The 44,755-nt window shown below is 48.1% G+C and carries 32 protein-coding genes and 1 CRISPR repeat array; of the genes, 22 read left to right on the forward strand and 10 right to left on the reverse strand.

What is annotated here, in order from left to right:
- From P9L94_11655 to P9L94_11695, 9 genes are all read left to right on the forward strand, one after another.
- A partial coding sequence (locus P9L94_11655) for a sigma 54-interacting transcriptional regulator (GenBank protein MDP8244730.1) occupies positions 1-768 on the forward strand: 768 nt, incomplete at its 5' end.
- A 168-nt stretch (positions 769-936) separates the two neighbouring features.
- On the forward strand, positions 937-1,455 hold the full coding sequence (locus P9L94_11660; protein MDP8244731.1) for a response regulator: 519 nt from the start codon (positions 937-939) through the stop codon (positions 1,453-1,455).
- An 84-nt stretch (positions 1,456-1,539) separates the two neighbouring features.
- Positions 1,540-1,884 carry a hypothetical protein gene (locus P9L94_11665; GenBank protein ID MDP8244732.1) on the forward strand — a complete coding sequence of 115 codons (345 nt, stop codon included), beginning with the start codon at positions 1,540-1,542 and terminating at the stop codon, positions 1,882-1,884.
- Positions 1,885-1,968: 84 nt separating this feature from the next.
- Positions 1,969-2,700, forward strand: coding sequence for a hypothetical protein (locus P9L94_11670; protein ID MDP8244733.1), 732 nt, complete (start codon positions 1,969-1,971; stop codon positions 2,698-2,700).
- Positions 2,701-2,847: 147 nt separating this feature from the next.
- A complete protein-coding gene (locus P9L94_11675) occupies positions 2,848-3,378 on the forward strand; it encodes a hypothetical protein (GenBank protein MDP8244734.1) in 531 nt (176 codons plus the stop codon).
- A gap of 58 nt (positions 3,379-3,436) precedes the next feature.
- A complete protein-coding gene (locus P9L94_11680; GenBank protein MDP8244735.1) occupies positions 3,437-4,453 on the forward strand; it encodes a hypothetical protein in 1,017 nt (338 codons plus the stop codon).
- A 2-nt stretch (positions 4,454-4,455) separates the two neighbouring features.
- A complete protein-coding gene (locus P9L94_11685) occupies positions 4,456-4,932 on the forward strand; it encodes a hypothetical protein (GenBank protein MDP8244736.1) in 477 nt (158 codons plus the stop codon).
- A gap of 295 nt (positions 4,933-5,227) precedes the next feature.
- Positions 5,228-6,967, forward strand: coding sequence for a hypothetical protein (locus P9L94_11690; GenBank protein ID MDP8244737.1), 1,740 nt, complete (start codon positions 5,228-5,230; stop codon positions 6,965-6,967).
- Positions 6,968-7,019: 52 nt separating this feature from the next.
- Entirely contained in the window at positions 7,020-8,870 is a 1,851-nt protein-coding gene (locus tag P9L94_11695; GenBank protein MDP8244738.1) for a rhamnogalacturonan lyase, read from the forward strand.
- Positions 8,871-8,875: 5 nt separating this feature from the next.
- On the opposite strand, the gene P9L94_11700 is transcribed toward P9L94_11695, so the two are convergent.
- Positions 8,876-10,033, reverse strand: a complete 1,158-nt coding sequence (locus P9L94_11700; GenBank protein MDP8244739.1) for a VCBS repeat-containing protein — start codon at positions 10,031-10,033, stop codon at positions 8,876-8,878.
- A 179-nt stretch (positions 10,034-10,212) separates the two neighbouring features.
- Between P9L94_11700 and P9L94_11705 the strand changes: the two genes are divergently transcribed.
- Both P9L94_11705 and P9L94_11710 read left to right on the forward strand, forming a co-directional pair.
- A complete protein-coding gene (locus P9L94_11705) occupies positions 10,213-11,922 on the forward strand; it encodes a putative sulfate exporter family transporter (GenBank protein ID MDP8244740.1) in 1,710 nt (569 codons plus the stop codon).
- A 61-nt stretch (positions 11,923-11,983) separates the two neighbouring features.
- A complete protein-coding gene (locus P9L94_11710) occupies positions 11,984-12,172 on the forward strand; it encodes a hypothetical protein (GenBank protein MDP8244741.1) in 189 nt (62 codons plus the stop codon).
- An 81-nt stretch (positions 12,173-12,253) separates the two neighbouring features.
- On the opposite strand, the gene P9L94_11715 is transcribed toward P9L94_11710, so the two are convergent.
- The 5 genes from P9L94_11715 to P9L94_11735 form a co-directional block, all read right to left on the reverse strand.
- Positions 12,254-13,237 carry an alpha-E domain-containing protein gene (locus tag P9L94_11715; protein ID MDP8244742.1) on the reverse strand — a complete coding sequence of 328 codons (984 nt, stop codon included), beginning with the start codon at positions 13,235-13,237 and terminating at the stop codon, positions 12,254-12,256.
- Between the two features lie 13 nt (positions 13,238-13,250).
- On the reverse strand, positions 13,251-14,744 hold the full coding sequence (locus P9L94_11720; protein ID MDP8244743.1) for a circularly permuted type 2 ATP-grasp protein: 1,494 nt from the start codon (positions 14,742-14,744) through the stop codon (positions 13,251-13,253).
- Between the two features lie 30 nt (positions 14,745-14,774).
- The gene (locus P9L94_11725; GenBank protein MDP8244744.1) at positions 14,775-18,167 is read right to left on the reverse strand and encodes a transglutaminase family protein; all 3,393 of its coding nucleotides are present in this window, start codon (positions 18,165-18,167) and stop codon (positions 14,775-14,777) included.
- 180 nt (positions 18,168-18,347) lie between these two features.
- Positions 18,348-19,220 carry a transglutaminase family protein gene (locus P9L94_11730; protein MDP8244745.1) on the reverse strand — a complete coding sequence of 291 codons (873 nt, stop codon included), beginning with the start codon at positions 19,218-19,220 and terminating at the stop codon, positions 18,348-18,350.
- A 15-nt stretch (positions 19,221-19,235) separates the two neighbouring features.
- Positions 19,236-21,788 (reverse strand): circularly permuted type 2 ATP-grasp protein, encoded by a 2,553-nt coding sequence (locus P9L94_11735; protein ID MDP8244746.1) that lies wholly within the window; start codon positions 21,786-21,788, stop codon positions 19,236-19,238.
- A 178-nt stretch (positions 21,789-21,966) separates the two neighbouring features.
- Between P9L94_11735 and P9L94_11740 the strand changes: the two genes are divergently transcribed.
- Together P9L94_11740 and P9L94_11745 are read left to right on the forward strand one after the other, a co-directional pair.
- Complete coding sequence (locus P9L94_11740; protein MDP8244747.1) at positions 21,967-24,000, forward strand: hypothetical protein; 2,034 nt, start codon at positions 21,967-21,969, stop codon at positions 23,998-24,000.
- 161 nt (positions 24,001-24,161) lie between these two features.
- Entirely contained in the window at positions 24,162-24,449 is a 288-nt protein-coding gene (locus P9L94_11745) for a hypothetical protein (GenBank protein ID MDP8244748.1), read from the forward strand.
- A 159-nt stretch (positions 24,450-24,608) separates the two neighbouring features.
- Here P9L94_11745 and rhaM read toward each other — a convergent pair whose 3' ends face one another.
- Both rhaM and P9L94_11755 read right to left on the reverse strand, forming a co-directional pair.
- A complete protein-coding gene (gene rhaM / locus P9L94_11750) occupies positions 24,609-24,923 on the reverse strand; it encodes an L-rhamnose mutarotase (protein ID MDP8244749.1) in 315 nt (104 codons plus the stop codon).
- A 30-nt stretch (positions 24,924-24,953) separates the two neighbouring features.
- A complete protein-coding gene (locus P9L94_11755) occupies positions 24,954-25,847 on the reverse strand; it encodes an aldo/keto reductase (GenBank protein ID MDP8244750.1) in 894 nt (297 codons plus the stop codon).
- Positions 25,848-25,984: 137 nt separating this feature from the next.
- Here P9L94_11755 and lepA point away from each other — a divergent pair, with 137 nt between their 5' ends.
- On the forward strand, positions 25,985-27,778 hold the full coding sequence (gene lepA, locus P9L94_11760; GenBank protein MDP8244751.1) for a translation elongation factor 4: 1,794 nt from the start codon (positions 25,985-25,987) through the stop codon (positions 27,776-27,778).
- Positions 27,779-27,813: 35 nt separating this feature from the next.
- Here lepA and P9L94_11765 read toward each other — a convergent pair whose 3' ends face one another.
- Together P9L94_11765 and P9L94_11770 are read right to left on the reverse strand one after the other, a co-directional pair.
- Complete coding sequence (locus P9L94_11765) at positions 27,814-28,419, reverse strand: transposase family protein (GenBank protein ID MDP8244752.1); 606 nt, start codon at positions 28,417-28,419, stop codon at positions 27,814-27,816.
- 471 nt (positions 28,420-28,890) lie between these two features.
- Positions 28,891-29,211: a hypothetical protein gene (locus P9L94_11770; protein MDP8244753.1), complete on the reverse strand. Its 321-nt coding sequence runs from the start codon at positions 29,209-29,211 to the stop codon at positions 28,891-28,893.
- A 359-nt stretch (positions 29,212-29,570) separates the two neighbouring features.
- Here P9L94_11770 and P9L94_11775 point away from each other — a divergent pair, with 359 nt between their 5' ends.
- The 8 genes from P9L94_11775 to cas2 all read left to right on the forward strand — a co-directional run bounded on the left by P9L94_11775 (position 29,571) and on the right by cas2 (position 41,460).
- A complete protein-coding gene (locus tag P9L94_11775; GenBank protein MDP8244754.1) occupies positions 29,571-30,875 on the forward strand; it encodes a BNR repeat-containing protein in 1,305 nt (434 codons plus the stop codon).
- 119 nt (positions 30,876-30,994) lie between these two features.
- Entirely contained in the window at positions 30,995-31,948 is a 954-nt protein-coding gene (locus P9L94_11780) for a transcriptional regulator (protein ID MDP8244755.1), read from the forward strand.
- A gap of 96 nt (positions 31,949-32,044) precedes the next feature.
- A complete protein-coding gene (cas3, locus tag P9L94_11785) occupies positions 32,045-34,507 on the forward strand; it encodes a CRISPR-associated helicase Cas3' (protein MDP8244756.1) in 2,463 nt (820 codons plus the stop codon).
- Positions 34,504-36,792, forward strand: a complete 2,289-nt coding sequence (csx17, locus tag P9L94_11790; protein ID MDP8244757.1) for a type I-U CRISPR-associated protein Csx17 — start codon at positions 34,504-34,506, stop codon at positions 36,790-36,792. Before cas3 ends, csx17 begins: the two co-directional genes overlap by 4 nt.
- Before the next feature lie 29 nt (positions 36,793-36,821).
- Positions 36,822-37,775 carry a type I-U CRISPR-associated RAMP protein Csb1/Cas7u gene (gene cas7u / locus P9L94_11795; GenBank protein ID MDP8244758.1) on the forward strand — a complete coding sequence of 318 codons (954 nt, stop codon included), beginning with the start codon at positions 36,822-36,824 and terminating at the stop codon, positions 37,773-37,775.
- Positions 37,776-37,789: 14 nt separating this feature from the next.
- Positions 37,790-39,445, forward strand: coding sequence for a type I-U CRISPR-associated protein Csb2 (csb2, locus tag P9L94_11800; protein ID MDP8244759.1), 1,656 nt, complete (start codon positions 37,790-37,792; stop codon positions 39,443-39,445).
- A gap of 5 nt (positions 39,446-39,450) precedes the next feature.
- Complete coding sequence (gene cas1 / locus P9L94_11805) at positions 39,451-41,163, forward strand: CRISPR-associated endonuclease Cas1 (GenBank protein ID MDP8244760.1); 1,713 nt, start codon at positions 39,451-39,453, stop codon at positions 41,161-41,163.
- A 6-nt stretch (positions 41,164-41,169) separates the two neighbouring features.
- The gene (gene cas2 / locus P9L94_11810; GenBank protein MDP8244761.1) at positions 41,170-41,460 is read left to right on the forward strand and encodes a CRISPR-associated endonuclease Cas2; all 291 of its coding nucleotides are present in this window, start codon (positions 41,170-41,172) and stop codon (positions 41,458-41,460) included.
- Between the two features lie 179 nt (positions 41,461-41,639).
- A CRISPR array of direct repeats spans positions 41,640-44,747; the repeat unit is 36 nt; unit sequence ATTTCCACCGATGAATTTCGGTGGCCCCATTGAAGC.
- The last annotated feature ends 8 nt before the right edge of the window (positions 44,748-44,755 follow it).

Raw genomic sequence — 44,755 nt, forward strand, 5'->3', positions numbered from 1 at the left:
CCGTTTATAGCGGTGAATTGCGCCGCCATTCCAGACACGCTGATTGAGAGTGAATTTTTTGGTCATGTAAAAGGCGCCTTCACCGGCGCAATAAATGAACGCACGGGAAAATTTGAACAAGCCAATCATGGGACCATCTTTCTCGATGAAATTGGCGATATGCGCTTAGAACTTCAAAGCAAACTGCTGCGCGTTCTACAGGAACATGAATTTGAAAAAGTTGGCGGGACGAAACCAATTCCTGTCGACGTTCGCGTCATAGCGGCTACCAACAATAATCTGAAAAAAATGGTCGATGAAAAGCGCTTTCGCGAAGACCTCTATTATCGCTTAAACGTAGTCCCCATCCGCCTGCCTTCGTTACGCGAGCGAAAAGACGACATCCCTCTTTTGATTCAACATTTTTTACGCGAATTGGGAGGAGGGCGTATCAAAGTTGCTTCTGAAGTATACGACCAATTACAAATGTATGATTGGCCCGGCAATGTCAGGGAACTGCAAAATATCATCGAACAAACATTTGTGTTGCGTCAACACGATGACCAAATCAGATTGGAAGATGTTCCTGATTTTCTCATCGACAAAAATGCAGCAAGTTCAAAACCATTGATCGAAATTCCCCCACAAGGAATAATTTTAGATGATGTTGAAAAAGATTTAATCCACTTGGCGCTAAAGAAAACCAATAACAATCAAAATCAAGCCTCTAAACTGCTTGGCATTACCCGTCAAACTCTCATTTACCGTATGAAAAAATACGGTATTTAACCATCACCCACACCAATTCATTTGCCACATAACAACCTCTCTAGTCGATTCATTTGCATCCTCCTCTCGCATCATTATCTCACGCTCTATCTGATCTTGAATATTCAAAGTCCTTAAAAATATGCGCTTAGTACATTTAATTTTTAGTTTAAGGTTTTGGCATAATCATTGCCTTTATATGAATCAAGTAAATCAAAAACAGCCGGGGTAAAAAACATGATAATGCCTGCTGATTCCAAACCGAAAAAATCGATACTCATTGTTGATAACAATGTTCACGAGACAGAAATACTTCACGACTGGTTTCGACGTAATAGATTTCATGTAGATGTTGTTACTAGTTCCTTAGACGCAGTCTCTCGGGTTCGCAACATCAATTATAGTTTTGTATTCATTGACATGGATTTAGAGGGAGAATTGGGTGGATTTGAAACCATTTGGTTAATGAAAACCATAGTGAATGGCTCACGGATCGCTCTATTAAGCAGCAATGTGACTCAAGAGTATGAGCAAAGAGCCGCATCATACGGTGTCTTTCACTGGGTGCAAAAACCTTTCGATAGGCGAACCACTTTTGCAGAAATCAAACAAATATTGGCTGAAAACGAAGCGAAATCAAATATCAACTCATGGCAGATAATGAAGAAATTGCTCGGTTCCGTTATCCATCAAACTGCGAGGAGGTAAATTCATCAACAATAAATTACTGTAAATTAGTTACTTTGCAGGCATCAACGTTCGAGCATAACTCACATATTGGAGAGTGACATTATGAAGAATAGTACACTACACAAAATGTTGGTCAGAGGTTTAGTAGCATCAGTCTTGATCGGCTTCTCAATTGGGTTGAATACACTTTCAGGCCACGCTGCAGATGAATTATCACCAGTTTTGGCTGTCCATAAAAGCAAATTGCTTTCGAGCAATTTTCTGCCAAAAGACAACCATTCTGTACAATCAGGCGATAGTGTTTTTATGAAGTCATCGTTTGAACGACGCTTTGAATCCAGCAAACTGCAGTCGAGTCGTTTGGTAAAGAGCTCTAATCCCTCTTCTAATCCGACTGGTCCATATAGCCGCAAAACCCATACGGCTAAGCCGCACCGAAAACTTTAATTGGGCATAACCAAGGGGGAGAGTGAGATAAATCGCTCTTCCCAATCTACCTATGAAATCATAAAAAACCATGGAGGCTTTTCAATGAACAGAATTTATAAGAAATTTGTAACATGTAGTTTTTTTGTCGTGGGTCTAATGATTGCGTTAAACGCGTTTCTTTTTGCCGCTGAGGAACATGCGCATGGCGAACCATTGAAGACTTTTTCAGAAGACCCGTATTATCTCACAACTTGTCCAGTCACAGGCCAAGCACTTGGTTCAATGGGCAAACCAGTGGTTTACAACCATGATGGACGAGAGATACGTTTTTGTTGCTCAGGATGCGTTGAGCAATTCAAAAAAGAACCGCAGAAATTCATCGACAAAGTTGATAAAGCGATGATAAAAGACCAACTGCCCCATTACCCATTAGAAACGTGCTTGGTCACCAAGCAAAAACTTACCGCAATGGGAAAAGCAGTTGACCTCATTTATAAAAATCGCCTAGTGCGGTTTTGCTGCAGTAATTGCGTGACTGAATTCACAAAAAATCCTGAACCGATCTTGAACCAATTGAATGAAGCCACGATCAAGAAGCAAAAAGATGACTACCCCATAGCAAATTGCATCGCGTCTGGCGAGAAATTAGGAGGAAGCATGGGCAAGCCAATTGATGTGGTTATCGCAAATCGTTTGATTCGTCTCTGCTGCCCGTCTTGCCAGAAAATGCTGCAAGAAAATCCCAGTGAATACTTGTCAAAACTTGACAAAGCAGATGGAACGCATGATATGAAAAAAGACAATCATGCCGATCACTCTGGTCATCAGCACTAATTCAAACTAAGAAAGGAGGTTGAAGGTCATATAACTTTAGTTTATAAAAATGACACTCTTAGTTATTTTTGAAACGTAAAAGAACCTTCAACCTCCGGCTTTGTTTTTACATCTTGAAGAATCTCAGACGTAGTAAGGAGTTTTATAATGAAGAAATGTAATCAATGCAATGAACTGATTCAATCTCATCATATTTATTGTCCAAATTGCGGTAATGAATCTAAGTCATCAAAATCAGTAAACAAATCCAGTAAAAAATATAAACATTCATCTTCACCTAACAATAGTGCACAAAAGAATAGTCATTATCCAATTGTTATAGGAGTTGTTATATTAGTTGCTTTTGCAGGAATTTATTGGATAAATCAAAATTATTCTCGATACTCTCAAGGGCAATTTGTAACAATAAGCGTCAAAAGTTCCGCAATTAATAGTCACACTTCTCAAATATCACACGATTCAGAAATGTATCAAGTTGCGGCCTATTTTGAATGTAGTTGCGGGGATTGCCAGGACCCTGAATTAGTTACATGTGGATGTCCAACAGCTAAGTCGCAACGAGATTTCATCCAAAAGCATTTAGATGAGGGAAAATCTGTGAAAGAAGTTCGCATCCTCGTTTCTCAAATATTTGGAAAACTTAAACCTGAATATCATGATTCTCTTGAGCGTAATTAACTAACTCATCACAGAATGCAGACGTTAATTTTCTGCAAAATTTTAGATGGAGCGAAAAATGACTTATTCAATTTCTCAGCAGCGCCGAGGAAGTTTGCAAAGACAGATAATTGTTTGGGTTAATGCTGCGCTTATCGCATTGACAATCATGGCATTAACTTATGACTATTATGCACAGAAGCGAATTCTTACAGCCAATTTTCATGCGTCCATGCTGCAAGCGGCAAGTCATATCTCACTTGCACTGAAAAACAGCCAAAATATGGAATCGGCCACCAATACATTAAGCGAATATTGTAAAGTGATGAGCCGCCATGACGATCCGTATCACACGATTTCCTTGATTGACAGCACTGGTGAGACTGTTGTATCAAGCAAGAACAAGCAAACAAATGAGAGCAAAACTGATGGTTCCAATATCGTTAAAGGGCTTTTCTGGAATTCATTTCAACAAGATGGAGATACATATTCGGTTTTAAGTATGCCGTTTGAAAATAAATGGCCGAACAATGATTTTGTTGGAATGATTCAGTATATAGAAAACGATAATTCTATCGACATGCTTTTAAGCCATTTATTTTGGAACCGGGCATATTTATTGGTAATTATTGTTTTTATCATATCCGTTATCATATTTGTGATTTTAAAAGTCAAAGTATTAACTCCTTTAGACCGAATCTTTGTGCAATCTTACGCCGTAAGCACTGGAGATTATAGTATCTGGCATGTGCCAGACCCCGGCAATGAATTAGGTGATATCCAATCAATGTTTAATTTTATGATCACTAATATACGAGAACATGAAAAATTTTCGATCAATAAAATGAGAGAATCAACGATCATTGAGTTACTGTCACAAGTGTATCATTCAGTTGTCACATCTTCATCGAGGATTAACGCAGCCTGTGACAACATCTCTAATAATCAGTCTTCTTTACGTGATACTCAAATAAACGTACGGATAGTTAAAAATGAATGTCAGAAAATACTTGATGATCTTTCAGAATTAATTGAAATGAAAGATTCAGCGCCGAAAAACGTTGAAAAACCTACAAACCCTATCTTGGAGGATTAATCATGAAAACAAACATAGCTGTTATTTTTGCGCTTTTACTTTCTCTTACTCTCGCTTCCTGTGCTTCTTTCGAGAAAAGCATGGTATTAGGTGAAGAGAGAGAAGTCATCTATTTTCCCAACATGAAGAAAATTGATGTTTTTCATGTAGTCAATTTCATGAATCAACGTACATCTAAGATCGGCATCCAAATTCTAGACCAATACAAAGAACCTTATTATTTGAATGAAGAATCTATTAAAGCGTATATTCAACGTGAAAACGGCGAGAATGAAATAGTGTATTTACAGGGAGAGGGATATGTACCAGATATCTGGGAAGGGGAGAATATTGGAAGTGGCGCAACGGTGTATAGCATAAGGAAGCCCTGGGTAAATACTGAACACCAAGTCCAGATTCGTGTTTGGATTCCCCTACCAGATGGAGACGTACAGGAATTGGATTTTGACTGTGCGGCTCGTTTTTTTGAATCAAACTAGGAAGTGTTGAGGTTTCAAGAATCATGTTACATTCACTGACAGAACAGATTCGCGATTTGTTCGGCATGGACTATACCCAGGACGAGAGTTATTACATGATGGACGCCAAGGAAGACGGGTGTGTGTACTTAGGGTTTTAAAGACGGCCTCAATCCACACCATACCAACGGCACGGTTAATGTATTGTGTCTGGTGGACGGAGAGCAGATAGGTTTGAGGCAAGAGTACGCCACAAGTAAAGCACTTGTTCGTTCTGAAATATCTGAGGATTTTTTTGGGGGAGAGCACGCATACTATGAGTTTCATTGATTATACCATTATCGCGTTGTATCTCATCGTCGTGGTCTGGTTGGGATTCTGGTACCAAAAGAAGGCGTCTCAAAACCTGCGCGCCTATTTTTTGGGTGGAAATAAAATTCACTGGCTCGCGCTGGCTATGTCTGGTTCCGTTTCGACGTTCGATATCACTGGCACCATGTGGATTGTCTCTCTGTTGTACGTTATGGGGATGAAATCCATGTGGGTGCATTGGATGTGGGGCGTCATGCTCGGCGCGTTCTGTTTTTCCTTCATGGGGAAATGGGTGAGGCGCTCGAACGTAATGACGGGCGCGGAATGGATGAGCACACGCTTTGGCGACGGTTCCGGCGGACGCAGTGCGCGACTCGCGTATGCATTCATGGCTATCGTGACGCAGGCAACATTCATTGGTTACGCATATCAAGGCATTGGTAAGTTTTCGACTGTTTATCTTGCATTACCTCCCTTGATTTGCGCTGTTGCGGTGATTGGCGTTACAACATTGTACGTCCTGATGGGCGGATTCTTCGGCGTAGTGATTACTGATGTAATCCAAACCGTGATCTTGACCGTAGCTGGCGTCATCATCGCCGTCATTGCCTATCAGCATGTTTCGCCGGATGCGCTGAACAGCGCTTTACCCACTGGTTGGGATTCAATTCAGCCAATGTGGGAGATCAGTTCGTTCGCCGGGACAGAAAACGCGGCCTATCAATGGTTCGGCCTTTTAGTGATTGCGTGGGTGATGAAAGGTTTTCTTTTAAACGCTGGCGGCCCGTCTCAGTTATACGATTTTCAGCGATTTTTATCGGCGCGCGATGAACGCTCCGCCGCGCTGATCGGCGCCTCGTGGAGTTTCTTTCTGATGGTTCGCTGGGCGATGGCGATGGGAATTGTTCTCTTGGCGTTGAGCAGCGTTTCGGAGCCGGGCGATCCAGAAAAAATCATGCCGACTGTGTTACGTGATTTTCTTCCCGTTGGGTTTCGCGGTCTTGTAATCGCGGGGTTGTTGGCCGCTTTCATGTCTACATTTAGTTCGACTGTAAACAGCGCGGCGTCTTACATTGTTCGTGATTTCTGGCAACCTTTTATTCAACCTGACGCTGATGACCAAACCTTGATTCGGGCCAGTTACGTTTCAACCATCGGCGTGGTTGCGGTAGGCGTCTTGATTGGAATGCAGGCAAATTCAATTGCCGGGATATTCAATTGGCTGATGATGGCTTTGAGCGCAGCCGTCGTGGCGCCGAATGTGTTGCGCTGGTATTGGTGGCGGTTTAATGGCTGGGGCTACGCGGCGGGAACGTTGACCGGATTTGTGTTTTCTATTTTACCTTTACTTGATTCAACGATGCCGATTTACATCTTCTTCCCGGTGATAATTTTCTGCTCATCCCTTGTTGCTATCATGGTTTCTTTATTCACAGCGCCGATTGAACAAGAGGTATTGAATCGGTTTTATAAAACGGTAAAACCGTTTGGTCTGTGGGGCCCCGTATCGCGTCAATGCCCCGAAGAAAAACTGGTTTCATTGTCTGATCCTTATGAAAGCCCCTATTATGCGATCCTAAATACGTTTCTCGGTATCATTGCTATTGGATCGTTTTATTTATTTCCGATGTATCTTGTGGGGCATTGGCATACACGCGCCATCATATATTTTGGTCTCGGATTGACGGCGATCACTGTGCTGTACTTCACTTGGTACCGTCATCTTCCGAAAGCGCAGGCATGAACTTGATCTATGATAATATGATGTCCTCTAATTTTATTATCAATTGGGATGAATGATGAAAATTCGAAATGGGTTCATTCTCACGCTTTGTTTGCTCGCTTTAGCCGCGCCGGTCTGTGCGCAAAGGCAAATGGAAAAACTCGACCGCGGCGTTGTTACGGTGAGTCAAACCGACGGCAGCGTCTTTATCTCTTGGCGCTTATTAGCAACAGACGCCGACGACATTGCGTTCAATGTCTATCGAGCCTCGGGTGCAAACCAATCTGTTTTATTGAATGAAGAACCCATTCGATTACACACATTTTTTCTCGATGAGGCAATCAATCGCAGCGTTGACAACACATATACTGTAACGCCTGTTGTGGACGGGGCTGAATGGGCGCCCAGCAAACCACATACGATTCAGGCAAATTCGCCCGCTTTGCCATATCTTGCGATTCCAATGCAAGGGCCTGCTGGAACGACGCCGAACGACGCCTCCGTTGGCGACCTCGACGGCGACGGCGACTATGAGATCGTGATTCACCAAGCCTCTCGAGGGCGCGACAATTCGCAGGGAGGCATGACCGGAAACGCTTACTTACAGGCTTATACATTAGAAGGAGACTGTTTGTGGACAATTGATTTAGGGCGAAATATCCGGGAAGGCGCTCATTACACGCAATTCATGGTGTATGACTTAGACGGCGACGGTAAAGCCGAAATCGCTTGCAAAACCGCAGATGGAACTATTGATGGAACGGGCAAAATCATTGGTGATAGTAATGCCGACTATCGAAATGAAAACGGATATATTTTAGCGGGGCCGGAATTTTTGACTATTTTTGATGGACAAACAGGCGCTGCCTTGGCGACGACAAATTATTTGCCTCCGCGTCATCCCGACACGCTGGCTCCTTCTCCACAACAAATCAAAGATGTCTGGGGCGATGATTATGGCAATCGCGTCGATCGCTTTCTCGCTTGCATCGCCTATCTTGACGGAAAACAACCGAGTTTGGTGATGTGCCGGGGCTATTACACCCGCACCGTGTTGGCGGCGTGGAACTGGCGCGGCGGCCAACTGACGCATCTTTGGACTTTCGACAGCGACCAGGGCTACAAGGAATATGCGGGGCAGGGCTATCACAGCGTTTCCGTTGGCGACGTCGATCAAGACGGTCGAGATGAAATCATTTATGGCGCTTGTGCAATCGACGACGATGGAACAGGGCTGTATTCAACGGGTTTAGGACACGGCGATGCGCTTCACTTGTCGGACATTGATCCGCAACGGCCTGGCTTGGAAATCTTTGGCATTCATGAACGCCCGCAACATCCGCATGGCGCAAACCTTCGCGACGCCTTAACGGGCGAAGTGATTTGGAGTTTAGAATTGAATGATCCGGGACGAGGCCTGGCGATGGATATCGACCCGCGCCATCCCGGTTATGAATGTTGGGCGAACAACTCGCCAGGGTTATTCAACAGCAAGGGCGAACGCATCTCAGAAACGAAACCGAATTCGTGCAATATGGGGATTTGGTGGGACGGCGATTTGTTGCGCGAGATTCTTGACGGCGGACGCCGCAGCGGCGCCTATATTGATAAGTGGAATTACGAGACGAATACGACCCAGCGTTTGCTAGACGGCGGCGCCTATCAATGCGTGACCAATAACGGAACCAAGGCCAATCCCTCATTGTGCGCCGACATACTTGGCGACTGGCGTGAAGAAGTTATTTGGCGAACCGAAGACGGCAGCGAATTGAGAATTTTCGTTTCAACCATTCCAACGGATTATCGTTTGAAGACCTTAATGAACGACCCCGTCTATCGACTCAGCGTCGCGTGGCAAAACGTCAGTTACAATCAACCCGCGCAGCCAGGGTTCTATTTTGGCGATGGCATGTTGACAAAATGAGCGGTTTATTCAATCAGCATGTTTCGTAGATAGACGTGCTCGTTCCCGGTGCTCCAAGGCTTGGAGCATAAGTCGATGTCGCCGTCTCCGTCTACATCGGCCCCGACGGCTTCATGGAACGGCTTTTCGATTATTACGTGTTCTTTCCAATGATTGCTCTTCGGGTTTTTTCCTTTACCGGCTGTGTTTTCCCAGATATAGCCGCGCTTGGGCTCTTTTGAGGAAAGCGGCCCGCCGCCGGAGAAAACGTCCATGTCGCCGTCGTTGTCAAAATCTGCGACCACGAGTGAATGGAAGTCTTGCCCATCGCCTTTGTCTTTGATGAGATGGCGCGTCCAGTTGGCCTTGCCGTCATTTTCAAACCAAGCCACTCGCGAATCGGGGTTGTCGGCTTCGGCCTGAACAAAGTCGATGTCCCCATCTTGGTCGAGATCGAGCACCCATGTCCTGAGCGCGATTCCATATTTATGTTCTTCGCCAAAATCAATTGTCAAATGCTGTTTCCATGCTAGCGCCTTGCCGTCGAGGTTTTCATACCAGGCGCGCCCGGTCACAACATCGTTGTCGCCGTCTCCATCCAGGTCGGCCACCGCTTTGGGAGAAACGCCGCCATGAATTTTATGGTCTTTGCTTAGCGCGATGGTGTGGGCGGTCCATGTCGTGGTGGGGTCGTCTGGAATCTCATACCAAAACAATCCTTCTTGATCGCTATTGGCAATCGCATCCATTTTGCCGTCGCCGTTCACGTCAGCGAATTCTGAATCATGCGAATTGATCGCGCCGATTTCATATACGTCAAATTCATTTTCTTTTGGATTTTTGGGATTAATAAAAATCTTGCTGCCTGACAAATGATCCAACCAGCCGTCGCCGTTCACATCGAATGTGCTGCCGCCTACGTCGGTATTGCCTTTTCCCATAAAGTGGCGCACCCATCGGTCGGGCGCCTGATACTCAAACCACCACACGTCGTGCCCGGCGTGGTGCGCTTTGCCCGTGACCCAATCGAGGTCGCCGTCGCGGTCGATGTCCGCCAGTGAGGTTTGCCCCATTCGCTGCCCCACGTTATCTATCGTATAGGCTTTGAATTTTGGAAACGGCTGCGCAATGCAGAATTGACAGATGAGCAGCAAAAATACAAAAGAGACAATGTATCTTTTCATCGTTTTGGTCTCTCCCCAATAGAGTCTCACAATTAGCCTACTAAACCGCGCGGATTTTACAAGCATTGAAGAGCGTATGTTTAGTTGCATTTGATTTAATGTTGGACTTTCCATTTTTAAGCGCTGCGCATTTAATACGTATATTGTCATGTATGAATTTCATATAGAAAGCAGATCGCATGAACGACATTCGCGGAATTTCTTCTTTATGGAAGACAGAAGATTATTGGGCAATTTGGCTCGGATTTTCGCTCATACTAATCGGGTTAACCCTCTTTTTAATGAATCCTCCAACGCAGATGGATATGAAGTTCAAGTCGGCGAATACCGTGATGCAAACGGAGGCCGAATCTGCCCCCTTTAAAACGATTGCATGGCATCAAGCCAATGACGCTAAAAAAGGGATCAAAGCAAGTAGTGAACCGTTAGCAAAAGCCATCGCATTATGGATGGGCCATCCACACGGTTGGAAGAACAATCCGCTGGACGCGTTTGTTTTCAGCCAAGAACAGGCCGAATCGAAACAAGCGCCAGCGGTTGAAAAATATGAACAGAAACGCGCTGCGACTGAATCGGCTTTGCTCGCCGCCCAACAAGCGCAAGACGCCGCGGCGAACGCAAATTTTGAAACTGTTGTATTAAATGATGAAGCCGTCGCGGCCATCAATACGTGGCGCGCCGCAAAAAATGCAGAGTCATCCGCAAAGAAAAAAACGGCAATCGGCGCCTACAATCAGGTTCCTTATTTGATTGGGCTTTGTATTTTCTTCGCGCTCTTTTTTGCGGTTGGCGTGAAGTTTATGGGCAACTCAGCAGCGGAATTTATCAAAGCGTTTCCAGTGATTTTCGCAATCGCTGTATTGGCGTATCTCTTTTCCTCGCAGGCAACCATGAAAGCCTATGGCATCGGCTACGCCGCATGGGCGATCCTTTTTGGTTTGCTCATCAGCAATACCATTGGTACGCCGAAATGGGTTTTGCCTGCTGTGAAGACCGAATACTATATTAAGACGGGTCTCGTCATGCTCGGCGCCGAAATCCTGTTTGGAAAAATTCTCGCCATTGGTATGCCCGGAATATTCGTTGCCTGGGTGGTGACGCCGATTGTGCTGGTTACGACCTATTGGTTCGGCCAAAACGTATTGAAAATCCAATCCAAAACACTAAACATGACCATCTCGGCGGACATGTCGGTATGCGGCGTTTCAGCGGCGATTGCTACGGCGTCTGCTTGTAAAGCAAAGAAGGAAGAACTCACGCTGGCGGTCGGTCTTTCGCTGGTTTTTACTTCGATCATGATGATCGTGATGCCCTGGGTCATCAAAGCCGTAGGAATGCCTCACGTCCTGGGCGGCGCGTGGATGGGCGGGACCATTGACGCGACCGGAGCGGTTGCCGCTGCCGGCGCCTTTCTCAGCGACCAGGCGCTCTATGTCGCGGCGACGATCAAGATGATTCAAAATGTGCTGATCGGCGTCATCGCTTTTTGCGTTGCGGTGTATTGGAGCGCCAAAGTTGACCGCGAAGCCGGGGCCAACATTAACCTCATGGAAATCTGGCGGCGGTTCCCAAAATTTGTTTTAGGATTTATTGCTGCGTCAATCATTTTTTCCGCGCTCTACCAATGGTTGGGGCAGGATGCGGGCTACGCCTTGATCGACAATGGCGTGATTCGCGGCTTTACAAAGTTTTTCCGTGGTTGGTTTTTCTGTCTCGCTTTTGTGAGTATTGGGTTGGCGACCAATTTCCGTGAATTGAAATCCTATTTTGCTGGCGGCAAGCCATTGATTCTCTATGTTTGCGGGCAAACCTTGAATCTGATTCTGACTCTCGTCATGGCGTATATCATGTTCTATCTGGTGTTCCCGGATATCACAGCAAAAATCTAAGGCGCATATTATTGTGAGCAAACAGGACCGGAAGAGAATACTAATAAATTGGGGGAGACTCTTGCTGGGAGTTCTTTCAATCTATTTGTTTGTTTTTATCCTGGCGCCTGCGATGCAACGCTTTCCCTATATAGTCGAGCTCCATCAGTATGTGATTGAACACGACATTGACGCCGCCGCGCTGTTCTATACCGAAATAGAAGAATTTGGCGACGCTGATGTTTCAATACGCGATGCCATGAAATATTAAAGTTCATAGCCCAAGCCAAAGGTATTTCATCAGACGGTATCACAAGTTGAACAGGGCGCAAAAAACGGTTAACAGGTATTCTTAGTGAATATCAGAGTTGGAATACACGTTTTTGGGGCCGTGTTCAAGATCAAAAAAAGTTACAAAAATCTTTTCGCCAACGATGTTCAGTTTTTTCTGGAAATCATCAAGATACTCGTGCATTCCTTGTGCGATAATTTCTTTGATTGACGTGAAATCAATTTCAGAACGAAGGCGCCCTAGATATTGCTCGGCTTCATTACTGAATGTGCCGACCGGGGTCCCCGAAATTTGATGAAGCGACTCTTCGGCTTTAATTAGGCAATAATGAATCGACCGTGGAAAGAGCCTGTCGAGAATCAAAAAATCCGCAACGTGTTTCGGATCAATCGAACCATATTGTTGCTTGTACATGTGAAATCCACTGGCGGAACTTAGTAGCGCCGACCATTGAATATTATCAATCGGCGTCCCCACATCGTATGTCCTTGGCAGCAGAATAAAATACTTCATATCAACAATGCGGGAGGTCTTGTCTGCGCGTTCCGTCAACCGCGCCATCCGGGCGAAATGCCAACCGTCTCCGTGTGACATCGTCGAATCGGTAATGCCGTCGAAGAGGCTGCTTCCATTGCGAATTTTCGTATAAAAATCATGCAGCCGGTCTAATTCCAATTCGGCGCCGGATGAATGTTTGACGGAAAGATAAAATGTATTGATTTGCTCCCACATCTCTGCGGAAATCACTTCTCTCACCGAGCGCGCATTTTCCCGAGCGCTTGCCAAGCAAGAAAAAATGGAATTGGGATAGTCTAAATCATAGGTCAGAAAGCGAATCACATTGGCTTGTGAAAACTCGTCATAATGTTTCAAATACCAATCCCGTTCGCCTGTAACATTGACGAGCGGCTCCCATTGGTTGTGACCGCCGTTAGGAATATCCAGCATGAGTTTTAAGTTCACATCGATAAAACGCGCTACGTTCTCTGCGCGCTCGATGTATCGGCTCATCCAATAAATTGAATTGGCAACACGACTCAGCATAATCAATCTCTCTTTATTTAGATTGGGATGAAGTCTGGCTTTGGCTCATGGTGACCGGGGCTTGCTTCTGAGATTGGCTCGCTACAACCCAGGTGTCTTTGCTGCCTCCGCCTTGCGATGAATTCACGACAAGAGACCCGCGATTGAGCGCAACGCGCGTTAAGCCGCCGGGAAGAACATAAATGTCTTCTCCATATAGAATGTAGGGACGTAGATCAATGTGGCGCCCTTCAAAGTGATCGTCAACAATCACCGGGGCGCGTGAAAGCGCTATGGTTGGTTGGGCGATGTAATTTCGCGGATTTGCCTTAATGCGTTTCGCAAATTCATTTCGTTCTGCTTCGGTTGATTTGACGCCAACCAGCATTCCATATCCGCCCGATTCGTTTGCTGCTTTGACGACCAGCGTTTCGAGGTTCTCCAATACATACTTCATATCGCTTTCGTTCGAACAGACATACGTTGGTACATTGGGCACGATGGGCTCTTCATTCATATAATATTTTATGATTTCCGGGACGTACGAATAAATCACTTTGTCATCGGCAATGCCCGTGCCGGGCGCATTCACAAGTGCGATTTTTCCTTGGCGGTAAGCGTCAAAAATATCAGGGACGCCCAGGAGCGATTCGGGGTTGAATGCGTTCGGGTCGAGGAAGTCATCATTTAATCGACGGTAAAGAACATCCAACCGTTGGAACCCCTTGGTCGTGCGCATGTAAACAAAGCCGTTTCGTACTACCAGATCACGGCCTTCGACCAATTCAATGCCCATCTGGCGGGCTAAAAATGAATGTTCAAAATACGCGGAGTTATAAACGCCCGGCGTTAACACAGCGCTGGTCGGGCTGGAGACTGAATCAGGCGCAAGATATTCCAACAAGTCGCGCAACCGGTTGGGGTAGTCATCCACGGCGCGAATTTGCGATGTCTGAAAGACGTAGGGAAACGTACGTTTAAGAATATGGCGGTTTTCGAGGACGTACGAAACGCCGGACGGGCAACGCAGGTTGTCTTCAAGGACATAAAATGTTCCATCCTTATCGCGGATCAGATCGGTCCCCGTGATGTGACACCAGATGCCTTTGGGAGGCTTTAGACCGACGCATTGTTTTCTGTAACTTTCCGCAGAAAGGACTAAGTCGGCGGGAATCACGCCGTCCTTCAAAATTTTCTGGTCGTTATACACATCATCAATAAAGAGGTTCAGCGCATAGATGCGTTGTTTCAATCCACGCTCGACCGTGTCCCATTCGTTGCCGTCTACCAAGCGCGGTATGATGTCAAAGGGAAATATCTTTTCCGCGCCTTCGCTTTCACCATAAACCGTGAATGTGATTCCTAAATTCATAAACGCCGCTTCGGCTTCTTTTTGACGGCGAAACACATCTTCTTGCGGCATGGAATTGATACGGTTTATCAGCGACATGGCGAAAGGACGCGGCTGGCCATTTTCGTCAAACAATTCGTCAAAGAATCCATCTGTTTGGTAATTATCGAAAATCATCAACGCCAACCTTCCTTCTCATTCTCGTTGTCATGCCTTTTGAATTGTTCGTAAATCCAGTGTGAATGGATATTCTTTTCCGACCTGCTTCGGCGGCGCCGTTACCGGGCCGGGAGTATGGCCGATTGCCGAAAACAGCCCGGCCCTACGAGATTCTGCTTCTAGCGCATTCACCGGGAACGTGTCATAACTGCGCCCGCCTGGATGCGAGACCGTATACTTGCAGCCTCCAAGTGAACGCTGGTTCCAAGTGTCAATTAATTCGATGACAAGCGGCGCGTGCACTGGAATGGTGGGGTGAAGACAGGATGGCGGCTGCCACGCCCGAAAACGGATGCCTGCGCAAAATTCGCTTTGGCGTCCCGTGGGATGAAGCGGAACCGGGATTCCGTTGCAAGTGATAATATGTCTTGGTTCGATGGCGCCGGACACTTTAATCTGGATGCGTTCGAGCGATGAGTCTACATAACGGGTTGTGCCCCCGACTGCTTGTTCTTCGCCCAAGACATGCCAGGGTTCGATTGCCTGGCGGAGTTCGATCTCTACGCCGTCGTAAGCAACCGAGCCGATTTTTGGGAACCGAAATTCAAAATGCGCATCGTACCATGACGCGTCAAATTCAAATCCGTATGTTTTGAGTTGGTCGATTACGTCATTAAAATCATGCCATACAAAATGGGGCAACATAAAACGGTCGTGCAACTGCGTCCCCCAACGCGCCAATTTTTCGGTATAAGGGGTTTTCCACATCCAGGCGCATAGTGCGCGCAGGAGTAATTGTTGCGCCAGACTCATTTGATAGTGCGGCGGCATTTCAAAGTTTCTAAATTCGACCAAGCCCAACCGACCGCTGGGCGAATCCGGCGAATACAACTTGTCGATGCAAAATTCCGCCCGGTGGGTATTGCCGGAGACGTCAATCAAAAGATGGCGAAAAATCCGGTCAACAATCCAGGGAGGGCAGGGGCCGTTTTCAGGAACCTGGGCGCAAGCGATTTCAATTTCATACACCGCTTCATAACGCGCTTCATCCACGCGCGGCGCCTGGCTTGTCGGCCCGATAAACATGCCGGAAAATAAATACGATAACGATGGATGATTGATCCAATACTTGATTAAACTTTTTAAGAGGTCAGGCCGCCGTAGAAACGGGCTGTCGTTGGTTGATGCGCCGCCCATGACAAAATGGTTGCCGCCGTTGGTCCCGGTATGCTTCCCGTCTTGCATGAACTTTTCCGTCCCCAGCCGGGCCAGACGGGCTTCGTCATATACGCTATGCGTTATTTCAACCAGCTCGTTCCAGTTACTGGCGGGATGAACGTTGACTTCAATGACGCCGGGATCAGGCGTGACTTTGAATTGCTGCATCCGGCTGTCGCCTGGAGGCTGGTAGCCTTCGATGCGTACCGGCAAGTTCAATTCTTTGGCGGTTTCTTCGACCAGGGCGACGAGTTCTAGATATTGCTCAATAAAGCGAAGCGGCGGCAAAAACACATTCAAGCGCCCCTCGCGCGGCTCAACGCACAGCGCGGTTCGGACAACGCCGCTCCATTCTTCATTGCTGTATGAATGCGTCTTTTCATAAGACGCCAAAGCTGATTTCCAAGCCTCGCCGAATTCAGATGAGCGGCCTCCCGATTTAGTTTTAAAACGATTGAGAAATTTCGGGTCTGAGCGCTCCATCCTGACGTTCGCTCGACTAGAAGTATTTGAGAGTAACGCTTTGTACGAAGGCAGCTCGCGACGAGGCGCACTCATATCATACGCTTCAGAATAAAGACGGTCGGCTTTCGTTTCCCATTTCAGCGAATCGAGCGGGAGGCGATATCCCATCGGTGAATCGCCGGGGAACAGAAATAGTGTTTCGGTTCGGACGACCCATTCGCCCGAGGTCCATGTCGGCGAAGTTCCATTTTTACCACGCGACAAGGGCAACACATAACCGACTTTGTTGCCGACGCCTTTTTCGAGCAGTTTCGCCAAGCGTCGGCGTTCTTCCGGTTCATCCATAAGAGATTGGCGTGGATCAATATTCACAGGCGTTTTGCGCTCGTGGAAAATGATATGATACGGGTCTTCCCAAGCGGGAATGGCGTATTTCGCTTGAACGCCGAGCCGGTCAGCCACGTGGGCGATAAAGCGTTGCGCGTCCTCGACGGTATGGCCTAATGGCTCGTTGCCGGATGCGATGAGCGACTCGTCTTTCCAAATCGGTGCGCCGTCTTTTCTCCAATAACAAGTCAGCGCCCAACGCGGAATCGATTCGCCCGGATACCATTTTCCTTGTCCATAGTGCAGCAGGGCGCCTTTGGAAAAACGCTTGCGCATCTGATGAAACAACTGGCTCGCCAGGCGATATTTATTTTCACCCAGAGCGCCGCCGTTCCACTCTTCGCCTTCCATATCGTCGATGGAAACAAAGGTCGGTTCGCCGCCCATGGTCAGGCGCATATCGTTTTGATGTATCTCTTGATCGACTTGCAGCCCGGTTTGATAGATCCGCTGCCATTGATCGTCCCGGTAGGGTTTTGTGACGCGGGGGTCTTCGTGAATGCGGGTGACGGACATGTGATGTTCAAATTCGACTTCACTCTTACTGACCGCGCCGCTGACTGGCGCGGCGCCTTGCGGCTTCGGGGTGCAGGCCAGGGGGATATGCCCTTCGCCCGTGAATAATCCCGAGGTCGGATCCAGCCCGATCCAACCGGCGCCGGGAAGATACACCTCGCACCATGCGTGCAAGTCGGTGAAGTCTGCAACGGGGCCTGAGGGTCCGTCCAGCGATTCAACGTCGGATTTCAACTGGATTAAATACCCGGACGCAAACCGGGTCGCTAAGCCAATGCGGCGCAATACATGCGCCAACAGCCAAGCCGAATCTCGGCAAGAGCCTTTTCGCGTTCGGAGCGTTTCTTCGGGCGTTTGAACCCCTGGCTCCATTCGGATGATGTAGTCGATATCTCTTTCGAGTTGTTGATTGATATCAACTAAAAAATCATTGGTCATTCGTTTCGTTAAATCAAATGTTTTGAGATATTTTTCAAACTCTGGCCCAAACGACTTCGTTTCGAGGAAGGGTTCAAGATCAACGCGTTCTTCTTCTTTATATTGAAATGGAGACTCTTCTGCGTAGTCTTCCAGAAAGAAATCAAATGGATTTATGGCTGATATCTCAGCAACCAAATTCACATCGACGTGAAAGAGCCGGGTTTTTTCTTCAAATACCAACCGGGCCAGATAATTTCCGTGAGGGTCTTGTTGCCAATTGATGAAATGTTCTTCAGGGCGAATTGTCAGGTTATAGCTCAAGATTGGTGTCCGGCTATGCGGCGCCGGACGAAGACGGACGACTTGAGGAGACAAGGATACCAAACGGTCATAGTTATAGTGCGTTTGATGACGCAATGCGACTTGAATCGCCATAAATTCACCTTAAAAAAAGATATATTTCTGTAAGTATAGCAAAAATCAGACCTAGCAAGTCAAATGTCATCAATTCTTACATAACTCACTTAAATGTATGAAATTACAAGTAATTGACTCAATAGGGCTTAGGACAAAATCTGCTGTATGTATCAACGTTCTGTTTAAAAGCGTACAGTCTTATTCAGGAATCACATCAACCGAAACGTTGACCGAATGGTTGCCTCCGCCGAAAACGGTTCCTTTAACAGGGCTGACTTCATCGTAGTCTCTGCCCCAGGCAATCGTGATGTGGTCTGTTGAAACCAGAATGTTGTTGGTTGGATCAACGTCGATCCAGCCCGCATCGGGAATATAGACTGATAACCAGGCGTGTGAGGCGTCGCTGCCTTGGAGACGTTCCTGGCCGGGAGGAGGAGATGTTCTCAAATATCCGCTTACGTAGCGAGCGGGCAGCCCCAATGAACGCAAACAGGCAATCTGGAGATGCGCAAAATCTTGACAGACGCCTTTGCGGATTTCCATCACTTCATAGGTCGAGGTCGTGATGTCTGTCGAAAACGGCTGATACTCAAAATCGTGATGAATGCGAGCCGTCAAATCCAAGACGCCTTCCAAGATTGGACGCCCTGGCTCAAATGAGGGCAAGGCATAGTCGCGAAACACCGTGTCAATCGGTACAAATGGAGACTCGTATTGGTATTGAAAGGCTTCATAATCTTCTGCCGTGTTTCGTGATTGAAAAATCGACTGGATCGTATCCCATGCTGGCGTGAGTGACGCTTCTGGCGCTAACCGTTTAAAGCACTCCACTCTCGATGTTGCTTGTATTTTCAATTCACTGAGCGGTGTGTTTATTGTGAAATAATGGACTGTGTTACCAAAAAAATCGGTGAAGGCGACTAATTCAGACGGGTGGGGTTCAATCAATAAGTCAAAATCTAATCGCTTTTGCATGATGGAGGAGCGCGGTTCCACCGTTGCGCGATTCTGACCAAACGTCATCGGAGAATCGTACATGTATTGAGTCACATGTCGAATGGAATAAATCACTGAAGCGGCTCCCAATTATTTCGCATTCAACTGCTGTTTGGCTAACAATCGAGGTTGAGTTGCATGGCTAAAATACGTAATCGACAACGCATCGGATAGAATGGTAATTTTGTGATCGAGAAATTCAAGCAAGTCGGCTAAAGAGCCTGAATCGCCCTGTCGAAGATTGCTGAGCGTATCAATATCAAACAAACGTAATTTCGTCAGCGTCTCGAGCGCAATTCGTTGTTCCAGCGTGCGCAGTGGGCGATTTTGGCTGTTTGGCAACAAGTCAATATGAGCAGCCAGTTGAGCGACCTGAAAACAAACCGAGCGGGGATTGGTTTCATCAAATAATATCAAATCGACCACGGTTCCTAGTTGGACGTCATCCACATACCGGGAACGATAGGTCATCGAACAATCAAATAGTTCGAGCCAAACCAGCAGTGTATTTATTTCGATCGGTTTATTTGAATTGAGCGCTGACTTCAATACAGACATCGTGTTTAACATGCGCTCAATGCGCCGTCCCATATCCAGAAAGCGCCATCCCATGGCGCGCGTCATGCTTTCCATTTCCAGACCGCTGAACGCCGCGAGACAAGTCAACATCTGATTTAACAGGTCTTGGATTTCACCAAGCGAGAGCCCCTGTGAGTCTTTCGTATCGATGGTCAGGTTTTCTAACTGCGCCAATATGCGCCAGGCGTCTGACGAAATGCGGTCGCGTACTTTCCACGTGAGAAACCGCATCGAATCCAGATTTTTTGCGATGCTATGGTCTTGCTCGCTGTCAAAAATTAATGTTCTTGCAAATAATTCAACCCCATCGGCGTCGTAAGGCGCCATTTCTTCGAGGGGAGTTGAAGGTTTGAATAGAACATGATTGATATTAAGTAGAGCATTCAACCATACGCTGTCTTGGTTATCATTGCGGTCGCTTAAACAGGACAACAGCATCCGAATCGAGCGCAACGCAAATTCGGAACGCTCTAAATAGCGGCTCAGCCAAAATAGGTTATCCGCCAATCGGCTGGGAATGTTGCGTGGTGCGCGCCGGATAACAATTGAATCCGAAGACGACGAGAGCAGCGAAACCTCTTCCACATCTTTATCGGACATCACCCAGGTATCTTTAAACGCGCCGACCATGTCTTGTGTTTTTGCCGGTCCATGAAACGCAGACGAAACGCGGGTCAAACCGCCCGCCATTACGTCGAATCCGCCTTTGGCTTGCGTGACGACCTGCATTCGGATAATTAAATTGCGCGCCTCTAATTGCGTTCCTGTCCAGACCGGCGCCGTCGATAGATTGACTTTTTCTTGTACGACAAACTGATAGGGCTTGGCTTTGATTTTTTCAATGAGTTCTGAGCGGTCTTGTTGGCTCAATTGGTCTCCGCTTATGGTTACGAATGGCAGGCGGGGAAATGCGGATTTAATAATAAGCGAATCGAAATGGTCGAGCGCATAGGCGAGACCGTCCGGGGTTCCGCACCACCAGGTTTGAACGGTCGGTAATTTCAAATCTTCTGCTAAATAGTGACGGCATAATTCCGGTAAGTAGGGCGCTAGCATGGGAGACTCGAGTACGCCGCTGCCGATGGCGTTGACGACCAAAACATTTTCTGCGCGGGCTGCCTGTATCAAACCCGGTACGCCGAACGAGCCACTCGAATTGCAAAACAACTGGTCAGATTCCCAGTCGTCAATTCGTCGGATGATGGCGTCAACCTGTTTAAGCCCTTCTAGCGTCTTAATGAATACTTTGTCTGACCGTACGGTCAGATCGGCGCCTTCAACCAAGGTGATTCCAAGATATTTTGCTAGGTAAGAATGCTCAAAATATGAATCATGCACCGGCCCTGGAGATAGAAGCACAATTTGAGGGTCTTCTTGCCGGGCGGGCGGCAGAAGTTTCACAATGCTTTCAAGAAACGTCTTAAAATAGGACGCCAAGCGGTGGATGCGGCGGTTTTGGGTAATTGAAGGGTAGAGCCGGTTGAGGACGATCCGGTTTTCAAGCGCATATCCTGATCCGGCTGGGGTTTGCGTGCGGTCAGATAACACCACCCATGAACCGTCAGGCCGCCGCGCTAAATCTGAAGCGTATCGGTGAATCCATATCCCGCGCGTCGGGTGAATCCCTGAACAAGCGCGAATAAACCCTGGATTCGCAAAAATAAATTCGTGGGGAAGCCGCCTCTCCCGTATGACTTGCTGAGGGCCGTATAAATCAATTGCAAGTTGGTTCAGCAGGTGTGCGCGTTGGCGCAACCCTTCTTGAAGAATCAACCAATCCTTGTTCGCGAGGATCATCGGAATCGGGTCTAGCAGCCAGGGGCGGAGATGGTCTCTATCTTCATTATAGATGTTGTAAACGATCCCGTTTTCATACAGAGTTCGCTTGGCCCGGTTCCAGATTTCATTGAGTTTTTGGGAGTCGAGAGAAAGAAATTTATTATGGAAAAACTGGCAATGTGGGCGAACCGCTCCCGTTTCATCAAACCACTCGTCAAAATGGTCCGCGACGGGTGTATAAGGCGTGTATACCGCGCCGGGGGTGTTGCTTTGTTGTTGCATCATAAAAGGCGTTGCCTCTAAAATGTCTACCTGCTACGAATATGATATTCTCATTCCTTTAAAGCGATAGGACGAAAAGATAATATAACGCTATTATTTGCGAGTAGAGATTCACTGCCGAACTGTTTAGAATATTGGCGCAAAGTGAAATGCAACCTGTAGGAAGTTTAAAGATAATAAAATGAGTAGATTTGCGCAGTTATTATTAATTTTCGTATTCATCTTTCACTTCGGCTCGAATAAAAGTTGGAGCGCATCATTGCAGCTTGAGGGCGTGACGGTCACGCCGCACATGCAATCAACCATGATGCGCTACCGCAAATCGACCGACCGCAGTCTAGGCGCCCGCGCGCAAATCTTTATTCGCAATACAAGTAAAGAACAACTGACGCTTTCGCCGGATACAAAAATTCTCCTCCGAGGTAAGTCGCCAGAACAACTTTTATTAACAGATGAATGGGCGTGGCACGATTTCCCCAGCGCTTGGAAAGACGCCCCGCTGACACTACCGCCCGATGCGCTGACAGTGTGGACATGGAACGGCAAGCGAGAAATATGGGGTGTAGGGAGTAACGCCGACCTTCGTATCAAAGTTTCGGACGACTCGGACGAAACGGCTGTTCAAATTTCAATTGATGATCCAACGGTCTGGTTGTCTTCGGTCACTTTTTTAGGGCAAGATGATTGTCCGTTTCCTGACCGCTTCATCTTTCATATTGCAAATCAGACAAGTTCTTCACTCCGTATAGACGCCTGCCGCCTGTGGTTGCCTGAGAACAATAAAACTTGGCGAGCATTGCTGCCTGGAGAATGGATAAAAGATGTAGAAGCATTCCCACAAGATGGCGTCATTCCCGCTGGCGACCGGGGCGGGGCAATCGTCGAAACCGGACGCCTGCCTCTGACCTACGCTGCGTTGGAGGTACGCTTGCGGGATTCCGAAGATCGAGCGCTTTCCGTTTGGTCGCATCTCCGCATCAAGCGCGAGGCGTTTGATATCAGCGGCGGCTGGATCAGTTCCGACGCGAATGGCCGTAGTACGCTGACTTATGAGCCTTACTTAAAAACACTGCGTCGTATGCACATTAACACTGGGCATATTGCCGACACCGGGGGCTATACCGATACCGAACTATATGACGAATATCCACTCAAATATTTTAACAAATTAGAGAACCTTGAACATTATGATTCCACGGACATGCTTCCGCGTGTTCACGCCGTTGAGTTTTTAGGCGAGCCGCAATACGGCGGCGGGCGTCCGGTTCCACCGATGGAAGTCTGGCGTGATCTCAATCCCTATCAACCAACGCGCTTGCCAACCACAGTGACGCACAGCGAAGAGCGTATCTGGCGTTTTTACGCCGGGCTTTCAGATTACCCTCACTACGACGCCTACCGGGTCTGTGCGCCGTCACCAGATGGGTGGAGCCTGTACGAATGGGGCAATCAACATATTCGTTGGGGGGCGCCGCTTGAGACCATCGGTGATATGACCCGCAGCCTGCGCGAGTTAAACCGACCCGCATCCATTGCCTATTGGTCGCAAGGCGCCCACAGCGGTTGGGATCACTACGGCGGACGGCAGCGCACTTCGCCCACGCCGGATGAACTCCGCGCTCAAGCCTATCATGGCCTGGCGGCGCGTATCACTTCGCTCTATTGGTTTAATTTGAGTTTGAAATCACTGCTCAAATTTCCCGACCTGATTGAACCGATTACTGAAATCGGGCGCGAAATTCGTCTGTTAGATAACTTTTATCTTGAAGGCGACGCGTATCATCATCAGCTGGCAATGGACGATACAAAACCCGATTGGGACCTGTCCGTTATTGCCAGCCCGCGCGGCGCCTTGCTATTTGCTTTAGACCTAGACTACGCGCCTGATTTTGAAGAGAAGGTTTTCACATTTCATTCGCCGCGTAAGTTAGATGTCATCTTCCCGCTGCCTGCGTATTTGCGCAAACCTGCTGCGGTTCTCAAAATGAATGCAAACAGCGTAATCTCAATTCCATTTCAAGTGATGGAGAATGGTGTTCGCATTCAAGGCGAATTTGAAAATTTCAATATTTTTATTGCCACTACGGATTCTAAATTACAGGAAGAACTTGAAACCCGCAGGCAAGAGTTGGTTGCGTATGAGAGAGCATTTAACTTTGATCCGGCAAGCAATCAAAACGACTTGAAAGCATTACAAAATATCCTGATGAAATAGTGTTTTGAACTCCGTTAAAACAAATGGTATTTGGCATTTTGAAATATGTTTGATATAATTTTAGTATGATGAATCTGCAAATAAAAAATATCCTCTAGCCTTTCCCAACTTCTCGCGAGCCTGTCTCTGTTCACTTTTTATTCAAAAAAGGAGAGATTCACATGAACATGAAAGACGCCTATATCCAAAAACTAGAAGCGCAATTGAACCAATGGGGTGCTGAGATCGATAAGCTCAAAGCAAAGGCAGAAAATGCGCAAGCCGATGCGAAAATTGAATATAGTTTTCAAATAGACGAGTTGAATTCAATGAAAGATGCAGCGAATGATAAACTCACCGAGCTCAAAAACGCCAGCGATGACGCTTGGGAAGAACTGAAAGCAGGTTGTGAACACGCCTGGGCGACTTTTAGCGAATCAGTGAAAACCGCTGTCGCAAAATTTCAGTAATATCAATAGATAATCTTGTCACGCCCTTGAAGGAATTCCTTCAAGGGCGTTTTTCTGGGCTTAATTATTGCCAGACAATTTTAATACAATCACCCAATCTTGCGTATCCGGCGGTGTGAATGTGAACGTATTTTTGAGTTTGATTGATTTTTCCATCTGCTAGTCTAAGTGAAACACTTCCTGTAATGGCGTTGAGATTGGGCTGTTGTCTACATTGGAGGGCATGATGCTTTTCATGTGCGTCCACCAGCGTTTGCACACGTCCGTATTCGCGATTTGGTTCCAGCGTTCTTCGTCTTCAATTTCAACGGTTGCAAACAACTGGTTCGTTTCGGGTTCAAGAAAGATCGAATAATGATGTACGCCGTGCGACTTCAAAACGTCTTCCAGCTCCGGCCAAATCGGGTTGTGCCGCTTGAGATATTCTTCATGCTGGTCTGGATTTACTTTCATTAAGAAGGCTTTTCGGATCATGGCTCTTTCCTATGTAAATCTCATGCTCAATCACGCATTCAAAATGCGGTTAATTCGCGACATATTATCTTGAATCTGCTGTTCATTGACCATGCCAATGGTCATGGCGTCGACAAGGTCATTGCCGAGAACATATTGCAGTGAGGTTTCCCGTTGTTCTTCTTTCACCAAGGAGCCGCAGCCAAAGATTTTCATGCCGATGACCGCTTTGCCGTTGGCGCGGGCGGTTTGTAGAACCTGGGCAACTTGCTCAACGCTAGCGCCTTCATCCATGTTCATGTGCTTGTTGTTGATCCGGGCGAGAATGACTTCCGTCCAGGGGTCTTCGGCTGCGACCTTCAAGGCGCCGAAGTCGTGGCATGAACACCCAATGGCGCGAACCCGCCCGCGTTCTTTCAACTCACTGAGTTCATCGCGCATTTGTTTGCGGTGTTGGGGCCACTTGCTGTCAGATACGCAATGGATGAGCACCACATCGAGAGAATCGACGCCCAGCTCATTGCGAAATCGCTCAAATGCCGGTTTGGCGAAATCGGTTTGCGGCATCCCGCCGCCGCCAGCAAACCACATCTTAGAAAGGATGACTAATTCTTCTCGATTCACTTCTTTCAAGACGTTTTTGAAATAGGGATGCGAGCCATAGATATCGGCGAGGTCAATAAAATTCATCCCGAGGTCGATATAAGTACGCAGCAAGCGCACAAAGGCTTTTTGACCAAGCCGGGTCTGGTCTGAGCGTTTTAACCAACCGTCTGTGCCTGTACCAAAGGCAAGCCGGGAGCACTTGATCCCGGCTCGTCCAAGAGAAATCCGGTCTGTAACGCACTTTTTTGTTTGCTGGGCGGTAGGGTTCAGGGCGGTTGTTAGAGCGCCTGCGCCAACGAGGCTGTGCGTCATAAAGTCTCGTCTGCTTAATGGGTTCATATTAACGTGGTTTGCCGGAAATCGGATCGAATGAATTTATTTCGTGGATCACACCTATTTTGACTCATTTGCTTATTGTTGTGAATGAGGATTGTTGATATGGCGTCACGAAAATATACTACCTTCCTAATATGACTATGAAACAAGAACGAATTCGTAACTTTTCAATCATCGCCCACATCGATCACGGCAAAAGTACGCTCGCAGATCGTTTGCTCGAAAAAACCCATGCTGTCAGCGTCCGCGAAATGCGCGAGCAGTATCTGGACAGCATGGACCTGGAGCGCGAACGCGGCATCACCATCAAAGCGCAAACGTGCCGGGTTTTTTACACGGCCTCTGACGGCATCGAATATCAACTCAACCTGATCGATACGCCAGGGCATGTGGATTTCACCTATGAGGTTTCGCGCGCGTTGGCTGCTTGTGAAGGCGCTTTGCTTATTGTCGATGCGGCCCAAGGCGTCGAAGCGCAGACCGTTGCGAATTTATACAAAGCGATTGATCAAAATGTCGAAATCATCCCCATCGTTAATAAAATTGACCTTCCCAGCGCGGATATTGAAGGTGTTTCGGGCCAAGTTCACGACCTGATTGGCAGCAAGCGCGAGGAAATCATCCCATGCAGCGCCAAGACCGGGCAGGGCATTGAAGAAATTCTTGAAGCGATTGTTCAGCGCATCCCTTATCCAGTCGGCAAGCCTGACGCTCCGGCGCGCGCACTCGTTTTTGATAGCATGTTTGATGTCTATCGCGGCGCTATCGCGTATGTACGGATGCTGGACGGCACCTTAAATGTCGGCGACCCCCTATACATGATTGGGGAAGGCGACATCTATGAAATTGAAGAATTGGGCGTGTTTACTCCCAAAAAATTAAAAGTTGACAGTCTTGAAGCGGGTGAAGTCGGTTATGTGATTGCCGGCGTCAAAGATATTTCCGATATCCATATTGGCGATACGTTTACTCATGCGGAACGACGGGCCGATAATCCGTTTCCCGGGTATCAACCGCCTCAAAGCATGGTGTTTTGCGGGTTGTATCCCGTCAGCCCTGAGCAATATGAAGAACTGCGAAAAAGCCTCGAAAAGCTGCGTTTGAACGACGCTGCGTTCCATTTTGATCCCGAATCATCGGTTGCGCTGGGCTTTGGGTTCCGTTGCGGCTTTTTGGGAATGCTCCACATGGAAGTCAGCCAGGAACGCTTGGAGCGCGAATTTAATCTCTCTCTCATCACGACAGCGCCCAATGTTTCGTATCGAGTTTACACGGTCACCGGTGAAGAGATCATCGTTGAAAACCCGTCCGAACTCCCGTCGCCAAACGAGATTGATAATATTCAAGAGCCGTTCATCAATAGTTCCATCATCACCCACACTGATTATGTCGGCGGCATAATGAAACTGGCGATGGAGCGGCGCGGCATCGATAAGGGCATGGAATATCTCAGCCCCGACCGCGTTATGATGAAGTATGAGTTTCCGCTCTCAGAAGTCATTATGGATTTCTACGATAAATTGAAGTCGATTTCTCGCGGGTACGCATCATTTGATTATGAATTTTTGGAATACCGCACTGGAGAATTAGTTCGTCTCGACATGCTGTTGAACGGCGATCCGGTTGACGCTCTTTCTGTCATTGTCCACAAAGAAAAAGCCTACCAGAAGGGAAAACTTCTGGCGGAAAAATTACGTCAAGTTGTCCCTCGTCAGCAATATGATGTTGCCATCCAAGCCTCTGTTGGATCGCGCATTATTGCCCGAGAGACGGTAAAAGCGCTTCGCAAGAACGTGTTAGCGAAATGCTACGGCGGTGACATCTCGCGTAAGCGAAAATTGCTTGAGCGTCAGCGTGAAGGAAAACGCCGTCTCAAGAATGTCGGTAACATCGAAATTCCGCAGGAAGCATTCATGGCAATTTTGGATATTTAACAATATGTTGCCGCAAAATTACACTTTCCACATCTTTACCCGATGATACTGACGCAAACCCCTAATGTTTTTGTGTTGTCTGGCGGGCAGGCATGGCTCCATTCAATAAATGTTGCATGCGCTTGAGAATGTTCTGTCCCGCGATCCCAAATTAGAACCGTGTCCCCAATCAGGGGCGTTTTGGATTTATGAATGACAACTTGGTCGCCGTGTTTCAGCCCGCGGTCAGGCAGATCAACGATGACGACATAGAAATCGCGCCAGTTATCTAAATGTTGAAATGACATCACAAATAAAGGCGTTGGAATCTCTAAAATGTTTTCCTGCAACTTCGACAGCTGATAGGCCATGCTGATTCGGTCTGAATTGAATGAACTTTCAACGCCCGGCTTTTTATAATGCTCAGGCCCGAGTTGATATTCATCTTCAGAGATTTTAAAGCCTGTCTGGAAGGCGCGGACGGTTTCTTTTGAGCCATTTGACTGATATACACCATCTACCTCGGCGAGTATGCGGGACACAGTATGTACATGAACACCCATGAGCTGGGCCACAGACGCGATGGAGCCTTTCCAGGCAATCGCCTGAAATAACCATTTACGTAATAACACGCCGCGTTCAGAAAACTTATGTTTTGCCATTCAGGTACCTTGGTTTATTTATTGTTATACGTCAAAGTCTTGCATAAATAGGATGTGTTGTAAATTGTAGCGACTGATTATATTTATTATTTTATAGTTTTCTAACTGAGTAAGAATTTCACTCAGTACGTTGAGCGCAGGCGTAATACAACAGATCAAAAAAAATATGGTTCATCCGGTAAGTGAATACTTACATTGATGGATGGCCATAATGTTTATTCAGAATCAGGCTCCGATATTTCAATAATAGACAAACCAATCAGGCATGGGTACAACTCTGCTCGCTTCAGTGCGGGCTTTCAAGCCCTTATGCACAGGCGCTCCCAGAGTTCCACCCATGCCTGATACATCGAAAGATCAAGAATTTACGAAAAAGCGTCGAAAAAACGAAATCCAATTTGTGATAATGTATCCAAATACCGGAAGAACCAAAAATATCGCGTATATTCATCACTGGATTTCATCAACAAATCACCTTGCTGATGCTTGCAGACCGTGCATTGTTTGCCAAACCTGGAGGCAAGCGTTGTGATAATCATGCTTCTCATTTGGAATCGAGTTCTTGAAGTTCGTATAGTCCATCTCCAGTACATGCTTGGCCAAGACGCAAGCGACATCGTCAACGGGAATCACCGCTCGATAGCGGTAATCCGCCGCTACGTCTTCAAACACGTTTGCGTCAGGGAACACGGCTTCAATGTCCCCATTGCAGCGCCCTCTTACCAGGCGAATGGATGGATCGTTCTTGTGCACCACAATCGACAAAAATGCGTTGCTGGTAAATATCCACATAATTTTATTCCTCATTTTCTTCTTTGACTGGTTCTAATCGAACAAACACTGGGTTGGGTACTAATTCATTCATCAGAGAAGCAGTGAATCCCCCTCTTTTGTGACGTGGGGTCGATGCCGCTTCCCGGCGATTGGCCGCCAGAGATTTCCGATAAATTTGGTTTGTTTTTCTGTCATGATGCACCCCCTGCGATTGATATATGCAAAGAGTACAAGGGCGCCCTGACAGATAGTGTCAGGTGAAATTATGAATGGATTGGTGCGGCTAGAAATGTATTATGTAGGTGGGACAATATACAGTAAGGTTAGATCAGTCACTCACAAAATGTTGTATAAACCGCTTCGCAATTGGTGCTCTAATGAAAATGAATTTTTTTTGTGTTTCATTGCTGTTAATCATCCTTCTTTCATCCTCAGCAGCCGAAATCAATATCACACCTATCGGATTAGGTTGGGCAAGAAATTCTATCAACACAGTGATCTTCAGACGCAACTCAGTCGTAACCCATGAGCAGACGCAATACGTTGCATACTATGACGCGGATTCACATGTTGTTCTCGCGAAACGCAACCTCAACAACCAAACTTGGGAAACCAAAACAACGCAATATAAAGGCAATACACGTGATGCTCATAACTCGATCAGTATCATGGTCGACGGCAGCGGGATATTGCACATGTCGTGGGACCATCATGGCCATGAATTGCGGTATTGCCGCAGCAAAGAACCTGGCTCTCTAGAACTCACTGAGAAAATGCCAATGACTGGCAAAAAAGAAAACAAGGTCACATATCCCGAATTTTACCGTCTGCCAAATGGAAATCTGCTTTTTCTGTATCGTGATGGATCATCAGGACGAGGCGATCTTATGATGAATCATTACAATTACAAAACCCAGACTTGGAGCCAACGGCAGGATGCTTTCATCAATGGAGAAGATGAACGAAATGCATACTGGCAGATGTGTACAGATAACAATGGAGCCATTCACATCTCCTGGGTGTGGCGAGAATCGGGCGATGTCGCCTCAAATCACGATATCTGTTATGCAAAATCGCTTGATGAAGGAAAAACATGGCTTAAATCCAATGGCGAGCAGTATACGTTACCTATAACCGCTGAAAATGCAGAATATGCTGCGCGAATTCCAATGAGTAGTGAGTTGATTAATACAACGTCTATGAGTGCGAATGACAAGAGCAACCCATACATAGCAACCTATTGGCGTCCTCAAGGCTCTGACGTTCCTCAGTATCATTTGGTCTTTCATGACGGAAAAGATTGGAACATCAGACAGATCACAAACCGGGAAACCCCTTTCAGTATTAAAGGAGGAGGAACAAGACGGATTTCCATCTCACGCTGCCAGATTGTCGTGGACAGTCAAGAAAACATGGATGTGGCTTATATGCTCTTTCGGGATGTTGAAAGAGACAATCGTCTATCAGTTGCGATAAGTGAAAATGCACAGCTTTCTGGCTGGCGATTCGAAGATTTGACTGACTTTTCCTTGGGCATGTGGGAACCATCGTACGATACAGAGATGTGGAAGCGAGAAAAGAAGCTGCATGTTTTTATTCAAAAAGTTGGGCAAGGAGACGGGGAAAGCATTGAAGATATCCCACCACAGACAGTATCTATCCTGGAATGGAATATAGAGTGATTTTTTTGATTTTGTTATAAAAACATCTTGACTTGCCTTCTCTACATCTTTAATAATACTAATACGTAAAATTAAGGGCCGTTTAAAAGCGTGTTTCTGTGTATTCTAGGGGGAGCATCATGGCTAGATTACCAAAAAGTATACGGATTAACCGATTGGTCGAATTACTCCGTCCCAATCAGCATTATCAGACCGCAGAGAAACTCGCGCAAGAACTTAAAGTAACAGAACGTACTTTCTATCGGGATTTAGGCGCACTATCCAATCTGGGCTATTCGGTCTATCACGATAGAGGGTATAAACTTCACAAGACGATGCCGCCCGTTAAGGCCTCGCTCTCACCTGAAGACCTTCAAACGCTGCGTTTGCTTACTGACACGTCCTCATTACACAAATTGCCTGAAGTCAAACAGCGTTGCATCATTTTATTCAGCAAGTTAGAGAATATAGTCCCGGTTGAAACTGACGAGACGGATGAAACGATGATCTGCACCGGTGACGGTCTCTCGCCTGATCAATTGAAAATTTCACTCAAAAAAATTGAAGCGGCCTTATCGAAGAAAAGTGTTTGCCAGGTGTCGTACCAGGGGTTGAAGGACAACAAACCACTCGAGCGCACCATTCATCCTTACGGCTTAACAATTCGCGCGGGCAATTGGTACTTGGTTGCTTTTGACGAAGAGCGCAATGATTTCCGAACATTCCGGTTGGAACGAATTTTCAAATTAAAAGTTGAACAGGTGACCTTCAAACGTGATGACAGATTTAATCTGGATAATTATTTTGCGAACAGTTGGGCCGTGTTTCGAGGCAAGCCAACGAAAGTGAAAATTCTTCTCAAGGGAATCGCCGCCAAAATTGCAACAGAACGTAACTGGCCCAAAGATCGTGAAATTGAATGGCAAGACGATAATACGGCAATTCTCACAGCCACGGTAAACGGGACGGAAGAAATCATGGCTTGGGTGATGAGCCTGGGCAGTGACGCCGAATTGCTTGCCCCAAAATTACTAAAAAACCAGTTGATCAAAGCGCTTCAGCGCACTTTAGCGGGGTATGAGAAATTGGGGTGACAGCGGTTGTCAGGTAGAGGCGGTATATTGAAGATGATACAACTTGAAGAGCAATTTCCACATAAATTCTAATGAAATGGGATCATAACCGGGGCCATGAAAACATTTAAGCAGATTTTTCAGCAAGCAACTTCCTTAGAGCCGTTTCCCTTTCAAGCAAAATTTGCCGAAACGCTGCCGTCTTTGGTTCGAGTTCCGACCGGCTTGGGAAAGACCGCCGCAGTGGTGCTGGGGTGGCTATGGCGTAGGCGCTTCGCCCAGGACGAAGTCAGAAATGCGACGCCCCGCCGCCTGGTCTATTGCTTGCCGATGCGCGTCTTGGTCGAACAAACCCGCGATTGCGTGAGCGGTTGGATCCAAAAACTCGGCCTTGAAAATGAGATTGACGTCCATGTGTTAATGGGCGGGGAAGATAAAAAAGATTGGGACCTCCACCCCGAGCGCGAGGCCGTCTTTATCGGAACGCAAGACATGTTGCTCTCGTGCGCGTTAAACCGGGGTTACTCGCTGACCCGTTTTCGCTGGCCGATGGCGTTTGGGCTGTTCAACAATGACTGCCTTTGGGTGATGGATGAAGTGCAACTGATGGACGCCAGCCTGCCCACTTCAACCCAACTCGACGGGTTTCGTAAACAACGCATGGGGTCGAAGAATTGCCAAACTGTTTGGATGTCAGCCACGTTAGAAAACGAATGGATGAAAACGGTCGATTCGGACTCGGCAATCTTTGAGTCGATGTTGGAACTCGATGAATCTGACGATGGCAATGCCGAAGTGCAAAAACGTTGGGACGCCCATAAAAAAGTCGAACGCTGTGAGTGCGTGATGGGCGATGCGACTGCCATATCAGAAATGATCGTTGCCAACCATCAACCCGACAGCCTCACACTCGCCATCTTCAATACCGTTGATCGCGCCAAAGAGGTTTACCAAAAAGTCCAAAAGCAATGCAAGGACGCCGACGCCTTGCTCTTGCATTCGCGTTTTCGCTCGTGTGACCGTGAGGGCATTATCAAACGCCTTCTCGAGCCTGTCCCGCCGCAAGGGCGCATTGTGATCTCGACCCAAGTGGTCGAAGCCGGAATCGACATCTCCGCCCAAACCCTATTCACCGAACTGGCGCCCTGGGCCTCGCTGGTGCAGCGTTTTGGGCGCTGCAACCGCAAGGGTGAATATAACAAAGATCAATCCGCAAACGTGTATTGGTTTGATTTGCCTGAAGAAGAAAAAACGCATGACAAAATGAGGCTGCCGTATGAACTCGCTGACGTAACCAACGCGCAGGCGTTGTTTCAATCGCTCGAAAACGCCAGCCCCTCATCGCTCGATCAACTTCGAACAGACCAACCAAAGTTATACCGCGACGCGATGACCGTCCATTCCGACCATGTGATTCGCAAGCGTGATCTAATTGACTTGTTTGACACGACCCCCGATATGGCGGGCGCGGATATTGATATTTCCCGCTTCATTCGTTCGGATGACAGCAAAGACGTTCAAGTCTTTTGGCGGGATTGGGCGGAGAAAGAGGCGCCAAGTTCTCTTAAAGAAGAAGCGATGCCGCGCCGCGAAGAATTATGCACCGTGCCGATTGGGGCGTTCAAGGATTTTTGTAAAAAAAATAAAGATGCGAAATTGATCAACAAATGGGACGACTTGCAAGAAGAATGGACGCAAACCAGGGATGAACATATCTACCCCGGGCAGGTGTTTATGCTGCATTCTTCTCTGGGCGGATATACGCCGCAGTTCGGCTGGATCGGTCACGCAAAAAAGAACGAACCCGTCGAACCCATCACAGCAGACCCAGGCGATACGCCGCAAAAACCAGAAGGGTACGCGTCTGACCGATGGGCCGAAAACCCGTGGCTCAACATCGCCCAACACACCGACCACGTCGTCGCTGAGATGGAGGCGATTCTTCAGTCGGTCGCGATTGATGAAGAATTTAAAACTCACTTGCTGGATGCGGCGCGCTGGCATGACCGCGGCAAGGCGCATGAGGTGTTTCAAAACAGGTTATATGACGGCGACGGCCCAGACGAAGCCGACAAACAGAAATACGAGAGGCCTCCAAAATGGCAGGGCCTACGCGATCTCGCCAAGGCCCCCAATGGCTTCTGGAAACGCGGTTATGAGCGCAATTCGTTTCGGCATGAACTCGCCTCCGGGTTGGCGATCTTGCAAGCCGGGCTTGCTGATTTGATCGCGTATCTGGCGGCGGCCCACCATGGCAAGGTGCGCTTGTCGATTCGCTCAATGCCCAATGAAAAACCGCCGCAAGAAGCGGAGCGACTGTTCGCGCGCGGAGTTTATGACCAAGACGCCTTGCCGAAAGTTGACCTCGGCGACGGCGTCACGGCGCCAGCGGTGGAACTTTCGCTGCAGTGCATGCAACTCGGGCGCGACGAAAACAACCAGCCCAGTTGGGCGGAACGCATGTTAAAACTGCGCGACAACGTCGGCCTGTTTCGGCTGGCCTATCTCGAAGCATTGATCCGCGCGGCTGACATGAGGGCCAGCGCCAAGGAAGACATAAAAACGGAGGCGTCAAAATGAATACGCAAACCATTCAACTCAGAGGCTGCACGCCCGAACCGTTAATGAGTTATCTCAAAGCGCTGGGCATTCTGCGGTTGGTGTCTGAACAAATTGACCCCGACGCGGTCGGCTGTTGGCGGAACGATGTCTTCGTTCTTCAGACAGAACTCACGCAAGACCAACTGGTCGAATTTTTCCTGAATGACTATCAACCCACACCAATAGTTGTTCCTTGGAGTGGCAACGATTACTTCGAGGTTAATCAGAATCCTGCGGATACACACTATAGAAAAACTCCATCAGGTCCAAAAATTGTAGAAGCGTTTAATCAGACAAAGTGTGATCGGCTAAAAAAATATAGAGAAGCAATATCAAAAGTTTTTTCTGCAATGCAATTGAGCAAGATTCATTCAAAAGCAGACATGGGGAAAAATAAACCCAAATATCTATCCACTCTTCGAAATATTTCTAATGGTTCACTTGTGGAGTGGATTGATGCGTCATCAGTGATTATAGATAATAAAAGTGCATTTAATGACTTGCTGGGAAGTGGTGGAGGTAGTGACGGCAATACTCATTTATCTGATAACTTCATGCAAAATTTGTGGGATATGTTTCCTGATTTTGACGAGCAAAGGCAGGAAAGGCGAAATGCAGTTTCCAAGGTGTATGATTCAAGCAAGAAATATTTGTCTAATGCGTTATTCAGTAATGCAATAGACGAATTGATTTTGCATCGTACATCTGCTCTTTATGACTCGAGTGCAATTGGCGGTCCAAATTCTACACAAGGGATGGATGGGGATTCTCTTATGAATCCCTGGAATTTTATACTTCTTTTAGAAGGGACTATCTGTTTTGCAGGCGCTTTAGTTAAAAGGTTTAATACCAAAAAGGCCAAATCAATTGCTTTCCCATTTCGCTTTGATTTCACAACAACTGATAATGATAGAACATCAGATAAAGAACGATCAGGCCATGAATTTTGGATGCCATTATGGAGTCAGTTTACGAGTTGGTGTGAAATTTCATATTTGCTAAAAGAAGGTCGTGCAGAAATTGGTCAGAATGCGGCTAGAAATGGGCTCGATATGGCTCGCTCTGTTGTGAGCCTTAGTGTAGATCGAGGTGTAAATTCTTATAACCGTTTTGCAATAGTGAAAGGTCGGGTAGGCGGTGATAATTACAACACTGCGGTTAACTTAGGTAAATTTCATGTGCATTATAGAAAAAACATTAGTCTCATTACCCAGATTGATCGCTGGTTGTCTACGTTGCGTTCTGTTTCTAGTGGAAAGAATGTTCCCGTCCGGTATGCAACAGCGTTGCGTAAAATTGAAACGACCATTTTCGATTATTGCCGCTTTGGCGGTAACGAACGCTTAATCAAACTTCTGATATGCTTGGGCGCCGCACAACAACAACTTGGCGTCACGATGGGCAAGGTTGGGCAAAGCCTAAAAACGGTTTCTCCGCTTTCGGGGTTGTCGGGCGGGTGGCTCGATGTGTTAAATCCTCAATCCACTGAGACGCGCCTGGCGCTGTCTATCGCGGGGATATGGGACGCCTCGAAAGAACTCGGTTCCATTCGTACTAACATGGAGCATGTTGAACTGACTGGCTTCTGGAAATGGTCGGACGTCAAGCATCCGCGCGTTGTCTGGAGTTCATCCCGCCTTACCCAAAATCTCGCTGCCGTTCTAGCGCGCCGCATGATGGACGGCAACAAAAAATCCTGCGACGCGCTGCCGATTCACTCGCGCTTTCCCGCTGGGCTAAACATGATCTCGGCGTTTCTCGCCAATGAGACCGACGATGAACAAATTGATGACTTGCTGTGGGGATTCATCGGGATCGATTTTCGCCAGGCGAAGCCACTGCCGCCCTGTGACGCCGAAGCCCCACCGCTTCCGCGCGCCTATGCGCTATTGAAGTTGCTGTTTCTTCCCGGTGACATTGTGTTTGATACGACCTCGAAACAATGGCGCTTCGCCAAGGATAACAAGCCTGGCGTCGCCATTCGCCCCGAGCCGCGCATCCTTCCGCTGTTGCGCGCCGGGCGTTTGGGCGAGGCGTGTCGAATCGCCTATGGACGGCTTGTGTCGAGTGGGTTCCAACCGTTGCCCGGGCCGGACGCGACGCGGCGTTGGCGCGAACACGAATGGGACAGCGAGTTTCAAGCCTATGAAAACCCCATGCTCGCCGAGCGGATTGCGGCGGCGCTCATCTTACCGATTCACGATTATGAATTGAATATTTTGATCAACCTGGTCACAAGAAAAAGCGAACCCGCTTTATCCTAAATAACAAACGCTGAAGGAGAACCGGAATCATGAGTATTGACTACAAAACGCTGCAAAATTCGCCCCGACTTCTCATTGACGTCGAACTGAAGCCGCTGCAAGGCCACCGCTTTCAACCCACCGGTTTTCCTGACCTGGGCGCTGCGCGTTACACCGCGCCGGACGGGACGGAAATGTTGTTGGTTGAATCGGCGCAGTCGGTCGCCAACCGCATGGAAATTTCGTGTTGGGCCGCCAAAAAAAAAGAATTGATCGAAGACCTGAAGGGACTTTCTTATATTGTTGTCAAAAAAGAAAACGGCAAGATTTTAACGTCGTCTATTCTCGAATCACACCGCATCAACTCGCCCTATATTTTGGAGGGTCAGGACAAGTCTGTCTTTAACATACTCAAGAATGAGTTGGCGGAACTAGAAATTGGCGCAGTCGATCTTCGGAAATTTGCATCCATTTTATTAAAATATGATCTCAATGCGTTGTTACATGGAATCTTTTTGGCGAAAAAAGAACTTGCGGGAGGGCGCTTGCGCTTGCCTCGGATCGTGTCAGGTTTTGTTGAAGCCAGCGACGCCAAAGTCGCCGAAAGCGGCGGCGTGAAAAATGACCATGTCGATCCAAGCGGAGATACAAACAAAGGCTTCGGCAATGTCCCCTATCATCGAACTGAATTTACCGCGAAGAACATCACGGCTTATTTCAATCTCGACTTGGCCTTGTTGCGGAGTTACAACCTGCCGGATGAAGCCAACCAGTTATTGATTGCGCTTTCGCTTTTCAAAATTCAACGCTTTCTGTCAACCGGGCTGCGGCTGCGCACCGCCTGCGATCTGGAGCCTGTCGAACCGGCGATTGCGGCGAAGCGTCCCGATGGGTTTGAGATTCCAGATGAAACCGCGCTGCTCAAAGAGTGCAAAGACTTGATCGCGAAATGTAAGCCCCATTTCGCCGACCCGTGCATCACCGAAGTTGAGTGGAAAAAATAGAGCGAGGGAAACCCATGATTGCTATCGCATTGCGCTTTTCCGCCGGGCGCTTTCATGCCACTCCCTGGGGGCGGCATGTCAATGAAGGCGTCCCCGAATGGCCGCCGTCGCCGTGGCGGATGCTGCGCTCGTTAATCGCCGCGTGGAAAATCAAGACGCGTGAGTATTCCAATGAAGACGTACGTCCCATTGTTGAAGCGATGTTGGCGCTGCCGGATTTCTGTTTGCCCGCCGCGACATCCGGGCATACCCGGCACTATATGCCTTGGAACAAGTCGAGCCCGACCACTCTCGTATTCGACGCTTTCGTCTGCGTTGATCGCGAGGATGAGTTAGTCGCGCTTTGGCCTGACGCCGAACTCGACGAAAGCCAGCGGAACATTCTGTCGAAGATTCTCGACAACCTGGGCTATTTTGGCCGGGCGGAATCTTGGTGTGAGGCGCGCTTGTTAGACGACGCAGACGCGGCGCAACGTACGCCCAATTGTTCTCCCTTAAACGGCGAGCCGCCAGACAAAAATCAAGAACTGGTTCGCGTGTTGTGCGCCGACCCCGCGCAAGCGTTGAGCGATGAATATGTGACCGAGGAGATAACAACAGGGCGGGGCAATAATAAAACCGTCGTCAAACAAAGCCAATATGATCCCTCTTGGAACCTATGTATGGAGACCGAACAGTTACACAAAGAGCGCTGGTCTGATCCGCCGGGGTCGCAGTGGGTCCGCTATTTGCGCCAATCCGATTGCCTGTCTCCAACGCCGAAACCGAAGTCGGCCCGAAGAAGAGGGCCTGCAATACAAGTCATACGTTATGCGCTCGATTCGACCGTGCTTCCCTTGCTGCAAGATACGCTGCCAATGGCCGAAGCGGCCCGCCGGGCGTTAATGGGCAGTTTCGGTAGAATCCAGTGGAACCGTGAGCATCAAGGTGAGCCATTGCCACCTTCTGGCGAGTGGCCAAAGTCTGAACTCTTGTCGGGCAAAGACGCGAGCGGCACGCCGTTGAAAGGGCATGGACACGCCTTTTATATTCCCACTGATGAAGATGGAGACGGGCGCCTCGACCACCTCACCGTCTATTGTCCGCAAGGCTTCGAACGCGGCAGCGGCGAACTGGTCGCCGCCGACAAAATTCGTACACTCATGACCTTTGATGAATCCAAGCCATTGCGCGTTTTGTTGATGGGGTTGGGCAACGCGAATGATTATGCGCCGTTCCCTGTGCGCGCCTCCCGCGTATGGGTGTCGGCGACGCCGTTTATCGCAACGCGTCATCCAAAAGCCAAAGGAATAAAGCGCGATCCCGAACCGGTGTTGCGTGATCCCGTTGCGTTTTTGAAACAGGTGTTGCGAGAAGAACTGAGCCGTCTTGCGTTAAGAGAAAACATGCAGGCGTATCAACAAGCGATTGACTCCGCTGTGATAACGCCTCTAGGCGAAAACGGCAACTTCATGATTTCCCCCGCAAATTGGATGACAGCAGGGAAGGGAAGTTCTCGTTCCATTCGCCCCATTCAATTCAAAAAACACCGGATGCGAAAAAAAAGAGAATCGTCTCTGCGCTGCGGGGCGTTTCAAATTGAATTTCCGGTTGAAGTACCGGGGCCGATCCTGTTGGGGAAAAATTCTCATTTCGGTATGGGATTATTTTTACCGGGCGATCAGAGGTAGAGCCAATGGTCCAGTCATTCGATCCGTCAGGCGCAATTGAGACGCCCGAATTCATCCCAGCGAGAATGCTGAATGAGTTTTCCTTTTGCCCAAGGCTGTGCTACCTCGAGTGGGTCGAACAGGAGTGGCGTGAAAACGAATGGACGCTCGACGGGACGCGCCAGCATCGCCGCGTTGATAAACCGGGCGGCGCCTTGCCGGACGCTGATAAAATGGACGACCCCGAAAGCGAGACCATCCACGCGCGTTCGGTCACGCTGTCTGCGCCTGGTGCGGGCTTCATCGCCAAGTTGGACCTAATTGAAGCCGATGACGGCGAAGCGCTCCCCGTTGAATATAAACGCGGAGCAGTGCCCGATAACGAAGATCAATCGTGGGAGCCGGACCGCGTTCAACTCGCGGCCCAGGCGCTGGTCTTGCGTGAGAACGGCTACCGCTGTTCGAGCGGCGTGATCTATTACGCCCAATCGCGGCGGCGGGTCACCGTGCCCATTGATGCGTCATTGATTGAACGGACGAATGAACTGGCCCGTGAACTTCGACAAACCACCGAACGCGGCGCCATCCCGCCTCCTCTTGTCGACAGTCCCAAGTGTCCGGGTTGTTCGCTGGTGGGAATCTGCCTGCCCGACGAAACCAATTATGCCTTGGGCCTAGAACCCGCAGCCGCTGAAGAAGAAACCGTGCGCAGGCTGTATCCCGCCCGTGACGACGCCTCTCCATTATACGCCCAAGAACAAGGCGCGTATGTCGGTAAATCCGGCGAAGAAGTCACCGTGAAAAAACACGGCGCCGTCGTCGCAAAAATTCGACTAATGGAACTCTCGCACGTCTGTTTGTTCGGCTCCGTTCAAATCAGTACGCAGGCTGTGCAGCAATTAATGAAACGCGAAATCCCCGTTTTATATTTTTCGTACGGCGGGTGGTTTAACGGCTTGTGTTCGGGGATGCCGCATAAAAATATCGAGCTGCGCCGCCAACAATACCGTGCGTCTGAAACTGAAACGGCGTTGAAAATCGCCCAAACGCTGGTCCGCGATAAAATACAAAATACGCGAACGCTCTTGCGGCGCAATTCATCGGTTGATGTTGACGCAGCAATGACTGAACTCAAACAAATGGAAGACCGCAGCCTGACGGCGAACGCGTTTGACTCGCTGCTCGGCATCGAAGGAAACGCAGGCCGCATCTATTTTCAACACTTCGCGACCATGATAAAAAACAAAGAAGGTTCCGCTGAAACGCCGCCGTTCGACTTCCAATCACGCAATCGGCGTCCGCCCCGCGATCCGGTCAACGCCCTTCTATCATTGGCCTATTCGATGTTAGCGAAAGATTTGACGCTGACGCTGCTAACGGTTGGGTTTGATCCCTATCTCGGGTTTTATCATCAACCGCGCTATGGCCGCCCGGCGCTCGCATTAGACCTGATGGAGCCGTTTCGCCCCTTGATCGCCGACTCGACAGTGTTGACTTCAATCAATACCGGCGTGGTGGCGCCAAACGATTTCATCAAAGCGGGAGACGCGGTTTCGCTAAAACCCGACGCGCGCAAACGCTTCATCATGGCCTACGAGCGGCGCATGGACGCCCTCATCACTCACCCTGTGTTTAACTATCGCGTCAGTTACCGGCGCGTACTCGAAATCCAGGCGCGTTTGTTGGCGCGGTTTTTAACAGGCGAATTACAGGCGCCGCCCACCTTCACCACCCGGTAGAAAATAATGAGAAGACTCTATATCATTACCTATGACGTGTGTGACGCAAAACGCTTGCGTAAAGTGTTTAAAATTATGCGCGGGTTCGGCGACCATTTGCAACTCTCGGTCTTTCGCGCCGACCTCTCCAATAAAGAACGCGTGTTGTTGCACACCAAACTCGATGAGGTGATTCATCACTCGGAAGACCAAGTGTTGATCTTTCCCGTCGGGCCTGCTGGAGGGGAACTAGAAAAAGAAATCGTCGCATTAGGAAAACCGTATGAACCGTCAGAACGATGTGCGGTCGTTGTTTAACGGCGCCGCTTTCGAGAGGCGAAGTGACGCGCTTTCACCGGGAAGCGCTCGCTCTTTGATAATTCAGGAGTTAAAAGATGATTTTGTTCCCAAATTATAATGACTGTAATAAAATATTGAGGCGGCTCTCGCAGAAGGCTTCCCAAAAGCAGTTAAATCAACGCCCCCGGATGGGGGCTATTTCCACCGATGAATTTCGGTGGCCCCATTGAAGCAGGATCGACGGGTGGGGTTGATACGGGGAGTGCGTCAAATTTCCACCGATGAATTTCGGTGGCCCCATTGAAGCTGTTCCCTATATTGTTGGCATAGTGTTTGCAAAGACAAATTTCCACCGATGAATTTCGGTGGCCCCATTGAAGCCGCGGTGAAGCCGCACACAAACAATCTTTCCTACCCACATTTCCACCGATGAATTTCGGTGGCCCCATTGAAGCATGTATTCCGCCAGCGTTGCTCTGGTGATAAGCCCCAATTTCCACCGATGAATTTCGGTGGCCCCATTGAAGCGCAACTTGGGCGGTTCTTTGAGATCGCGGACGATGCATTTCCACCGATGAATTTCGGTGGCCCCATTGAAGCCGGCAGTTCCGGCGCTGACTTGCGATCCACGAGTGCATTTCCACCGATGAATTTCGGTGGCCCCATTGAAGCAGAATGGAATTTCGTCGTCTTTGGCGTCGCTATTGGCGTATTTCCACCGATGAATTTCGGTGGCCCCATTGAAGCCGTTGAACTAATGGTCGATAACAAGTTGTCGCCTGAATATTTCCACCGATGAATTTCGGTGGCCCCATTGAAGCGCAGCCATTTTCGAGCGGGGCCGCCCGGGTCGGGCGCATTTCCACCGATGAATTTCGGTGGCCCCATTGAAGCCCCGAGGGACACACAGAGGAAGCGCTGGCGTACTGGCGGATTTCCACCGATGAATTTCGGTGGCCCCATTGAAGCCAGTTGGCTCCGATTTCGTCCATGCGGTCATTATGCCATTTCCACCGATGAATTTCGGTGGCCCCATTGAAGCCGGCTTTAAGCGGCACCACTTTTCCGCCGCCATGTTATTTCCACCGATGAATTTCGGTGGCCCCATTGAAGCATGCTCAAGACAATTAATAATGGATGCTGTTAATACAGATTTCCACCGATGAATTTCGGTGGCCCCATTGAAGCACTTTTTGCGGCGCGTCGTGAATCAAAATCAACCCCTCATTTCCACCGATGAATTTCGGTGGCCCCATTGAAGCGCGTTTTCGCAGAGTGACGTGCTGCGCGGGACGATGCATTTCCACCGATGAATTTCGGTGGCCCCATTGAAGCACGGGATCAATAAAACCATATCCAGGCGCATTGACCATTTCCACCGATGAATTTCGGTGGCCCCATTGAAGCGGAGTTGTTAGACGTTGAGCGATAAGTAGTATTCCATTTCCACCGATGAATTTCGGTGGCCCCATTGAAGCGAGTTTTGAATTACCTTCATTGAACATGGGGTTTGAGATATTTCCACCGATGAATTTCGGTGGCCCCATTGAAGCACCTTCTGCGATTGGGAATCCCGCAAAGATATCACGATTTCCACCGATGAATTTCGGTGGCCCCATTGAAGCAAAAAGCGATAGATGATGTTTTAGGTCAACAGGTATATTTCCACCGATGAATTTCGGTGGCCCCATTGAAGCCCGCGTAGAAAGGATGGTACCGTGTCTTTTACACGTAATTTCCACCGATGAATTTCGGTGGCCCCATTGAAGCACTCGCTGCAAACTGTGCTTGAAGACGCGTCGAATACTATTTCCACCGATGAATTTCGGTGGCCCCATTGAAGCGGCTGGTGTTCCGATAGAGTCACCGGAATTAAAACCAGATTTCCACCGATGAATTTCGGTGGCCCCATTGAAGCGAAATTCTCGAGTACATTGAAGACGCCGGAGTAACATCATTTCCACCGATGAATTTCGGTGGCCCCATTGAAGCCACCTATTGCAGCAACAACACTCCCAACAATTGCAACATTTCCACCGATGAATTTCGGTGGCCCCATTGAAGCTCTTCAATTTTGGCGCGTAAGTCGGGGCGATATTTTATTTCCACCGATGAATTTCGGTGGCCCCATTGAAGCATCCTCACTTCCATTCTGTTTGTCAAATTGCTTCCATTTCCACCGATGAATTTCGGTGGCCCCATTGAAGCATTGAGGAAAAAGAATTCGTAGAAGGTGATTTTATTGCGATTTCCACCGATGAATTTCGGTGGCCCCATTGAAGCATGAATGATGTCTTAAATGCTTGCATCGCTTGTCCCGATTGCCACCGATGAATTTCGGTGGCCCCATTGAAGCTGATTTGAGGATTTTTACTTCCGCTGATCCCAATGTTATTTCCACCGATGAATTTCGGTGGCCCCATTGAAGCGGCACGTTGACATCGTTTTGTTTGAAGAATAAATGGTTGCATTTCCACCGATGAATTTCGGTGGCCCCATTGAAGCATCATTATGTTTTGACGTTCTATACCCCGATGTTATTATTTCCACCGATGAATTTCGGTGGCCCCATTGAAGCCAAAACATCCAATAACTTAGATGCATTATTTGTTTTATTTCCACCGATGAATTTCGGTGGCCCCATTGAAGCATTCAATTGAATACGTCCACTCACAAGATAATTAATGATTTCCACCGATGAATTTCGGTGGCCCCATTGAAGCCGGTTGGTCGATCATTACGTGTTGGCCATACTTCGGATTTCCACCGATGAATTTCGGTGGCCCCATTGAAGCGGCTTGACGTAGATTAAAGTGTACCGCAATAGCCGAATTTCCACCGATGAATTTCGGTGGCCCCATTGAAGCATGTTTCCACCGACGATGGTGAGTCGGAACTATATAAATTTCCACCGATGAATTTCGGTGGCCCCATTGAAGCGACTTCCGCTCGTCCTTCTCTTCCTTCTCGGCCTTAATTTCCACCGATGAATTTCGGTGGCCCCATTGAAGCTGATTAAAAACATGCGCGGCGTTATCTCTCACTGCGGTATTTCCACCGATGAATTTCGGTGGCCCCATTGAAGCCGCGTAAAACTAGAGATTTATGTGGATGGTGTTCCTGATTTCCACCGATGAATTTCGGTGGCCCCATTGAAGCCGTGCAATGTAAGTTGTGCTTGCACTGTCAGGCTCTCATTTCCACCGATGAATTTCGGTGGCCCCATTGAAGCAATACCTGCAAACTTAATCATCCCACGGTTATTGCTGATTTCCACCGATGAATTTCGGTGGCCCCATTGAAGCATGTTAGA

Origin of the sequence: Candidatus Hinthialibacter antarcticus (genome assembly GCA_030765645.1) — a bacterium.
Taxonomy (GTDB): domain Bacteria; phylum Hinthialibacterota; class Hinthialibacteria; order Hinthialibacterales; family Hinthialibacteraceae; genus Hinthialibacter; species Hinthialibacter antarcticus.

Excerpts from the sequence above, each read along its gene's own strand:
- P9L94_11665 (MDP8244732.1), top strand. The coding sequence starts at position 1,540 with ATGAAGAATAGTACACTACACAAAATGTTGGTCAGAGGTTTAGTAGCA.
- P9L94_11670 (MDP8244733.1), top strand. The coding sequence starts at position 1,969 with ATGAACAGAATTTATAAGAAATTTGTAACATGTAGTTTTTTTGTCGTG.
- P9L94_11675 (MDP8244734.1), top strand. The coding sequence starts at position 2,848 with ATGAAGAAATGTAATCAATGCAATGAACTGATTCAATCTCATCATATT.
- P9L94_11680 (MDP8244735.1), top strand. The coding sequence starts at position 3,437 with ATGACTTATTCAATTTCTCAGCAGCGCCGAGGAAGTTTGCAAAGACAG.
- P9L94_11685 (MDP8244736.1), top strand. The coding sequence starts at position 4,456 with ATGAAAACAAACATAGCTGTTATTTTTGCGCTTTTACTTTCTCTTACT.
- P9L94_11690 (MDP8244737.1), top strand. The coding sequence starts at position 5,228 with ATGAGTTTCATTGATTATACCATTATCGCGTTGTATCTCATCGTCGTG.
- P9L94_11695 (MDP8244738.1), top strand. The coding sequence starts at position 7,020 with ATGATGAAAATTCGAAATGGGTTCATTCTCACGCTTTGTTTGCTCGCT.
- P9L94_11700 (MDP8244739.1), bottom strand. The coding sequence starts at position 10,033 with ATGAAAAGATACATTGTCTCTTTTGTATTTTTGCTGCTCATCTGTCAA.
- P9L94_11705 (MDP8244740.1), top strand. The coding sequence starts at position 10,213 with ATGAACGACATTCGCGGAATTTCTTCTTTATGGAAGACAGAAGATTAT.
- P9L94_11715 (MDP8244742.1), bottom strand. The coding sequence starts at position 13,237 with ATGCTGAGTCGTGTTGCCAATTCAATTTATTGGATGAGCCGATACATC.
- P9L94_11720 (MDP8244743.1), bottom strand. The coding sequence starts at position 14,744 with ATGATTTTCGATAATTACCAAACAGATGGATTCTTTGACGAATTGTTT.
- P9L94_11725 (MDP8244744.1), bottom strand. The coding sequence starts at position 18,167 with ATGGCGATTCAAGTCGCATTGCGTCATCAAACGCACTATAACTATGAC.
- P9L94_11735 (MDP8244746.1), bottom strand. The coding sequence starts at position 21,788 with ATGATGCAACAACAAAGCAACACCCCCGGCGCGGTATACACGCCTTAT.
- P9L94_11740 (MDP8244747.1), top strand. The coding sequence starts at position 21,967 with ATGAGTAGATTTGCGCAGTTATTATTAATTTTCGTATTCATCTTTCAC.
- P9L94_11745 (MDP8244748.1), top strand. The coding sequence starts at position 24,162 with ATGAACATGAAAGACGCCTATATCCAAAAACTAGAAGCGCAATTGAAC.
- rhaM (MDP8244749.1), bottom strand. The coding sequence starts at position 24,923 with ATGATCCGAAAAGCCTTCTTAATGAAAGTAAATCCAGACCAGCATGAA.
- P9L94_11755 (MDP8244750.1), bottom strand. The coding sequence starts at position 25,847 with ATGAACCCATTAAGCAGACGAGACTTTATGACGCACAGCCTCGTTGGC.
- lepA (MDP8244751.1), top strand. The coding sequence starts at position 25,985 with ATGAAACAAGAACGAATTCGTAACTTTTCAATCATCGCCCACATCGAT.
- P9L94_11765 (MDP8244752.1), bottom strand. The coding sequence starts at position 28,419 with ATGGCAAAACATAAGTTTTCTGAACGCGGCGTGTTATTACGTAAATGG.
- P9L94_11770 (MDP8244753.1), bottom strand. The coding sequence starts at position 29,211 with ATGTGGATATTTACCAGCAACGCATTTTTGTCGATTGTGGTGCACAAG.
- P9L94_11775 (MDP8244754.1), top strand. The coding sequence starts at position 29,571 with ATGAAAATGAATTTTTTTTGTGTTTCATTGCTGTTAATCATCCTTCTT.
- P9L94_11780 (MDP8244755.1), top strand. The coding sequence starts at position 30,995 with ATGGCTAGATTACCAAAAAGTATACGGATTAACCGATTGGTCGAATTA.
- cas3 (MDP8244756.1), top strand. The coding sequence starts at position 32,045 with ATGAAAACATTTAAGCAGATTTTTCAGCAAGCAACTTCCTTAGAGCCG.
- csx17 (MDP8244757.1), top strand. The coding sequence starts at position 34,504 with ATGAATACGCAAACCATTCAACTCAGAGGCTGCACGCCCGAACCGTTA.
- cas7u (MDP8244758.1), top strand. The coding sequence starts at position 36,822 with ATGAGTATTGACTACAAAACGCTGCAAAATTCGCCCCGACTTCTCATT.
- csb2 (MDP8244759.1), top strand. The coding sequence starts at position 37,790 with ATGATTGCTATCGCATTGCGCTTTTCCGCCGGGCGCTTTCATGCCACT.
- cas1 (MDP8244760.1), top strand. The coding sequence starts at position 39,451 with ATGGTCCAGTCATTCGATCCGTCAGGCGCAATTGAGACGCCCGAATTC.
- cas2 (MDP8244761.1), top strand. The coding sequence starts at position 41,170 with ATGAGAAGACTCTATATCATTACCTATGACGTGTGTGACGCAAAACGC.